The organism is Bradyrhizobium roseum (genome assembly GCF_030413175.1).
In the GTDB taxonomy this organism is placed as follows: Bacteria; Pseudomonadota; Alphaproteobacteria; order Rhizobiales; family Xanthobacteraceae; genus Bradyrhizobium; species Bradyrhizobium roseum.
Map to the genome: position 1 here is coordinate 631,430 of NZ_CP129212.1, position 56,880 is coordinate 688,309.

Below are 56,880 nucleotides of genomic sequence, written 5' to 3' on the forward strand. Positions count from 1 at the left end.
CACCAACAACGGGCCGCTCGACGTCCCCGGCGCCAACAAGGCGACGCATTTCATCCAGGCCTGCTGCCAGTCGCGCACGCCGATCCTGTATATGAACAACACGACGGGCTACATGGTCGGCAAGGCCTATGAAGAAGCCGGCATGATCAAGCACGGCTCGAAAATGATCCAGGCGGTGACGTCGGCGACGGTGCCGCAGATCACGCTCTATTGCGGCGCCTCCTTCGGCGCCGGCAATTACGGCATGTGCGGACGGGGCTTCCATCCGCGCTTCTGCTTCTCCTGGCCGAACGCCAGAACGGCCGTGATGGGCGGCGAGCAGGCGGCGGAAACGATGGCGATCGTGACCGAGGCTGCCGCCGCGCGGCGGGGCAAGCCGATCGAGAAAGAAAAGCTCGACGCCATGAAGGCGCAGATCACCGGCGTGTTCGACGGCCAGATGGACGTGTTCTCGACCAGCGCCCGCGTGCTCGACGACGGCGTGATCGATCCACGCGATACAAGAAGCGTACTCGCCGAAGTGCTGGCGATTTGCGGCGAGGCCGAGGCGCGCACGCCGCAGCGCATGCAGTTCTCGGTGGCGCGCCCATGAGCGACCAGATGATGAAGCGGACGCCGTTCTTCAAGATCCTCGTCGCCAACCGCGGCGAGATCGCGCTGCGGATTATGCGCACCGCACGCCGGCTGGGCTACGGCGTGGTCGCCGTCTATTCGGATGCCGATCGCGACGCACTGCATGTGCGCGAAGCGGATTCCGCTGTGCGGATCGGCGAAGCGCTGCCGGCGCAGTCTTATTTGCGGATCGAGGCGATTATCGCTGCCGCCAAAGCCAGTGGCGCCGGCGCTGTGCATCCGGGCTATGGCTTTCTCGCCGAAAACGAAGAGTTTGCGCGGGCTTGCCGCGACGCTGGGCTGGTGTTCATCGGCCCGTCGCCGGAAGCGATTCGGGCGATGGGCAACAAGGCGGGCGCCAAGGACATCATGCGGAAGGCCGGCGTGCCGTGCGTGCCCGGCTATCAGGGCGCCGACCAGAGCGACACCGTGATGCTGGCGGAGGCGAGGAAGATCGGCTTCCCCGTCATGATCAAGGCGGTCGCCGGCGGTGGCGGGCGCGGCATGCGGCTGGTTGCGGATGCGGCGGCGTTCCCGGACGCTCTGCGCAGCGCGCGATCTGAGGCGCAAGGCGCGTTCGGCGACGGCAATGTGATCCTGGAACGCGCCATCCTCAATCCCCGCCACATCGAGATCCAGGTGTTCGGCGATCGCTACGGCAACGCCATCCATCTCGGCGAACGCGATTGCTCGGTGCAGCGAAGGCACCAGAAGCTGATCGAGGAAGCGCCGTCGCCGGCGGTGAACCGCAAATTGCGCGCGCGGATGGGTGAGGTTGCCGTCGCCGCGGTGAGGCAACTTCGCTATGAAGGCGCAGGGACGCTGGAGTTCCTGCTCGATCCGTCGGGCGAGTTCTATTTCATGGAAATGAACACCCGGCTGCAGGTCGAACATCCCGTCACCGAGGCGATCACCGGCCTCGATCTTGTCGAGCTGCAGCTGCGGGTCGCGGGTGGCGAGCCGCTGGGACTGGTGCAGGAGGACGTCACATTCTCGGGCCACGCCATCGAGGTGCGGCTGTGTTCGGAAGACGCCGGCCACGATTTCGTGCCCCAGTCCGGCAAAATGGCGCTGTGGCAGATGCCGGACGGTGTTCGGGCCGAGCATGCGCTGCAATCGGGCTCCGAGATTCCGCCGTTCTATGATTCGATGATCGCGAAACTGATCAGTCACGGCGCCGACCGCAACGAGGCGCGGGCCCGGCTGATCTGCGCCCTGGAGCAGACCGTTGCGTTCGGCGTCACCACCAATCAGGGATTTCTGATTTCCTGCCTGCGTCATCCCGGCTTCGCCAGGGGCGAGGCGACCACTTCTTTCATCGGCGAGCATCGCGACGAGTTGCTGGCGTCACGTCAAGACGACAAGGCGGAAACCGCGCTGGCGGCCTTGCTGCTCTACGTCACCAACTCCCACGCGCCGCCCTGGCGCAGGGGGCGAAGCCTGGCCGCGACGTTTCCGCTGACGATGCGGATCGATCGTGGCCTTGGCGCGCAGGAGGTGGACATCGTGCGCGGCCGCGACGGCGGCTATGTCGCCGTTGTCGATGGCAGCGAGATTCGCTTCGAGCTCGACGAGCTTGGTCCCGATACGATCCGCTTCCACGACGGCGATCTGATGGGATCGGCAAAATTCCTGCGCGATGGCGACCGGCTATACGTCCTGCACCGCGGCGTCACGATTGCCGCGCGTGACCTGACGCTGGCGGCGCCGGTATCCGCGGCAACCAGCGGCGGCGACGGCAAGGTACGCGCGGCGATGAACGGCCGCGTGGTCGCCGTCCTGGTCAAGCCCGGCGAGCAGGTTGCCGCCGGCCAGCCGGTGATGACGCTCGAAGCGATGAAGATGGAACATGTGCATACGGCGGGTGTCGCCGGCACGGTTTCGTCGATCGATGTCGTCGAAGGCGAGCAGGTGACGACAGGCAGGATCGTGGTGGAGATCGCGGGGGCGCTATCCTCTTCACCCGCCCCTTGAGGGGGCGGGTCGTCACGCATCGCAAGATGCGTGACGGGGTGGGGTGACAGGCTCTCCACTGGGACGGTGCCCGTGTTGAGAGATCACCCCACCCCGTCTCGCATTTCGCTTCGCTCAACGCGAGCCGACCCGCCCCCTCAAGGGGCGGGTGAAGAGATCTCACGAATTCTCCGCTCGCCCCGTCCCCTCATTCAGCCAGCACGCCACCTGATGTCCCTCACCGGCGTCTGCCAGCGCCGGGCGGTCCACCTTGCAGCGGTCCATCACATAGCGGCAGCGCGTGTGAAACGCGCAGCCCGACGGCGGGTTGATCGGGCTCGGGACGTCGCCGTCGACCATCGGCGCCAGCTTCTTCGCCTTGGGATCGGCGATCGGCACCGAGGCCAGCAGCGCCTGGGTGTAGGGGTGACGCGGGTTGGCGAACAGTTCTGTCTTGTCGGCGATCTCGACGATGCGGCCGAGATACATCACCGCGACCCGGTGGCTGATATGGGCGACGACGGCGAGATCATGCGCAATGAACAGATATGAAAAACCGTGCTTGCGCTGCAGGTCGATCAGCAGATTGATCACCTGCGCTTGGATCGAGACGTCGAGCGCCGAGACCGGCTCGTCGCATACGATCAGCTTTGGCCCGAGCGACAGTGCCCGCGCGATGCAGATGCGCTGACGCTGGCCGCCGGAGAACTGGTGCGGATAGTTCTTCATCTGGTCGGCGCGCAGGCCGACCTGCGCAAACAATTCGGCAACGCGTTCCTGCTGCGCGCGGCCGGTAGCGAGGCCGTGCACCGCGAGCGGCTCGCCGACGATGTCGCCCGCGGTCATGCGCGGGTTGAGCGAGGCGAACGGGTCCTGGAACACGATCTGCATCGAACGTCGGTGCGGTCGCATCTCGGCCTTGCTGAGGCCGATGATGTCGGTGCCGTCGAGCTTGATGGCGCCGGAGGACGGCTCCACCAGCCGCAGCACGGTGCGCGCCACCGTCGATTTGCCGCAGCCGGACTCGCCGACCATGCCGAGCGTCTCGCCCTTGCCGACCGAGAAACTGACGCCGTCGACGGCATGCACGGTGCCGACCTGCCGGCGCAGAATGCCGCCGCGCACGGCGTAATGCTTGACGAGGTCGGTGACCTCCAGCAGGGGGCGTTGATCGGTCATGGCGCGCCTACCAGTTCCGCCGCGCGCCAGCATGCCGCGTGATGAGCGCCATCGACTTCCTGCAACGGCGGATATTCGGCGCGGCAGCGGTCGATGGCGAGGCTGCAGCGCGGCGCAAAGGCGCAGCCCGGCGGCAGGTTGGTCAGCGACGGCACCATGCCGGGAATTTCGTTCAACCGGGCATCGGTCTTGGCGCCGAACGAGATCACCGCCGGCATCGAGGCCATCAGCCCGCGCGTGTACGGATGTTTCGGGTTGGCGAACAAATCTTCCACCGTGGCTTCCTCGACCTTCTTGCCGGCATACATCACGATGACGCGCTGCGCTGTCTGCGCCACCACGCCGAGGTCGTGCGTGATCAGGATCAACCCGGTGCCGAGCGTCTTCTGCAGATCGACAATCAGCGCCAGGATCTGGGCCTGGATCGTCACGTCGAGCGCGGTGGTCGGCTCGTCCGCGATCAGCAGCGCCGGCCGGCAGGCCAGCGCCATCGCGATCATCGCGCGCTGCCGCATGCCGCCGGAAAGCTGATGCGGATATTCCTGCGCGCGCCGCTCCGGCTCGGGAATGCGAACCAGGCGCAGCATCTCGACCGCCTTGGCCCAGGTCTCCTTGGAGGTCATGTCGCGATGCAGGCGGAGCACCTCGGTGATCTGGTCGCCGATCCGCATCACTGGGTTGAGCGAGGTCATCGGTTCCTGAAAGATCATCGAGATCCGGTTGCCCCGGATCTTGCGCATCTCCGCCTCGCCGAGGCCGAGCAGGTCGGTGCCCTCCAGCGTCACCGAGCCGCCGATCACCCGGCCGGGCGGGTCCGGCACCAGCCGCATCACCGACAGCGCGGTCACGCTCTTGCCGCAGCCGGATTCGCCGACGATCGCCAGCGTCTCGCCGCGGCGCACGGTGAACGACACGTCGTCGACCGCGCGGAACAGGCCGGAGTTCGTAAAGAACACCGTCTGCAGGTTCTTCACATCGAGAACCGTGTCGTCCTTCTGCGTCTCGGTCATCAGCCGCGCTGCCTCGGATCGAGGATGTCGCGCAGCGCGTCGCCGAACAGATTGGTGCCGAACACGGCGAGGCTGATCGCGACGCCGGGGAAGATCACCAGCCACGGCGCCGTGCGGACATATTCCGCCGCCGATTCCGACAGCATGCGGCCCCAGGACGGATAGGGCTCGGGAATGCCGAGGCCGAGGAACGACAATGATGCTTCCGTGAGGATGGTGGAGCCGAGCTGCGCGGTCGCCAGCACGATCAGCGGCGCCAGCGTATTGGGCAGCACGTGGCGGAACGCGATACGGGTCTCGCTCATGCCGATCGATTTCGCGGCCTCGACGAACGGTAGTTCACGCAGCGCCAGCGTATTGGCGCGGATGACGCGGGAGACCGTCGGGATCAGCGGAATCGCAATGGCAATGATGACATTCGGCAGCGACGGGCCGAGCGCCGCCGTCATCACCAGCGCCAGCACCAGGAGCGGCAGGGCCTGCAGAATGTCGGTGACGCGCTGAAATACCAGATCGACCCAGCCCGACAGATAGCCGGAGGCGAGGCCGACGAGGACGCCGAGCGACGATCCCAGCACAGTGGCGCCGATGCCGACGGCGAGCGAGATCCGCGCCCCGTGCACGATCCGGCTCCAGACGTCGCGGCCGAATGAATCGGTGCCCATCCAGTGCGCGGCGCTGGGCCCGGCCAGCCGCTGCGCGGAGTCGACGCTGAGCGGATCGTAGCGGCAGATCAGGTCGGCCGAGATCGCCATCCAGACGAACATCACCATGATGAGCAGACCGATGGTGCCCAGCACATAGCGCTGGGCAAGAAACAGCAGCCGGCGCCAGCCATGCGTCGAGTAGGCGCCGGCCCGTCTCAGCTCGCTGTCGAAATTGATCGTGGCCAAACTCTTAATCCCCATACCGGATGCGCGGGTCGATCGCCGCGTAAAGCATGTCGACGGTGAAGTTCGCGACCACCACGACGACGGCGATCAGCATCACAAGATTCTGCACGATCGGGTAATCGCGCCAGCGCAGCGCCTCGACCAGGAAGCGGGCGACGCCGGGAATATTGAACACGGTTTCCGTGACGATGAGACCGCCGATCAAAAACGCCGCCTCGATGCCGATCACGGTGATGACGGGCAGAATGGCGTTCTTCAGCGCGTGGCGATAATTGACCGACGATTCCGAGGCGCCCTTGGCGCGCGCGGTGCGGATATAGTCCTGGCGCAGGATTTCCAGCATCGAGGAACGCGTGATGCGCATGGTCAGGGCGGCGCTGCGGAAGCCGACGGCCATTGCCGGAACCGCGTAGATCGCGAACGCCTCGGTCCAGGTCTTCGGGTTCGGGTTGTAGATCGGCATGGCGCCGAACAGCGAGACCGACGCCATCAGCACCAGCAGGCCGAGCCAGAACGAGGGCAGCGACAGCCCGCTCAGGCTGACGAGGCGGAGGGTGTAGTCGAGCTTCGATCCCTGATGCACCGCGCTGATGACGCCCAAGGGAATGCCGATCGAGGCCGAGAACAGCAACGCCAGCGCCGCCAGCCGCGCGGTGATCGGAATCCGCGGCAGGATCTCGTCCAGTGCGGGCTTCTCCGAGACGTAGGAATAGCCGAGGTCGCCGCGTAACAGCCCGCCGATCCAGTTCAGGTACTGCTGCCAAATCGGCAGGTCGAGGCCGAGCTCCTTTTCGAGGTTGGCCTTGTCGGTGGGATCGACGAAGCCGGCGGCGTCGAACAGGATATCCACGATGTTGCCGGGAACGACGCGCAGCAGTACGAAGATGATGATCGAGATCCCGATCAGGGTCACGAGCATCAAGGCGAGGCGTCGCACGATATAAGCAAACACCTAGGCGGTTCTCCCCGGCAGGCTGGATTGTTCTTGCGGCTGGACGCTACTTTATTTGTCCATCCAGACGTCTTCGTAGCGGTAACCGTTGTAGGAACTGTTCACCATGATGGTGACGCCCTTCACGTACGGATGCCAGCACGTCCCGGAGCGGCCGTGGAAGATGATCGGGCGCGCCACATCCTCCTGCAGCTTCTTGTCGATCTCCCACACCAGCTTCCTGCGCTTCTCCTTGTCGGTCTCGGCCGACTGCTGGTCGAACAGCTTTTCGATCTCCCTGTTGCAGTAGTTGGTGTAGTTGCGCTCCGAGCCGCAGGAATAGTTCTCGTAGAACGACTGGTCGGGATCGTCGACGGCGTTGCCGGTAAGGTTGAGGCCGAGCGTGTAATCCTTGCGCGCGACTTTCGGGAACCATTGCGCGGTATCGACGACGTCGAGCTCGCCGTCGATGTAGATGCTCTTCAACTGGTCGATCAGGATGACGGCGGGATCGCGGTAGATCGGGATGTTGCGGGTGGCGACCTTGACCGCGAGCCGCTTGTCCGGGCCGTAGCCGGCCTTCTGCATCAGCTTGCGCGCCTCGTCGCGGTTGGCGTTGATGTCGGGGCCGTAGCCGGGGATCGATTCCATCATCTCCTTCGGCATCGCCCACAGACCGCCCGGCGCCGGCAGCATGGTGCCGCCGATATCGGCCTGGCCCTCGAACATGATCTGGATGAACGCCTTGCGATCCAGCGACAGCGCCAGCGCGCGCCTGATATCGAGATTGTCGAACGGCGGCGAGGACGAGTTGACGATGATGTTGGTCGCCACGTTGATCGGCTCGACCACGCAAACGGCCTTCGGCGCCTGCGTCTTGACTTCCTTGAGCAGCGGGATCGACACTTCAGTGGGGAAGGTCATGTCGAACTTGTCGGAAACGAAGCCGAGGATCGCCGTCGAGCGGTTGGTGATGATGGTGAATTCGATGCCGTCGAGGTGCGGCAGGCCCTTCTTCCAGTAGTCGGTATTCTTGGTCAGCTTGATCGATTCATTGGCCTTGAACTCGACGAACTTGAACGGTCCGGTGCCGACCGGCTTGGTGCGCATGTCGCCCGGAGAGACGTGACAGGGGTAAACCGGCGTATAGCCGGAGGCGAGCAGCGACAGCAATGCCGGCTGCGGTCGCTTCAGTTCGAACGACGCTTCGAAATCGCCGTTGACTGTCACGTCGCTGACCTGATCGTACCAGGACTTGCGCGGGTTCTGGCGAAACTTCTGCTGCGATTTGCCCATCAGCATGTCGAACGTGCATTTGACGTCGGCCGAGGTGAACGGCTTGCCATCGTGCCATTTGACGCCCTGCCGCAGCTTGAAGGTCAGCTTCTTGTTGTCGGCGCTCCACGCCCAGCTTTCGGCGAGGTCGGGGACGATCGATTCGACGCTGTTCTGCGGCACGTCCTGCTTGAATATGACGAGGTTATTGAAAACCGGCATGAAGGGAATGTTGACCGAGTAGGTCGCGCCCTCGTGGATCGAGGCGCTGCCCGGGCTGTCGCGGTGATACATCCTGAGAATGCCGCCCTGTTTCGGCTCGGCCGCCGAAGCAACGTCGTAAGCCGGCAGCAACAACAACGCTGCGGCGGCAAGCGCATGAACGCTCCGCATGGTCCCCTCCACAATTTTCGGTCTCAATTGGCCGATTGAGATCAACGATAGCATGGCGCGGCGTCGGGGCAACCGGGCAAGCCGACGCAAGGATGGACAATTCGGACTAGGGAAAGTCCATGTCGCGGAACGTGCCGGCTGCTTTTCGATCATTTGCGCCAAATCACGCGAACACATCCCGCCACTCGCGCGATACCGCCCCATTGGAATGATGCACCGCACCACACGGGTGCGGCTCAAACGATCCGCGAGGTCTTGTTCCCCCAGTAGCGGTCGCGCAGCAGCCGCTTGTAGAGTTTTCCGGTCGGAAGCCGCGGCAACTCGGCCTCGAAATCGATCGAACGCGGCACTTTCTGGCGCGACAGCGACTGGCTGCAGAAGGCAATCAGCTCATCGGCCAGCTCCTGATCCGGCGAAACCCCCGGCATCGGCTGCACCACTGCCTTCACTTCCTCGCCGAGATCCGGATTGGGCACGCCGAACACGGCCGCATCCGCAATCTTGGGGTGGGTGATCAAGAGGTTCTCGCATTCCTGCGGATAGATGTTCACGCCACCCGAGATGATCATGAACGTCGCGCGATCGGTCAGGTAGAGAAAGCCGTCGTCGTCGACATAGCCGACGTCGCCGACCGTGCTCATGCTGCCGTCGGCCGAACGGGCCTCCTGCGTCTTGCCCGGATCGTTGAAATATTCGAACGGGGTCGCCGTCTTGAACCACACCGTGCCCGCCGTTCCCTTGGGGCAGGGCTGCATGTTTTCGTCAAGGATGTGCAGATCCCCGAGCAGCACCCGGCCGACGGTGCCGCGATGGGCCAGCCATTCCTCGCTGTTGCAGGCCGTAAAGCCGAGCCCTTCGGTGGCGCCGTAATATTCGTGCACGATCGGCCCCCACCATTTGATGATGTCGTCCTTGACCGCCGCAGGGCAGGGAGCGGCGGCGTGAACCGCGATCTCGAGCGACGACAGATCGTAGCGCGTCCGCACGTCTTCCGGCAGTTTCAGCATCCGCGAAAACATCGTTGGCACCAGCTGGGTGTGGGTGATGCCCCATTTCGGGATCAGCGCGAGATATTGCTCGGGATCGAACTTCTCCATGATGATGGCGGTGCCGCCCATCTTGATGGTGAGGTTCACGGCCGCCTGCGGCGCCGAATGATAGAGCGGCGCCGGCGACAGGTAGATCATGCCCTCGCGGTACTGCCAGATCTTCACCAGGAAATCGAACAGCGGCAGTTGCTGGTCCGCCGGCTGCTCCGGCAGCGGGCGCAAAATCCCCTTTGGGCGGCCTGTGGTGCCGGAGGAATACAGCATCGCGGTGCCGATATATTCGTCGCCGATCGGCGTGTGCGGCAGGCCGGCGGTTACTTCCTGCAGGCCGACGATGCGGTCGCTCTCGCCTTCGCCATCGGCGACGACGCAGAGTTCGACTTTGGGGCACTCCTTGAGCGCCTCGCGCGCGATATCGAGCTTTTCTCTCGACGTGATCAGGATACGCGACTGGCTGTTGGTCAGGATGTAGGCGAGCTCGCCCGCGGTGAGGTAGGAGTTCACGCAGGTATAATAGAGGCCCGAGCGTTCGCCGGCGCCGCAGGCTTCGAGATAGCGGCTGTTGTTCTCCATGAAGATCGAATAGTGGTCGAGTCGCTTCAGGCCGCGGTTGCGGAACAGATGCGCGAGCCGGTTGCTGCGCGCCTCCAGTTCGCGATAGGTGACCGTTTCGCCCGTGCTTGCCATGATGAAGGCGGGTTGCAGCGGCCGAAGATGCGCATGCTTGCCGGTGTACATGTTGGCTTTGCTCTCCCTACGCGGTCATTTCAAGAATCTCGCGCACCTGCGCCGGTCCCTCGATCTTGCGCGGGTTGCGCGGCACCCAGGGCGTTGCCATCGCGGCCTGCGCGATGCGGTCGAAATGCTCCGGTGTGACGTTCACTTCGCGCAGGCTGCGCGGCATGCCGAGGTTGCGGATGAAGCCGTCGAGCACGTCGCCGGCGTCCTCGTCGGGGTGGCCCATGGCGGCGGCGACCAGCGCCTGCCGCGCGGCATTGGCCGGCTTGTTCCAGCGTATCACCGACGGCAGCATCACGCAGGAGGTGTGGCCGTGCGGCACGCCGAACACCGCGCCGAGCACGTAGCCGATGCCGTGGCTGGCGCCCATCGGTACGCCTGACGCCAGCGGGCCGGTCGAAAGCCAGGTCCCGATCTGGCAGTCCATCCGCGCGTCGAGATCGTTCGGATCGGCCTTCACCCGCGGCAGCGCCTGCGCCAGCATCGATAGCCCCTGCAGCGCCTGGGCGTCGCCATAAGGCTGCGCCTCGCGCGAACAGATGCCCTCGACACAATGATCCACGGCGCGGATGCCGGTCGAAAGCCACAGCCATTCCGGCGTATGCAGGCTGAGCCAGGGATCGAGAATGACCGCGCGCGGCATCAACAGCGGATGCCGCAGCGCTTCCTTGACCTCGGTTTTCTCGTTGGTGACGCCCGCGATTGCCGAAAACTCCCCGCCGGCGATCGTGGTCGGCACGCTGATCTGCCGCACGGCAGGAGCCTTGAGCTGCGGCGCTGGTCCGCTACCGGCCTTGATGCGATCGATGTCGTCGGGATCGCGGATATCGTTGGCGAGGCAGAGCTGGACCGCCTTGGCGCCGTCGGTGATCGAGCCGCCGCCGATGGTCACGATCAGGTCGGACCCGGCGGCGCGGGCCTGTTCGGCCGCGGCAATCACCGCCGCGCGCGGCGTATGCGGCGGCATGGCGTCGAAAGTGCCTACGCAGCGCGGTCCCAACGCGCGGCGAATCTTTTCGATCTCGTCGGTTTCGCGATTGAGCGTCCCGCTGACCATCAGGAACGCGCGCTGCGCGCCCAGCCGATCCAATTGTTCCAAAATCGCCCCGGATGCCGGCCGTCCGAACACGACCTCATCCATCGCGCCGAATACGACCCGACCCTTGTGCACGTCTGTCCTCCCTGGACCTCTGGCCCTTGTTGCAGGCCTTGACGCCAAGGTTAGCGGAGGATTTTCCCGGCGTCATGCCCCATGATAGGCGTGGAAGGCTGAGAGCGGCCGCTACTTCTGCGCGGGGCCAATCGAGTATGTGCGCCCGCGGAGAGATGGATTGCTTCGCTGCGCCCGCAATGTGCTCGGCGCGACACTGTTCGGCCTGATATTCACGCCGATCTTCTGTGTGCTCGTGCGGAACCTGGCGGGCGGCAGGGGAAAGAAGACGATGGCGGAGTGAGTGGGATCCGACGACAGCTCCGTCGCCATTCCGGGGCGCGCGGAGCGCGAACCCGGAATCCATCTCACGACACGTCATGTCGCCCGTTGGATTCCGGGTTCGCGCGTTGCGCGCCCTCAGGTGCGCAATTGCGCACCGGGGAATGACGGTTCCCCATACTTTTGGCTGATCCGAAATGGATGGGCACCTGCGGGGTTATTGAATAGTGTCGTCAGGTTACTCCGATAAAAAATTCCGGGAGAAAAAAATGAAGTCGGGATTGTTGGCCGCCGTTGCGGCGGGTGGTCTTTTGCTGGCCGCGCCGGCCTCGGCGCAGGGCGTCAAGATCGGCATTCTGAACGATCAGTCCGGGGTCTACGCCGATTACGGCGGCAAATGGTCGTTCGAGGCCGCCAAGATGGCGGTCGAGGATTTTGGCGGCGAGGTGCTCGGCCAGAAGATCGAGATCATCTCCGCCGATCACCAGAACAAGCCGGATCTCGGAAATGCCATTGCACGGCGCTGGTACGACGTCGAGAACGTCGACATGATCACGGAACTGACGACCTCGTCGGTGGCGCTCGCGATCCACGAGTTGTCGAAGGAGAAGAAAAAGATCGACATCGTCGTCGGCGCGGCGACATCGCGCCTGACCGGCGACGCCTGCCACCCCTACGGTTTCCACTGGGCCTACGATACCCACGCGCTGGCGTTCGGCACCGGCGGCTCGCTGGTGGAAGCCGGCGGCGACAGCTGGTTCTTCATGACCGCGGACTACGCCTTCGGCTATGCGCTGGAAAAAGACACCAGCGATTTCGTCAAGGCCAAGGGCGGCAAGGTGCTGGGTTCGGTCCGCATTCCCCTGAACTCTTCGGACTTCTCCTCCTTCCTGCTGCAGGCACAGAGCTCGAAAGCCAAGATCATCGGCCTCGCCAATGCCGGCCTCGACACCACCAACTCGATCAAGCAGGCAGCCGAGTTCGGCATCGTCAAGAGCGGCCAGAAGCTGGCCGGCTTGCTGCTGACGCTCGCTGAAGTGCATGGCCTCGGGCTCGACGCTGCCCAAGGCCTGGTGCTGACCGAAGGCTATTACTGGGACCGCGACGCCAGGAGCCGCAATCTCGGCGAACGCTTCTTCAAGCGCACGGGCCGCATGCCGAACATGATCCAGGCCGGCACCTATTCGGCCACGCTGTCCTACCTCAAGGCGGTCAAGGCGGCCGGCACCAAGGACGCCGAGGCGGTGGCGAAGAAGCTGAAGGAGCTGCCGGTCGATGATGATTTTGCGCAGGGCGGCAAGGTGATGGAGAACGGCCGCATGGTGCACGACCTCTATTTGTTCGAGGTGAAGAAGCCATCTGAATCGAAAAAGCCGTGGGATTACTACAAGCAGCTTGCCGTGGTGCCCGGCGCCAAGGCGTTCCCTGCTGCAAAGGACTCCGGCTGCCCGCTCACGAAGTAGGTCGCCCGGACTTCGTCATCGAGGAGCGTAGCGACAAAGCGATCCATCTTTCTTGTGCCGCGAGATGGATTGCTTCGCTGCGCTCGCAAAGACGGCGGATCCTTCCGCTACCGCTGCACCAGCCGCCACACGATGACGCCGATCGACCCAGCCCACAGAACGATGGTCGCCATTGCCTGGACATAAAAACCAGGGCCGCGCTTGGCCGCAGCCTTGGCGTAGCCGTGCACATAGAGAATGCGGCCAACGACCCAGACCATTCCGAGCGCCGCTGCGGTGCCGTCGCCGATATAGATGGCAAACAGCCAGAGCGAGGGCAGGAAGATCGGCAGCCATTCCAGCGTGTTCATCTGCGCGCGAAACACCCGCTCGAAATCCGCATTGCCGGAAATCGCCGGCGGCTTGACGCCAAACCTGGCGCGCGCTTGCGACACCAGGATTGAGGAATAAAAGTAGACCAGGATCGCCAGCAAGGTGGCGAGCGCGGTGAAATGATACATCATTGATTCCCCTGTTGTGCCGCTCAATAGCCCGTCATTTCCAGATAACCAACCCCGGCATGGCTGCCGGCAAAGCGGATCGGGCCTTCCCAGTAGGGAAAGCTCGTGCCCATCCAGCTTCGCGCGTTGAGCGGCGTGCACTCGATCGACAGGGCCATCTTCGCAATCGCGATGCGCCATGACGTCGGGATCTTTCGTCCCGCGAGCTCGGTGACGATGAGCGGCGTCATCACGATGTCTTCGGAGCCGAGCAACTCGGTCGAGCCATCAGGCTTGATCCATTTGCCCGACCCAAAATGCTTTCCGTCGGTCTGGCGCATCCGGTACAGCATCAATTTTTCGCCGGAATTGAAATGCAGCGACAGCCAGTCCCATCCGCTTTGATCCGAAGCCAGCGGCTGGCTGCTCCATTCGCGATCGAGCCAGGCCTGCCCGGTGACGTCGACCGGCTTGTCGTCGATGGTGAGCGTGCCGGTCGCCGTGTAATGCGGCTGGCTGTAATAATAGGAGGCCTGCTCGCGCAGCGATTTGCGGCTGTAGCCGGCCTCGCCCTGCAGCACCAGCGGACGCTGCGCGTCGAGGCGTAGCGCGTAACTGAAGTCGGCGCCCGAGGCTTTCAGCTCGCACGGCGCGATAAAATCCTTGTTGACAGCATCGAGCCCGCGCATCTCCCAGGCATCGATCCAGGCGTGAAATGGTTTGGCGTCGACGCCGGCCTGACCGACCCCGCCACGCGCGAACGCCTGGGCGAAGCGATGGGTATCGGCGCGGGTGACGGCGGCATGGCCCATCCAGATCTGCTGGTTGGCCCAGCCTTCTTGCGGTCCGCCCGCCGCGATCGCCTGGCGAAACAGCGTCCATTGCACGCCGTAGGCCGCGCCGTTGGCATCGATGAGATTGGCCGTCACATACCACCACTCGATGCGAAATTCCGGATGCGGGCCGTGATCGACGGGAAACGCAAATGCCCGGCCGGGCACAACCGCGGCAAATCCATCCGCGCTTTCGCCGAGCCCGGCAAAACCCTGCGCCAGCGCGTGGCCGCTGAGTCCCGCGAGCAGCGCGCCGCCGATGAAGCCGCGGCGGGTGATCGGGCCGCTACCGTTCATTGGCAAATATCCTGATCAGGCTCGCCGGCTGCATGCGCGCCAGCCGGATCACGGGCAGCGCGGACGCGGCAATGGCGGCCGCCATCGCGACGCCCGTCAGCCACACGAGTTGCATTGGGAAGACGTGAAACGGCAGCCGCCAGCCGAACGCCTTGACGTTGACGACCGCGAGCAGGCACCACGCCACCAGGAGACCAAGCGGCAGCGCGAACATCGTGGTGATCAGCGCCATCGACATCGTCTTCAGCAGCTCGATGGCCGCCAACTGCCGCCGCGTCAGGCCGATCGCCCATAGCGGCGCCAGTTGCGGCAGGCGGGAATTGGCCAGCGTGAGCAGGCTGGTCAGCAGTGCGACGCCGGCGACGCCAAGCGTAAAGGCATTGAGCGCGGCGGTCACCGCAAAGGTGCGGTTGAATATCCGTTTCGATTCCGCCTTCATCGTCGCCTGATCGGCGAGGTTGCGGTCGTCGAGCGCGAATTTTTCCTGCAGCGCCGCGATCAGCGCCGGTATCTTTGGCGGCGCGACCCGCAATCCCATGCGGGTCAGCGGAATTTCCGGAAAGCGCCGCGTCAGCGCGGCGAAGTTGACCGTGATCTGGCCCTTTGGGTTGCCGTAATCGGCATAGATGCCGACCACATCGAGCGGCCAGTTGCCGCCCGGTGCCGGCACCTCGATGCGGTCGCCGACCGAGAGATTCAGCCGCCGCGCCAGTTGCTCGCTGACCAGCGCCGCGTTGCCGGGACGCAGCTTGATCCAGGCATCCTTGGCCGACTCCAGCAGCGGCCAGTTGTCGCGATAGGTGGCGTGATCGGGCAGGCCAAGCACTTCGATCGGCGCCCCCGCCAGTTGCGTATCGGCGCGGCCACCGGGCAAAATCGCCTCGACCTCGGGACGCTCGCGCAGCCACGCCTTGATCCCGTGCGCCTGATCGTCATCGGTCGCGCTGATATACACATCCGCCGCCAGCCGCCCGTCGAGCCACACCAGGAACGTGCGGTTGAAGCTCTGGACCATGGTAGAGACGCCGACATTCACTGATAGCGCGAGCAGCAGTGCCATCAGGGCGAGTGAAAGCCCGGACAGTTGCTGACGGCTGTCGGCCCAGAACCAGTTGCTGACCGGCTTCTGCGCCAAACGCTGCCCGAGCGACAGCACCAATTCCAAAAACATCGGCAGGATCAGCGCGGCGCCGAGCATCAGCGCCGCGAGCACGGCAAATCCTGCCATCAGCGAATCGCCGAACCAGAGCAAGCCTGCGGCGATGGCGAACGCCACGAGCGCCGCGGCGCTCTGCCAGGCCAGCCAGCGCCGCTGTGCCTGCTGCCAGGCAAAGGGCTGCGCGGTGGCCAGCAGCGGCATGCGCAACGCTTTGGTCAGGCTGGCGGCGGCGGCCGCGAGCGCGCCGGCTATGCTGATGGCGATGCCGGCGATCCACCATTGCGGCTTCAGCGTCAACTGTCCCGGAATCTGCGCGCCATAGAGCCCACGCAAGGAGGCCGCGACGTCGGGGAGAAGCACGCCGGCGATGAAATAGCCGCACACGAGGCCGACCAGGCCGGCGAAAAACGCCAGCGACACCAGTTCGAGCACCAGCACGGCGTTGAGCATTCGCGCCGAGACGCCGCAGGCGCGCAGGGTGCGCAGCACCGGCAGCCGCTGTTCGTAGGCGAGCCCGATCGCGGAATTGACGATGAACAGCCCGACAAAGAAGGACAGCAGCCCGAACGCGGTCAGGTTCAAATGAAAACTGTCGGTGAGGCGCTCGAGGTCGGTCTCCGCATCCGGCTCGATCAGGCGAAGCTGGTCGCCGGTGATGCTTTCAAGCGACGCGCGTTTGCCGGTCGCCTTGCCGATCAGCAGCCGCGAGATCTGGTTCGGCATCTTCAGCAAATTCTGCGCGATGCCGATGTCGACGACCAGCACGCCGGGCACCAGGTTCGGCTGCACCCGCAGCGGCGGCAGCAAGGCGCCGCCATGGGCCTGCGCGCGCGCGCCTGCCGCGAGCTTGAGATCGGACAGCGTCTCCGGTGCCGCCAGCATCATGCCCGGGGGCGTCATGAAAGCTCGAAAATCGTCCCTGCCGACCGCCGGCGCGGAGCCTACTTCCGCCGGCAGCGTGACCGGCTCGATGCCCAGCAGCCGGAACGAGCGTCCCTCGATCTGGATGCGGCCTTCGAGCACCGGCGACACCGGCCAGCCGGCGCGGCGCAAATCGACGAACAGTTTTCGCGGAAAGCTCGCGCCGTTGCGGGCGGCCAGCATGGCGGTGCGCGTTCCGCCAAAGGTCGCGGCAGCGCGATCATAGGAGGTGCGGGCCTGCTGGTTGAGCGCCTGCACGCCGCTCCACAGCGCGGTCGCCGCGATCAGTCCGATCAGCAGGGTTGCCAGCTGCATCGGATGCCGCCGCCAATGGCTCAGCAACACGGCCAGCGTCCACAGCGCGCGCCTCACGCGATCAACCCGGCATGGAGATTGACCTGACGGTCGAGGGTCGCGGCAAGTCTCGCGCTGTGCGTCACCATCAGAAAACCGCAGCCGCTGCGCGCCACCAGATCGCGCGCCAGCGCCAGCACCTCGTCGGCGGTATCCTCGTCGAGATTGCCGGTCGGCTCGTCCGCCAGCAGCAGCAGCGGTTTTACGGCGAGCGCCCGGCCGATCGCGACGCGCTGCTGCTGGCCGCCGGACAATTGCTCGGGATAGCGTTTGAGGAATTTGCCGAGCCCGAGCCGTTCTACCAGTTCGCCGTGCCAGGCCGCGTCGTGACGGCCGGCAATGCGCGACTGAAAGGTGAGGTTGTCCCCCACCGTGAGGCTCGGAATCAGGTTGAACTGCTGAAACACCAGGCCGAGCCGGTTGCGGCGCAATTCGGCGCGCCCGGCATCGTCGAGTTCGGAGAGGTTCAAATCCGCCAGCCTGATCTCGCCGCCATCGGCGGCATCGAGGCCGGCGATAAGGTGCAGCAGCGTGCTCTTGCCGCTGCCGGATTCGCCGGTCAGCGCCACGCTCTCGCCGGCGGCGACCGCAAGATTCACCCCGCGCAGCACGGCCACCTGTTCGCCGGCGGCGCGGTAGCTCTTGCTCAGGCCGGTGATGTGCAGTAGCCGACCGGTCACGCTGGAATTACCCTTGGTCATGCGCGACGATGAACCGATCTGACCATGAAAATCCCCTGAGGTGATGGCATGCAACATATCAGGGCACGTGCCCGGGATCACGACCTCAATCGCGCCGCGACGTGATCGTGATCCGGTCGTGCTGCGCGCCCTGCAACAGCAGTGGGCAGTTGTGAAAATCCCGGTTGCCTTGCCCGGGAGCCCACTTGTAGCATCGGAACCGGCCGATCTCACAGAGCCAGCAAAGAAACGGGGAAACCTGCCATGACCGTGCAAACGACGCATGAGGGCACGCCCAAAGGCGCCTGGAAGATCACCTTCCTGCTGTTCCTGTTCATGCTGGTGAACTTTGCCGACAAGATCGTGGTCGGCCTCGCCGGCGCGCCGATCATGGACGAGCTGAAACTCACGCCGGAGCAGTTCGGCTTCCTCGGCTCCTCGTTCTTCTTCCTGTTTTCGATCTCGGCCATCGTGGTGGGCTTCATCGTCAACCGCATCGATACGCGCTGGGTGCTGCTGGCGATGGCGGTGATCTGGTCGGTGGCGCAGTTTCCGATGGTCGGCTCCGTCAGCTTCACCACGCTGGTGATCTGCCGCGTCATCCTCGGCGCCGGCGAGGGGCCGGCGTTTGCGGTCGCGGCGCATGCGATCTACAAATGGTTTCCCGACGAGAAGCGAACGCTGCCGACCGCCATTCTCTCGCAAGGCTCGGCCTTCGGCGTCATCCTGGCCGTGCCGGCGCTGAACTGGATCATCGTCAATCACAGCTGGCACTATGCGTTCGGCGCGCTCGGCGTCGTCGGCCTGATGTGGGGCGTGGCGTGGCTGGTGATGGGCCGGGAAGGTCCGCTGGTGCAGACGGCCCAGGCCGCTGCGGCCGATACGCGCATTCCCTATTTCCAGTTGCTGACCTCGCGCACCTTCATCGGCTGCTGCGCGGCGACCTTCGGCGCCTATTGGGCGCTGTCGCTCGGGCTGACCTGGTTCACGCCCTTTATCGTCAAGGGACTCGGCTTCACGCAACAGGATGCCGGCTGGATCTCGGTGCTGCCGTGGGTGTTCGGCGCCACCATCGTGCTGCTGACCGGATGGATCTCACAGGTGATGCTGGCACGCGGCTACACGACGCGCGCCTCGCGCGGCGTGCTCGGCTCGGTGCCGCTGATCGTGGGCGGGCTGGTCCTCGCCGTGCTGCCGCATGTCCACGGCGCGGGGCTGCAGATCGCGTTCCTCGTGGTCGGCTCCGGGCTCTGCGGTTCAATCTATGTGGTCTGCCCGCCGATGCTCGGCGAGTTCACGCCGGTGCAGCAGCGCGGCGCCGTCATCGCGATCTATGGCGCGATCTATACGCTGGCGGGGATAATTGCCCCTTCGGTGATGGGCGCCGTGATCCAGAATGCGGCGGTGCCGCTCGACGGCTACATGACCGGCTTCACCATCAACGCAGTGGTGATGGTGGCCTCGGGTCTGCTCGGGCTGCTGTTGCTCCGGCCGAACACGGAGCGCAAGCGGCTGATGGCGCAGGCGGCAGTGCAGCCGAAGTTTGCGTGAGGCGATAACAACTCTATCGGTCGTCCCTGCGAACGCAGGGACCCATACCGCGTGATCTCACGATGAAGCGTGGTGGCTGACGCTCAGCGTTGGTCAGATGCAGCAGTGAGTCGTAGCCCGGATGAGCGCAGCGATATCCGGGGCCGGCGTCGAGACAGTTCCCGGATATCGCTGCGCTCATCCGGGCTACAGCTCGTGCCCTTTACATGGGCCGCGGCGTATGGGTCCCGGCGCAAGGCCGGGACGACACCGCAAATGTTGAAGCGGTTTGGCCTTAACTCGCCGCCGCGTTCAGCTCCGCCTTCGATCCCTGCGTGCCCCGCACCAGCCGGCCCGGTCGCACACCCGTCGCCGCGCCACCGCGCTGGGTCACCACGCCGGAGACGATGGTGGCGTCGTAGCCGTCGACCTGCTGCATCAGGCGGCGGCCGCCGACCGGCAAATCGTAATGCACCTTCGGCGGATGCAGGTGCAGCCGGTCGTAGTCGATCACGTTGACGTCGGCCTTGAAGCCCGGCGCGATCACGCCGCGGTCGTAGAGGCCGACCGAGAGCGCGGTCTTGCGCGACTGCGCCGCCACCACGAACGGGATCGAGAGTTTTTCGCCGCGGCTGCGGTCGCGGGTCCAGTGTGTCAGGAGATAGGTCGGGAAGCTGGCGTCGCAGATGATGCCGCAATGCGCGCCGCCGTCGGAAAGTCCCGGCACGGCACTGGGCTCGCGCAGCATCTCATGGACGGCGTCGAGATTGCCGTCGGCATAATTGAGGAACGGCACATAGAGCATGCCGCGGCCCTCGTCGGTCAGCATCGCCTCATAGGCGAGTTCTTCCGGCTGGCGGCCCTGGCGGCGGGCCTGCGGGCCAAGCGCATTTTCCGGTGGCTGTTCGTAATCGGGCGGATTACCGAGCAGATACATCTTGTCGTAGTTCGGCCGGAAGAACAGCGGATCGTCGGTCGCGGTCGCCGTCTCGCCCAGGATGGCGGCCCGCACTTCGGGCTTGCGCAGCTGCGTCAGCCGCTCGGCCAGCGGCAGTTTTGCGATCGCGCGGTAGCTCGGATGGGTCTGGAACGGGTTGCGCGACAGTTCCAGCCCGAGCAGCAGCCCCACGGGACGCGCCGCGATCTGCGTCGTGATCGACAGGCCGCGTTTGGCGGCCTCGTTGATGGTGTCCATGGTCTGCCGCCAGCGACGCGGCGCCTTGTCGGCCTGCGCCACCGAGAACGAGATCGGGCACTTGGTGTTTTCCGCGACCCGCAGCATCATCGGCAGATCTTCATGCACCGTGCTCTGGTCGAGCACGAATTGCAGCACGCTGCGGCCGACGCCGTGCATGGCGGCGGCAATCGCGGTCAGTTCATCCTCGCCCGCTTTCAGCGTCGGCGTGTAGTCGCCCGTCGAGGTGCGGTGGTTGAGCGTGCGCGAGGTCGAAAACCCCAGCGCGCCTGCGCGCACGGCGTCGCCGGCCAGCGCCGCCATCGCCCTGTTGTCCTCGGGCGTGGCGGGATCGCGCCGTGCGCCGCGCTCGCCCATCACGTAGACGCGCAGCGCCGCATGCGGCAGTTGCGCGCCGATATCCATGTCGAAACTGCGCTTCGACAGCCACTCCATGTAGTCCGGAAAACTTTCCCAGGCCCAGGGAATGCCGGCGCTCAACACCGGCTCGGGAATGTCCTCGACGCCTTCCATCAACTGGATCAGCCGGACATGATCGACCGGACGGCACGGCGCAAAGCCGACGCCGCAATTGCCCATGATCGCGGTCGTGACGCCGTTCTGCGACGACGGCGTGATGTCCTGGCTCCACGTGACCTGGCCGTCATAATGGGTGTGGACGTCGACAAACCCGGGCGCGACCAGTTTGCCCTTGGCGTCGATCTCTTCCTTGCCCTTGGCGGCCACCTTGCCGACGTCGGTGATGCGGCCGCCTGAGATCGCCACATCGGCTTCATAGAGATCGCCACCCTTGCCATCGGCGACGGTGCCGCCACGGATCACGAGGTCGGGGGTCGAGGTCATGGCTTCCATCCCGGTTGTGGTTTGTTGGGCGCATCATCCGATGCCCCTGAAAACTGTCAACCGCCGGGTATGGGGTTCAGGGATGCATCCCCTCACACCTTGGCCGGTTCCGCCGATTTGCGGTCAGTCGCCAGCGCCAGCAGCACCGTCAGCACCATGAAGGCCACCGACGCGCCGAACACCCAGTGTGGCATGTTCTGGTCCATGATCCATCCGAACAGCAACGGGCTGAGAATGCCGCTGAAATTGAAGCCGGTGGAGACGATGCCGAAGGCCCTGCCGGCGGCACCCGCCGGCGCCGCATGGCGCACCAGCATGTCGCGCGAGGGCGCGATGACGCCGCCGAGGAATCCGGCGATGCCCATCGCCGCGGTCAGCACTAACGACGGCAGCGTGGTGGTCGCGATCACCAGCATGATCACCGCGTTGATGCCGAAACACGCCGCGGCGACCTGCCCATGGCGCGTGGTGCGGTCGGCCAGGTAGCCGCCGGCCAGCACGCCGGCCGCGCTCGCGCCGAGAAACGCCGTCAGCGCGATATTGGCGGCCGAGAACGTCACGCCATAGCCGGTCATCAGCGCCACCACGCCGAAATTGCTGATGCCGGCATTGGAGAGGCCGAGCAGCATGAAGAAGATCGTCAGCATGATGAGCGCCGGCGTGATGATGCTTTGCTTCGGCGCGGCGGCACCGTCCTGCCTGCGATCCGCCGAGCTGGCATCGGGAATGCCCGCGGCCAGCAACCCCAGCGCCGCCGCGGGGCCGACCGCGCCGGCCACGATCAGCGCGCCGAGGCCTCCGACCGATGCGACCAGCGCCGCCATGATCGCAGGCGCCACCGCGCCGCCGAGGAAACCGGCAAAGGTGTGGATCGAGAACGCGCGGCCCATCCGCGCTTCGTCCATGTGCGTCGACAGGATCGCGTAGTCGCAGGGGTGATAGACGCTGTTGGCGAGCCCGAGCAGGGCGGCGCAGACGATCAGCGAGGTGTAGCTCAGATGCAGCCCGAGCATGATCAGCGCCACGCCGCCGACCGTGAGCCCGATCAGCAGCACTTTTCGCGCGCCGATATGATCGGCAAGATAGCCGATCGGCGCCTGCGTCAGGCCGGACACGATGCCGAATACCGTCAGGGCGAAGCCCAGCTCGATATAGCCGACGCCGAGTTGCGCCTTCAGGAACGGGAACAGCATCGGCAGCACGAACAGGTGGAAATGGCTCACCCAGTGCGCGACCGAAATCGCCCCGAGCGTGCGCAGCGCGGAGTCAGTCTTCGCTTGCTGCGGTGCAGCCAGAATATCGACCATGTCGGCTCGGAATCCTTACGGTGCCTCAACGCCCGGCAGGGCTGGATCAAAATAGAGGCAAGAAAATAGAGGCAAGCGGTTATTTGTCCATGAATACCGGCGCATGGCTTGCCCCGGCGGAGCGCAGGGCGGGGGCCGTCCGATTTGGCCGGATTTTGCGAATCGGACGTGAATAGGCATCTACGTTGAGGCAGGCTCGCATTCCGCTGGAGCGAAAACGCGGTCGCGTTTGGGACAACCGCCGGGCCCAGCGTCGCGCCATGTGGGATTACTGGCCGCATCCTCGGTCAGGCACGCGCATGACGGTGCAGTGGAAGCGGCCGGATGCCGGCCGGTGGCGTCAGGACGTCGCGCTAGTTTACCACTTTCGGTGAGTTGGGTCCGGCCGTACTGCTCGTATTCTGGCTGCTTCCTGAATCCGTGGCGTTGAGGATGGCGCCAAGTCTGGTGGTCCAATCCTGCACTTGTTTGGCATATGGATCATCCTTGATTTTCGGATCGAGCTTAGGACACTTCTCCGGCGGTAAAAACGTCGTGCTCGCTATTTTTGTAGCAATATCCGAGTGAAGTTGACGAAGCGCGGCCAACGAGCGTTCGCTCTTCAGGTATGACTCCCGCGGAGCATAGAATGAATTCAGCGCCGACGTCGCCGTGCCCAACGATGAAAATACGATAGCGAGTATGCCGACCCAGAGGGACAGGTTGTTGGTCGACGGTGTTTCGCCGGCCGGCGCTATCGATTTGATACTGATCAGAATGGTTGTGATTGCGCCGATCCCGACGATCGCAAGCTGAAACCAGAACATGCTTGTGTAGTTCCGGTTGGCTGCGGATGCTGACTCGATCCGATTGCGCTTGATCGAATCGCTGAGGTAGACGATGGCGCGCTGATAGTTTGAGAGTACGAGGGAGTTTGCGGCTTTCTGGTCTGGGGCCCTGACTGCAGATTGCCTGCGGACGTCACTGGGCAAGATATCCAGCCTTAATGCGGCGCGAACGAAATCTGGCTGGGCATCGAGGTCTTGGATGTTCGAACACGCAGCCGCCGCTGCGGCGATCATTTCATGATCGGCGCGGGCCAACTGCCATTCCTGGACGGCAGCGTAGGAATAAATTTGGCTTTCCGAATTCCGTCCGCTAACGCCGTCGTATCCGTATCGCATCAGCAAATAGCCGATCACCAAGACGACGACCACAAACGCGAACGCGCCTACTCTGCGGACGATCTGCCAGAAGCGGGCATTTTCGGCCGCCGCTGAAGGCGTATCGGGAGGTGCTGTTCCGGGCAATGTAACCTCCAAATCTAAGAATGAAATTTTGAAATAATACAATCTGTACGTTAAGTATCAATCCGATTCCGGCTGGCGGGATTAAAAGCCAGCGGTGTCGGTAAGCTCCATTGACCCTTGTCGGGACCTGCGCCAAGCTTGCCGAAAATCAAAACAACAATCGGAGGTCGCCCATGCTCCGCGCAGAAGACAACAAATTCCTCACCGAGAGTGGTGCGGGCACCGGCATGGGCGAATTGCTCCGCCGCTTCTGGCTTCCCGTGCTGCTGTCTGAAGAGCTGCCCGAGGCCGACGGCACCCCGAAAAAGATCATGGTCATGGGCGAGGAGCTGCTCGCGTTCCGCGACACCCGCGGCGTCGTCGGCGTCATCGATCAGTATTGCCCGCATCGCGGCGCCAATCTCTGGCTCGGCCGCAACGAGGAGTGCGGCATCCGCTGCGTCTATCACGGCTGGAAGTTCGACACCGACGGCCGCTGCGTCGACATGCCGACCTCCTATCCCGACCTCAACGCGAAAGACCTGATCCGGATCAAGTCTTATCCGGTGCGCGAATGGGGCGACATGATCTGGGCCTATATGGGCCCGGCCGATCAGGTGCCCGATCTGCCCGATCTGGAAATGGCGCTGGTGCCGGCCTCGCATCGCTTCGTCACCAAGAAATGGCAGGACTGCAACTGGGTGCAGGCACTCGAAGGCTCGATCGACACCGCGCATTTCACCTTCGCGCATCTCTCCTTTGAGAAGGAAGAGAACGAGATCCTCGACATCAAGAAGCATTTTGTGAACCCGCTGACGCGGGTCGCGACCGACCACATGCGCTGGATCGCCGAGGACCCGCGCCCGGTGATCAAGATCAATCCGCACGAAGCCGGGCTGACGGTCGCCGGCGGGCGGCTGACCGGCTCCGATAACATCTACTGGCGCATCGCCCAGTTCCTGATGCCGGTGCACGCCTATGCGCCGAGCTCGATGCCGGGCGAGAACATTTTCGGGCAGACGTTCGTGCCGGTGACCGATACCAATTGCTGGATCTACACCTATGCGTGGAATCCGGAGCGCCCGCTGACCCAGGCCGAGCGCGACGGCTACGCCAACGGCAACGGCGTAATGGCGGTGGTTGACGAGAATTATGTTCCGCTGCGCAACAAGTCGAACGACTATCTGATCGATCGCAAGCTGCAGAAGACGTCCAGTTACACCGGCATCAAGGGCGTCTCCGAGCAGGACGCCGCGGTGCAGGACAGCCAGGGGCCGATCGCCGACCGTACCCGCGAGCATCTCGGGCCGACCGATCTCGGCATCCTGCATTTCCGCAAGCTGGTGATGGACGCCGCACGCGCGCTGCAAAACGGCGAAGCGCCGCCGCATCTGCAGCATCAGCACCGCTATGCCGTGCGCTCCGGCGCTTGCGTCACCAGCAAGACAAAGGACCTCACCGCCGTCATGATCGAGCGCTTCGGTGATGCGGCCGGATATGTCGGCCGCCCGGGCAGGGACGCGGCGGAGTAGGGCGCTCACCGTCATTCCGGGTTCGTGCTTCGCACGCCCCGGAATGACGAGCGATCCCTACAGCGGCATCTTCCGATACTCGCGATTGCTCAAGCTCGCTTCCTCCAGATCGAGGTCGCGCTCGATATGCCGTCTGGTTTCGTCGGTGATCTTGCCGTCGCGGAGCAGGAGGTGGATGAACTTCCGTTCCGCCACGATCAATTCCCGGGTCAGCGCGGCGCCGGCCACCGAGACGTCGTGGGCGTCGGGATCGAGCGAGTTCGGCAGTTGGTTGCTGCGGGTCTCGTGGCGCGCCCGCAGCAGTTTCACGACTTCATCGGAGAGCTGGCGGTCGTCGGTAATGGCGTCGAGCGATTTGAGCGCCGCATCGAGCGCCGCGCGCCTTGCGGCGATCTCGGCCTCGTGTTCCGCGAGATGCTCGGTGCTGCCGTCTTTGGTGACGCCGAGCCACCGCACCACCGGCGGCAATCCGAGCCCCAGTCCGACCAGCGTGATGAAGATGACGCCGAAGGCGACGAACAGGATCATGTCGCGGTAGGGAAAGGGGGCGCCGCCGGGCAGTGCGAGCGGCAGCGCCAGCGCGGCGGCCAGCGACACCGCGCCGCGCACGCCGGTGAAGGCGACCACGAAGACGGCCTGCCAGGAGGGCGTCGGATCGCGTTGGCGGATTCGCTTGCTGAGCAGCCGCGGCAGATAGGTTGCGGGGTAGACCCAGGCGAAGCGGGCGAGAATGACGATGATGGCGACCAGCGCCGTGGCGATCAGGATGTCACCAAGCGGAAACGCCTTCGATTTCTCGAACAGCAGCCGCATCTGGAAACCCGTCAGCAGGAACAGCAGGCCCTCGACCAGATAGATCACCAGGTCCCAGAAGAAAATGCCCTGCAGGCGCGTCGCCGACGAAATCAAAAGCGGTCCGTTCCAGCTGATGTAGAGGCCGCAGGCCACGGTTGCGATCACGCCGGAGCCGCCGAGATGTTCGGGTATCCAGTAGGCGAGGTAGGGGGTGATCAGCGACAGCGTGATCTCGATCTGCGGATCCCGCGCGTGGTGCCGCGCGCGCAACGACAGCCAGCCCACCGCAACGCCGAACAGGATCTCGCAGACGACGATGGCCGCGAACGTGCCCGTCGCTTTCGGCAGCGAGAACAGCCCGGTCGAAATCGCCACCACCGCGAACCGATAGAGGATCAATGCGGTGGCGTCGTTGGCGAGCCCCTCGCCCTCGAGCACCACCAGGATGCGGCGCGGCATGCCGAGCTTGCGGGCAATGGCCAGCGGCGCCACCACGTCCGGCGGCGCGACGATCGCGCCCAGCAGGAAGCCGATGCTCCACGGCAGTCCGATCAGAAAATGGGTCGCGGCCGCGACCGCGAAGGCGGTGAAGATCACGCAGCCGACCGACAGCAGGATGATCGGACGCAGGTTGGATTTGAACTCGCGCCAGCTCATGGCGACGCTCGCCGAGTAGATCAGCGGCGGCAGGAAGACCAGCAGCACCAGCTCAGGCGGCAGTTCCACCGTCGGCATCCCGGGCACGAAGGCGAGCGCGATGCCGGCGAGCAGCAGCAGGATCGCCGGCGCGACGTTGATCCGCCGCGCCAGCAATGCAACGCCGGCCAGCACGGCGAGCAGGATCAAGAACATCTGAAACTTGGCTTCCATGATCGCCCATTCGCAGGGAAAAACCGCGACGTCAATGCGCACGGCGCGCACGCCCCCGGACGACGAGCGAAGCGGTTTCAAGCCGTTACTGAAAAGTTTGTGGCCCTGCCTCCGAACGCGCCCGATCGGCTCCCGTAACAGCAAGCCAGCCCATTGCGGCGAACAGGGCGGGAGCATTGCCATGAAGCATATCGGTCAGCATGCAATCGTGATCGGCGCCAGCTTGGGCGGCCTCCTGGCCGCGCGTGCTGTCGGATTTCTACGCCGTCGTGACCGTGCTGGAGCGCGATGGGTTTCCGCCGCAGCGGCAGCGCGGAGGCCGCACCGGCGGGCGCGCAAATCTGAATCGTCAATACCCGGAATCACAAATCGGTATTGTGCCCATCCTTCGAGACGTCTGCTTCGCGGCCTCCTCTGGGCGAGGTCCGACTTGTTGAAACACAACAACCTCATGCTGAGGAGCGAGCGACGCGAGCGTCTCGAAGCATGGGCAGCAAGCGACTCAGATATTTCCCATACCCGGTACCAGTCGACTACTCGCGCAGATCGTAACGGTAGGATTTCGAGACGATCTTCCAGCCGTCGTTCAGTTTCATCGCCACCAGATAGTCGGTGAAATAGCGCGGCGGCAACTGGCAGCGTACCTTGATGAAGGCGGTCTGGTCGTCCGAGCGATCGATCGTGACGATGAAATCCTCGCGTGGCTTGCCTTCGGCCTTGGCGGAGGGGCGCTTGCGCACGCGATCCAGCCAGTCGGGCACGGTCAAAACCTGCAACTCGCCCTTTTCCAGCCAGCGCAAATCGGCGCTGGTGTCGAAGATCGCGCCGAGCTTGTCGGCATCGCCCTCATAAAGGCCATCAAAATAGGTCTTCACCACGGCTTCGACGGTCGATCGGTCGGCGTTCACGGCTGTTCTCCCAGCAAATGAAAAATGGTTCGAGGGAATAAGCCATGAACGCGCCGATAGCGCTATTGAGAAAAGTCGAACGCTCGCATCGCTGGGGAAGAATGCGTGTCTTGCGGGGTTGCGGTAAGGCGCTGTCTTTGTCGCCGGGGAACCGGCGAACAGCCGCGGCCATCGCCGAACCTTGCGGCTTGTTCGCCTGACCAAGGATATGGCAGGGCACCATTCACATCCGTGTGGATCGTGACGTACCTCACAAAGCCAGACTGTGGCTTCTGGTACGCAGGCTGGTGTGGTAAAAAAGTTCAAGGCTCCGGAGGAGTCACGATGATGTCTGGATATTTAAAATTGTGCCGATTAGCCGTTGCAGCCGCCAGCTTCCTGCTGGTCAGCGCACCTGCGTTTGCCGAAAAGCGCGTGGCGCTGGTGCTGGGCAATTCCGCCTACCGCAACGTCGCCCCGCTCGCCAATCCCATTAACGATAGCATGAAGATTGCAGCGACGCTGAAAGAGGCCGGCTTCGACGTGGTCGATTCCCGCCGTGACCTGCCGGCCGCCGAAACCCGCCGCGCGCTACGCGACTTTGCCGACAAGGCGCGTGATGCCGATATCGCGGTGGTCTACTACGCCGGCCACGGTATCGAGGTGGATGGCGGCAACTACCTCATTCCCGTCGATGCGCGGCTTGAGCGCGATACCGACATCTATGACGAGGGCCTGTCGCTCGACCGCATCCTGATCGCGATCGAGCCGGCCAAGAAACTGCGGCTGGTGATTCTCGATGCCTGCCGCGACAATCCGTTTTCGCGGACCATGAAGCGCACCGTCGCTTCGCGCGCGATCGGGCAGGGCCTCGCCAAGGTCGAGCCGACCAGCCCGAACGTGCTGATCGCCTATTCCGCCAAGGCCGGTTCCACCGCGGCCGACGGCGACGGCCAGAACAGCCCGTTCACGTCGGCGCTGTCTCAACATTTGACAAAACCCGGCCTCGACGTGCGCCGCGCCTTCGGCTTCGTCCGCGACGAGGTGCTCAAGTCCACCGGCAACAAGCAGGAGCCCTTCGTGTACGGCTCGCTCGGCGGCGAGGACGTGCCGCTGGTGCCGGCAAAGGCGGTGCCCGCCGCTGCGCCCGTCCCGAGCCCGCAGGCCGAGGCCCGCCGCGATTATGAGCTGGCGCTGCAGGTCGGCAACAAGAGCGCGCTCAACGCCTTCCTCGCGCAATATCCCGACGGTTTCTACGCCAGCCTTGCCAAGCTGCAGCTCGACAAGCTTTCCGCCGAGGAAGCGCGCGTCGCCGCGACCGAAAGGGCCCGCATGGCCGAGCAGGAACGCGCGCGGCTCGTCGCCGAGGGCGCCCAGAAGGCGCAGCAGGCCAAGGCCGACGCAGATGCCAGGGCCGCCGAGCAGGCGCGCCTTGCGGCCGAGAAGGCCAAGCAGGTGGCGCAGGAACAGTCCGCCGCCGCCGAGCAGAAGCGCGCTGCTGCCGAGGCTGCCGCCGCTGCACCGGGCCCCGCACCCGCCGACAAGGCGGTGAACGTGGCCGCGCTCGCCGCCGGCCCGCCGCAGCCCGACGTCACCAAGTCGGTGCAATCGGAACTGCGCCGCGTCGGCTGCCTGACCGGCAACGCCGATGGCACCTGGAACAGTTCCACGCAGCGTTCGCTGTCACAGTTCAACCGTTATGCCGGCACAAAGGTCGATACCAAGGTCGCAAGCGTCGATACGCTCGACACCATCAAGCTGAAATCGTCCCGCGTCTGCCCGCTGGTCTGCGAGCACGGTTTCCAGGCCGAGGGCGAGCGCTGCACCAAGATCGTCTGTGCCGAGGGCTCTTTCCTCAACGACGACAATGAGTGCGAGAAGCGCCGCGCCAAGAAGCCGGTGGCGGCACGCGAGCGGCCGGAACCGCGGCGCGATTACCCCGAAGCACGGCGCGCGCCGGAAGCGACCAAGCGCGTCTACATCACCGGCTCCCAGGTGCCGCGTGGCGCAGGGACCGGGGCCAACGGCCGACCCTTGACCGGCCAGGACCGTGCCACGGGTTGCCACTCCTTCGGCGCCATCATGTCGGGCGTCTGCCCGTAGGCTGCCAATCAGGAAGGTGTCGTCACCCGCCTTGTGCGCAACAGCGCGCCAGGGCGGGTGACCCAGTATTCCAGAGGCCTCAGTAATAGAACCGAAGGGCCGCGGCGTACGCGGGGAATGACAGATGAGTTTGACGGGCGGCAAATAGATGCTTGTAAAGCCCTGAGCGATTCCAAAAGCTTAGCTACTGTGCATGGGGTTGTTTTCGATGTTTTGGTTTCGGCCCCCCGCCGCCTGCTTCAAGCCCTCGCCGGCCAGTCCTCAGATCGCACTTCCCGCGATATTCACCATCAACGCAATCAGCGCCGTATTGAACACGAACGAGATGATGCCGTGCACGGTCGCGGTGCGGCGGATGATCCTGTCGGTGATGCCGACGTCGGAGACCTGCGCGGTCATGCCGATGACGAACGAGAAATAGACGAAGTCCCAGTAGTCCGCCTCGGCATGGCTGTCGCCGCTCGGGAACTGCAGGCCGCCGGGCTTCTTGTTGCGATAGAAGTCGTGGGCTTAGTGCAGCGCGAAGGCCGTGTGCACGATTGCCCACGACAGCGCGATCGTCACGATGGCCAAGGTCATCTCGGCGGGGTTGCCCTTGGCCGCGCCGAGCTCGATCACGATGGCCGCCAGACTCGCGAAGGCGCCGAGCGCGGTCAACAGCAGCAGCAGGAAGCGTCCATCATCCTGAATGACGGCGCTGCGCCTGATATGGCTGGTGTCACAGCGCATCATCATGCTGTAGGCGAGCACGAGATACAGGGCGGCGAAGACGTCCCAGGCGACCACCAGACGCGTCGCGAACCGCAGCCCATCCGGCAGCAGGAAGAATATGACGATGCCGAGCGCGAGCGCGATGAAGGTGCGCGGGCGGCCATAGACCATGCGGACAGGCAGCGGCAGGTTGCGGAAGCGAACAAGGTAGTCTTCGAATTCCTTGTTCATCCGGTTCCTTCGGCTGCGAGAGGCGCTAGTTCTTGCGCTCCGCGACGAAGCGTGCGGCCGCCCGCAATACGTCGCCCTTCGTCCCGAAGATCGCAAGGGCCGAATCGGCCCGCGCCAGCAGGTCGCGCACGCGCTGCTTGGCGCCGTCGATGCCGAGCTGGGTGACGAAGGTGGTCTTGCCGAGCGCGGCATCGGCGCCGGCCGGCTTGCCGAGGGCTTCGGCGTCGCCCTCGACGTCGAGCAGATCGTCGGCGATCTGGAACGCCTCGCCGAGCGCGCGGCCGTAATCGTCGAGCGCCTGGTATTGCTTTTCCGTCGACTGGCCGAGGATGGCGCCGGCGATGCAGCCATAGCGCAACAGGGCGCCGGTCTTCATCTGCTGCAGCCGCGCCACGTCGACCGGTTCGCGGTCGCCGAAGCGGCCTTCGCCGGCGAGGTCGAGGATCTGGCCGCCGACCATGCCGCCGATGCCTGACGCGCGCGCCAGCGCTCGCGTCAGCAGCAGGCGCACGGTCGGGTCCTTGTGGATCTCGTCGCGGGTGACGATGTCGAACGCCAGCGTCAGGAGGCCGTCGCCGGCGAGGATCGCGGTGGCGTCGTCGGTCTGCTTGTGCAGGGTGGGGCGACCGCGGCGCAGGTCGCTGTTGTCCATCGCCGGCAGGTCGTCATGGATCAGCGAGTAGCAGTGGATGCATTCCAGCGCCGCGCCGACCAGCAGCGCGGCCTCGCGCGGAACGCCGAACACGGCCGAGCTTTCGGCCACCAGAAAGGGGCGCAGCCGCTTGCCGCCGCCGAGGCTCGAATAGCGCATCGCGTCCATCAGCCGCTTCGGCCGGGTGATCTCGTCGGGCAGCACCGTATCGGACAACAGTCTTGCCAGCAGCGCTTCGGTATCGTCCGCGGTCTGGTCCAGGCGCTTGGCAAAATCGGCGTTGGCGGTCGTCATTAAGAATAGCTCCAGATCAATTTGGGCGGACAATCGTTGATGGCAACGGCTTCGTCAATTCCATGACGGAGGTCACAAAAGGGCTGGAAAACGCCCTAGATATCATGGAGATGTCACGTGGGTGGGGCCATTGATCGCCCCGGGGGCCGGCTCGGGCCGAACCGGAAGCTTCCAAGTTGCGCATTGTCCGAAATCTGGTGCTGGTCCTGCTTGCGGTGCTGTTGCTGCCCTATCTGGTGGCGCCGCTGTACCGGATCGGCCATCCGGTGTCGGCGCTGATGGCTTGGCGCTGGCTGACGGGGGCGCCGGTGTCGCGGCAATGGATCGATTTCAACGCCATGTCGCCCGCCCTGCCGCGCACGGTGGTGGGTTCGGAGGACGCCAAATTCTGCAGCCATCACGGCGTCGACTGGGACGCTTTGCAGGACGCGATCGACGACGCCGGGGATGGCGAGCCCGCCCGCGGCGGCTCGACCATCACCCAGCAGGTAGCCAAGAACCTGTTTCTCTGGCCGGGCCGCAGCGTGGTCCGGAAAGGCCTGGAACTGCCGCTGGCGATGTGGATCGATTTCGTGCTGCCCAAGCAGCGGATTCTGGAGATCTACCTCAACATCGCCGAACTCGGCCCGTCCGGGCAGTTCGGGGCCGAAGCGGGTGCGATGTACGCCTTCGGCCGTTCGGCATCGACGCTGTCGTCGCGCGAGGCGGCCCTGCTGGCGGCGATCCTGCCCAATCCGGTCCGGCGAAGCGCCCGCAATCCCGGCCCGGGGGTCCGGCGGCTGGCCGGGACTTATATGGCGCGGGCAGGCGCGGTGCCGCGCTGCTGGAGCGAGAATCGCGCCTATTGAGCCAATTTTCGGCCAATTTAACCGCTGGCCGGCCTAGCTTTACGCCATGCCATCCTCTATAAGCGCGGCCTTATCGGCATCGCAGCCCGCGCAGCAGGCGCCGGGCCGTCCGGCTTCGGACGGTGCCTCCACAACACATCTGCCCGCAACACCCCTAGAGGATCGTTATGGCCGTTCCGAGAAGAAAAACATCGCCCTCGCGGCGTGGCATGCGCCGTTCGGCGGACGCCCTGAAGAAGCCGACCTATGCGGAAGACAAGGATTCCGGCGAACTGCGCCGTCCGCATCACCTCGACCTCAAGACCGGCATGTACAAGGGCCGGCAGGTGCTCAAAAAGAAAGAATCCTGATCGGGTTCGGGGGATAAGACGCGACTTCGACTCGCGTCCGCCCGAATTTGGCCAACGAGTGGGCCAACGGTTCCGCAGGGCGAAGCGCTGCTTCGCCCGGGGACAATCCGGTTATCCTGTAAGGCGCGATACCCATGGTCGGTTTTCCGCTGCTTCTGATTCCGCTCGCGATCTACAACATCATCGTCTTCCTGATGCCCGACGTGTCGTTCACCGACCCGTTGGTGAAGCTGACATTGGTGTCGGGGGCGGAGTGGACGGTCACGCTCAGCGATATCTTGCTGACGCTCTCGATCCTGCTGCTGCTTGCCGAAGTCATCAAGGGTGCGCGCCCCGGTGCGAAATACCTGACCGACCATTTGCTGTCGCTGATCGTGTTCGGCGCGGCGGCGGCCGAATTCGTGATGTGGCCGAAATTCGCCACCTCGACCTACTTCCTGATGACGGCGCTGTCGCTGGTGGATTTCATCTCCGGTCTCGCCTTGCGAACGCGACGCCGCGCGGCCGTGCCTGCTCCCGAGCGTCCGGCAAAGGCCGAAAAGACCGAACCCGAGAAAGTCGAGCCACCGGCGCCCGAGCCTCAGCCGGTCCCTGCGTCACCTGCACCGGTTAGGCCAGAGGCCCCGCCGGCCACCGCCGTCGCGGAATCCGTGCTGCAGGAAAATCCCGAGCCAAAGCCAGCTCCGGCTCCGACAGCGCCGCAGCCAACTCCAGTCGTGCCCGAGCCGGATTCTCCGAAAACGGCTTCGCCGGAGGTCCATTCGCCAGAGATCCCGTCGCCGGGACTGCAGCCGGGCCCAAGCTTTCCGCCATCGGACAAACCGGATACGCCGCGCTGATCTAGATGGTGTGCCGCGTCCGGAAGCCCGAACCGAAGCGCAGGCTCTGGCCGGCGCCATAGGCGGTCTGGGCATCCGCCAGCGAAGCCCGCCGCAGGCGGCGGGTCTGCGGCGCCTGGTCGGCGGTCGCGATCAACTGCGCGACGAAGGTTGGATCGGGCCGCGGTGCCGGTCGCGGCGACCAGTGCACGGCCTCGGTTACCGGCACCAGCGCGGCATGAACCGGCTCGTCGAGATCGACGAACTCGCCATCCAGGATTTTGTCCGAACGATCGTACTCCAGCATCGCACACCGTAACCGGCTAAAACTGTCACGTTTTGGGGCGTTACCCCCCTCTGCGAGCTGACCTCGCAAGGCCCATGCCGATTCCTAACAATTCGTTCCCGCCGTCCCGGAAAGCCCGAAAAACGTGGTTTCCGGATTATTTATCAACATGGCCTAGCCTTGCTCGCGCAAGCGCCACTATCCTCATGGCACGGGGATCACCCCGCCGGTGTCCCGAATCGAGACGTCCCGATGCTACCTGTTCCACACGCTTCCAGCATCCTCGCCTCGCTCGGTCAGGCGGCCTTCGTCTGGGACCTGACGGCGGATACGATCGCCTGGAGCGACAGTGCCGGCGCGGTCTTCACCGATATTCCGGCGGAAGCGCTGGCTAGCGGCTCGGCCTTCGCCAGGCTGATCGAGCCTTCCCGTTCGATCCGTGACGAGGCGCTGGCCCAATCGGCGTCGTCGCGGAGCGACGAAGGCGTCACCTACCGCATTGAATACGGCGTGCGGGCTGCGGCCTCCGCGCCGGTGATCTGGATCGAGGAGACCGGTTGCTGGTTTGCGGGGGCGGACGGCAAACCCGTGCGTGCGCAGGGCATCGTCCGGATCAACAACGAGCGCCACGCCCGCGACGAGCAACTGATGCGGCTGTCGCGGCACGATCCGCTGACCGGTGAACTCAACCGGACCCATCTCGTCGCTGCGCTGGCGGAGACGATCGAGGAGACCATGCGTTTCCGCTCGACCAGCGCCTTCATGCTGATCGGCATCGATCATCTGTCGCGCGTCAACGACGCCTTCGGTTTCGACGTCGCGGATGCCGTGATTGCCGAGGTCGGGAAGCGCATCCGCGCCAAACTGCGCGGCGGCGACGTGCTCGGCCGCTTCTCCGGCAACAAGTTCGGGTTGATCTTGCGGAATTGCACCGTCGACGACACCAACACCGCGGCCGAGCGTTTCCTGGCCGGCATCCGCGACACGGTGATCCCGACCAGATCCGGCCCGGTCTCGGTGACCGCCTCGATCGGCGCGATTACCATCCCGCGCTACGCGCGCACCGCCGATGAAGCCGTCAGCCGCGCCCAGGAAACGCTCGACGGGGCCAAGCGCCGCCGGGCCGGATCGTTCGCGCTGTGGAAGCCGAACGTCGAACGCGACGCCCAGCGCCGCGTCAACATCCGCGTCACCGACGAGATCGTCACCGCGCTCAACGAGCGCCGCATCGTCGCCGCGTTCGAACCGGTGGTCGAGGCGCGTTCGCGGCAGCCGGCGTTCTACGAGTGTCTGGTGCGGATGGAGCAGGCGGACGGGCAGGCGCTGCTGGCGCCCGATATCGTCCCCGTCGCGGAGCGGCTGGGCCTGATCCGGCTGGTCGACCACCGCGTGCTGGAACTGGCGATCGCCGAACTGGCGGCGTCGCCGACCGTGCGGCTCAGCCTCAACATCTCGCCCGACACCACCATGGATCCGGATTGGTGGGCCGGGATCGAATCGCTGATGAAGGCCCATCCCGGCGCGGGCGAGCGGCTGATCGTCGAAATCACCGAAACGGTCGCGATCCAGGATATCGACGATATCCGCGGCTTCGTCACCCGGCTGAAGAATTTCGGCAGCCAGATTGCGATCGACGATTTCGGCGCCGGCTACACTTCGTTCCGTAACTTGCGCAAGCTCGGCGTCGACATCGTCAAGATCGACGGCGCTTTCGTGCAGAACATCGCGCGCTCGGCGGACGATCGCGCCTTCGTGCACACGCTGATCGATCTGGCCAACCGCCTGCAGATCAAGACGGTAGCGGAATGGGTGCAGGACGAGGAAGCCGCCGTGATGCTGCGCGAATGGGGCTGCGACTACATCCAGGGCCGCCTGATCGGGCTGGCGTCGCCGGACCGGCCGTGGGCCGCCACGGCCGACACCGCGCTGCCGGCGGCGGGCTGATTCATCGGCCACCCCCGCGGCGAGGGCGAGAGAGCATCAGGCTGGCGCCCCGCCGTCGGCCGCCGCAGGGGTATCCTGCTGCACCTGGCCGTCGACGATGTGGATGCGGCGATGCATCTTCGCGGCCAGATCGAGATCGTGGGTGACCGCGACCACGGTCTTGCCGTCCAGCGCCACCAGGTCGCGGAGGATGCCGAACACCTGCGCCGTCGAAACGGAATCGAGGCTCCCGGTCGGCTCGTCCGCGAGAATGACCGGCGGATCATTGGCCAGCGCCCTGGCGACCGCGACGCGTTGGCGCTGGCCGCCGGATAGTTGATCCGGTGTTTTATGGCGATGGTCGCCGAGCCCGAGCGAGTCCAGCAATTCCTCGGCGCGCGCGATGATTGACCGTGGGGACAGGCGCGCCAACGCGCGCATCGGTAACGCGACATTCTCGGTGATGCTGAATTCCGGAAGCAGAAAGTGGAACTGAAATACGAAACCCAGCCGCGCGAGCCGGACCTTGGCCCGTTCATTCTCGGTCATGGCGGTGGTGGAGCGGCCGTCGATCAGAACGTCGCCGTCGGTCGGCAGGTCGAGCAGCCCGAGCAAGTACAGCAGCGAGGACTTTCCGGAGCCGGATGGGCCGGTGATGGCAATAAACTCCCGCGGCATGATCGTGAGGTTGATATCGCGGACCAGCGTTACCGGCACCACGCCGCTGAGGATCTTGGTCACGCGTCGCGCCTCGATAAGCGGCGGGCTCATGTTGCGCCCCTGATGATGTCGACGGGATGAACGCGCGCGGCGGCGCGGGCCGGGAAATACCCGGCAACGAAACTCGATGTCAGCGCCACGGCGGTGGCGAGCAGATAATGCTTGGCTGAATAGATCACGGGCAGGTGGTTGTAGTCGGAGAACGGCGTCTTGAATTCGAGCGAGCCGAGGCCGCGGGTCAGCAGATAGCCGAAGATCCAGCCAAGCGCCGCGCCGACCAGTCCGACCAGCAGGGCCTCGAGGATGAAGATCGCCCGGATGGTGTAGTCCTCAAAGCCGAGCGACTTCAAAATCGCAATGTCGCGGGTCTTTTCGTGCGTGATGGTGGAGATGATGTTGTAGGTGCCGAAGCTCGCAACCAGCAGGATGGCCCCGACGATGGTGTACATCAGCACGTTTCGCAGCGTGATGGCCGAGAGCAGGTCCTCCTGGGCTTCCTGCCACGAGATCGAACGGTACCCGGTCTGCTCGCCGATTCGCTCGCTGATCAGGCGCGCCGCCATCGGATCGCGCGTGCGGACGCGGATCTCGTTGACGACCCCGGTCTGCTTTTCCAGAACCTGCGCCGTCTTCAACAGGACATAGCCGGTGGTTTCGTCCGTCATCCGGAAGCCGGAATGGAACGTGCCAACCACGGTGGCGTTCATGTTGACGCCGTCGGAGGAGGCAAGCGTGATGTTGGAATTGACGCGGGCGCCGATCTTGCTTGCCAGCCGGTCGCCGAGCAGAATCGCATTGGACGCCCGATACAGCGAATGCAGCGATCCCTGTCTCATGTGAGCGGGCAGGTTCGATACGTCCGGCTCGGTGCGGGGATCGATACCGACGATCGAAATGGTGAGGTTGCGGCCCGCGAAGCGCAGCACGGCCTTTGACTGCACCGAAGGTGTCAGCGCGCCGGGCAACCAGGTCCGGATCGAGGCGATCGTGGCCATCGGGTTCTTGATGCCCGGGCGGCGCACTTCCGGCGTCAGGCCGTGGAATTCGGCGGCCGTGTAACGGATGTCGGCCGGTTGGCGGTTCGGCTCACGCAGTTCGTCCGTCACCGAAATATGGGGCAAGGCATTGACCAGGGTCTGGATGAAATCATCCTGCGAGCCTTCCATCATCGCCGCCATCATGATGGAAAAGCCGACCCCGGTCATGACGCCCGCGATTGCCACGAAGGTCTGGCGGGCGCGATAGCGGACATGGGTCCAGGCGATGGTCAGGATCAGGTTCACCGCGCCGCCGACTCCGCCGGCGTCGCACGGACCCGGGAACCGTTCTTGATGTTGGCGGTCGCCGGCGAGGCGACGAGTTCGCCCTCGCTGACGCCTTGCAGGACTTCCACAAAGCCGGTGCCGCGGATGCCGATCTCGACCTTGCGCAGCCGCGCATGGTTGTCCTCGATCGCGAACAGGCCGTTGTGGATCACGGCATTGGCAGGGACGAGGACGGCGTCCGGCTTCTCGCGGCTGACGATATTGGCTTCGACGCTCATGCCGACACGCAGCGGGGTGTCGTCGGGCAATCCGATCCGGACGCGAAACGTCTTGGAGACGGGATCGCCGGCCGGCGTGATCTGCTTCACGATGCCTTGCAAAACCTCGCCGGCAAAGGCGTCGGTGCGCAGCAGCGCGTTCTGGCCGACCTTGACGCGGGGGATGTCCTCCTCGTTGACGTCGGCGACGACCCACAACGGCCGTTCCAGTCCGACCCGGTAAAGGATCGTGCCGGGCTCGACCATGTCCCCGACTTCGCCGTCTTCCTTGAGAACGATGCCGTCCATCGGCGACACGAGCTTGTAATAGTCGAGGCGCTGCGTCTGCGCCGCAATCTGTGCCTTGATGCGCGCCAGGTCGCTCTCGGCCTTCTGGAAGGCCTGCGACGTCGCAACGCCACGCGACAGCAACTGCGACTGGCGGTCGAATTCGCGATGCTGAAATTCCTCCAGCGCGTGCAGGTCGTTCAGTGTCGCCAGCGCTTCCCTGTCATCGAGGCGGGCGAGAACGTCGCCGCGTTTGACGGACTTGCCCTCGCATCGACAGCGCTCGATGATCCGCCCGCGAACCAGCGGCGTCGAACGCGACCACGTCTCGGGCTCGACCGAACCGGTGGCGTAGACGATTTCGGCGGCCGCGCCGCGCGTCACGCGCGCAACCGTGATCGCGGGCCCCCGCAGCAACCACCATGCGACGCCGCCCGCCGCCGCCGCGATCAGGGCCGCAACCGCAAGCTTCCATGACAGTCGCCGGTTTTTTTCAGATGGCAACCCCATGGGGGCTGCGGTGGAGTCGGTAGCCGCAACGCGCATGTCCATGCGGACATTGTGATTGCAACAGCGGCTTTCCTGCTTGATGCAGGTCAACGGGAAAGCGAAATTCCTTGCAATCCCCGTGAACGCGGCCGCCACGTTTCGTTATGCGGGCGAGGCAACAGCCCCGCCTGCACGTCGCGAATTGGACGGATTGCCGGGGCTGGCTACTCTTCCTTCTTCGGCTCTTTCGACATGCGCTCGAGGCGGTCCTGCATGTCTTTCATCTGACGGCGAAGGTCGTCGATGTTGGCCTCGTCGGGCGCCGGCTCGGGCGCCTTCTCCGGCTCGGATGGCGCCGCCGCCCCGCCGCGCGGCGGCACGAACGGCTTGAACATCGAGAACGTCTGCTGAAACAATTCCATGTTGCGGCGGACGTGTTCCTCGAGCGGCGCAAACGGCGTGCCGCTGAACGTGTTGGTGAGCTGCTGGCGGAATTTTTCCTGCTCGCGCGTCAGCGTGTCGATCGACTGCTCGAGATATTTCGGCACCACCATCTGCATGCTGTCGCCGTAGAAGCGGATCAACTGGCGCAGGAACGTGGTCGGCAGCAAATTCTGACCGGCCTTGTTTTCCTGTTCGAAGATGATCTGCGCCAACACCGAGCGGGTGATGTCGTCGCCGGTCTTGGCGTCGTAGACGAGAAAATCCTCGCCATCCTTCACCATCGCTGCGAGATCCTCGAGCGTCACATAGGTGCTGGTGCCGGTATTATAGAGCCGGCGATTGGCGTATTTCTTGATGGTCGTAGGTTGGTCTGACTTTGCCATAAGCTCACACAATACACCGAGAGCGGGGAACCCGACGACAACCGCCGCGGGCAGACGAGCAACGCAACGCAGCAAAGTAAGCATTTTCAATGCGGTTCGGCTACCGTTTTGTGCGGCACGGTTAATTCCAAGGCATGGGTGCTGCTATGGAAACCCTCATCGGGATCAATTTGAATGCGCCGCGGCAGGATTTTGGGCCCCGGCCGATTGACATGGGTCAATGGCGTTAACAGGATAAGGTGAGAGACAGGCATGCCGTCCGGCCGCCCGCCGTCAAAAAAAACCTCAACCCAGGAGATGTCCATGTCAGACGATGTCGTCATCGTCAGCGCCGCCCGCACCCCGGTCGGCAGTTTCAACGGCGCGTTCGCCACCACCCCGGCCCACGACCTCGGCGCCGTCGCCATCAAGGCCGCGCTGGAGCGGGCCGGTATCGAGCCGGGCCGCGTCTCCGAGGTCATCATGGGTCAGATTCTGACCGCCGCCCAGGGCCAGAACCCGGCCCGTCAGGCCTCGATCGCCGCCGGCATCCCGGTGGAAAGCCCGGCCTGGGGCGTCAACCAGCTCTGCGGTTCGGGCCTGCGGACGGTGGCGCTTGGCTATCAGGCGCTGCTTAACGGCGATTCCGAAATCGTCGTCGCCGGCGGCCAGGAATCCATGAGCATGGCCCCGCACGCGCAATATCTGCGCGGCGGCGTCAAGATGGGCGGCCTTGAACTGGTCGACACCATGATCAAGGACGGCCTGTGGGATGCCTTCAACGGCTACCACATGGGCAACACCGCTGAGAACGTCGCGAAGCAGTACCAGATCACCCGCGCCCAGCAGGACGAGTTCGCGGTTCACTCGCAGAACAAGGCCGAGGCGGCGCAAAAGGCCGGCAAGTTCACGGACGAGATCGTCCCCGTCACCATCAAGTCCCGCAAGGGCGACATCATCGTCAGCGCCGACGAATATCCGCGCCACGGCGCCACCATCGACGCGATGGCCAAGCTGAAGCCGGCCTTCGAGAAGGACGGCACGGTTACGGCCGGCAGCGCGTCCGGCATCAATGACGGCGCCGCCGCCGTGGTTCTGATGACCGCCAAGCAGGCCGCCAAGGAAGGCAAGAAGGTCCTCGGTCGCATCGTGTCCTGGGGCCAGGCCGGCGTCGACCCGAAGATCATGGGCACCGGGCCGATCCCCGCATCCCGCGCCGCGCTGAAGAAGGCCGGCTGGAACATCGGGGACCTCGACCTGATCGAGGCCAACGAGGCATTTGCGGCGCAAGCCTGTGCGGTCAACAAGGACCTCGGTTGGGATACGTCCAAGGTCAACGTCAATGGCGGCGCGATCGCGATCGGCCACCCGGTCGGCGCTTCGGGCGCGCGCGTGCTGGTGACGCTGCTGCACGAGATGCAGAAGCGCGACGCCAAGAAGGGCCTCGCCACGCTGTGCATCGGCGGCGGCATGGGAATCGCAATGTGCATTGCACGCGACTGAACTAAAGGCAGAGTGACTGGTTGAATGATGAAAAGATCATCTCGCAACCGCGGCCTGAGTTGATAAAAATGAAATGCCCGGTCTAGCGCCGGGCATTTTCGTCTCTGCAGGTGTTCCAGGAACAGCGCAGGACACAACGCAAGGTCGAAAATTGAGATTCGTCAAAAGACCGGGACAATTCCGGCGTATCAAGAAGAGTACCAAGGAGGATTAGGACATGGCACGTGTTGCATTGGTTACCGGCGGAACGAGAGGTATTGGTGCGGCGATCAGCAAGGCGCTGAAGGCTGCGGGCTACAAGGTGGCGGCGAGCTACGCGGGCAACGACGCCGCCGCCGAGAAATTCAAATCCGAAACGGGAATCCCGGTCTACAAATGGGACGTCAGCTCGTTTGACGCCTGTGCGGCCGGCGTCAAGCAGGTCGAAGCCGACCTCGGCCCGGTCGATGTGCTGATCAACAATGCCGGCATCACCAAGGACGGCGCCTTCCACAAGATGACGCTCGATCAGTGGAACGCGGTCATCAACACCAATCTCGGATCGCTGTTCAACATGACGCGCCAGGTGATCGAGGGCATGCGTGCGCGCAAGTTCGGCCGCGTCATCAACATCTCCTCGATCAACGGCCAGAAGGGCCAGTTCGGCCAGGTCAATTATTCGGCGGCCAAGGCCGGCGACATCGGCTTCACCAAGGCGCTCGCGCTGGAGAACGCCAAGGGCGGCATCACCGTGAACGCGATCTGCCCCGGCTACATCAACACCGAGATGGTCCAGGCGGTGCCGAAGGAAGTACTGGAGAAGAGCATCCTGCCGCTGATCCCGGTCAACCGTCTCGGCGAGCCCGAGGAAATCGCCCGCGCCGTAGTGTTCCTCGCCGCCGATGAAGCCGGAGGCATCACCGGCTCGACCATGACGATCAATGGCGGGCAGTACATGGTGTGACCTAACCGTCACGATTATGTTGGTTAGCTAAAACGTCGTCATGCCCGGGCTTGTCCCGGGCATCCACGTCTTTACAACCAACGATCGGAAGAGACGTGGATGGCCAGGCAGAGGTGAGCGTCAGCGACGCCGTCCTTCAGACCTCAATCCCCGGCCATGATGAGAGCACGCTGCCAATGACTCCCCGCGCCGCCACGCTGATCGGACTGACCGCGATCCTGATGTGGTCGCTGCTGTCCGTTCTGACGGTCGCGACCGGGAAAATTCCCGCGTTCCAACTCGCCGCGATGACGTTCGCGATCGGCGCCTTGGTCGCCTTTGCGAGTTTCCTGTTCCGGCCCGCCTCGTTCCATGCGCTCAAGCAGCCACTGGTGGCCTGGGTGGTCGGCGTTGGCGGCCTGTTCGGCTATCACGCGCTGTATTTCCTCGCGCTGCGCTTCGCGCCGCCGGCGGAAGCGGGGTTGTTGAATTACCTCTGGCCGCTGTTGATCGTGCTGTTCTCCTCGCTGCTGCCGGGCGAGCGGCTGGCGCCGCATCACATCATCGGTGCGCTGCTCGGACTTGCCGGCACCGTGCTGCTGTTCGCCGGCAATGGCGCCAGCTTTGCGCCGGGCCAGATCCCGGGCCTTGCCGCGGCCTTCGTCGCCGCCTTTGTATGGGCGGCCTATTCGGTGATGTCGCGCAAGCTCAAGGCCGTGCCGACCGATGCGGTCGCCGGGTTCTGTCTGGCCACTGCGTTGCTGGCGGCGCTGATGCATGGCGTGGTGGAGACCACGGTGTGGCCCGAGACGCTCGGGCAGTGGCTGGCGATCATGGCGCTTGGCGTCGGCCCCGTCGGCGCCGCGTTCTTCGTCTGGGACATCGGCATGAAGCGCGGCGATATCCGCGTGCTCGGCGCGGCGTCCTACGCGACGCCATTGCTGTCGACGGCGTTTCTCATTCTTGCCGGCTTTGCGCAGCCGACCGCGACGATTGCGATTGCCGCGATCCTGATCGCGGGCGGCGGCCTGATCGCGGCGAAGGATCTGGTGTGGAGAAAAGAACCGTCGCCGTAGGGTGGGCAAAGCGCAGCGTGCCCACCATTCTCGCGGCGTCGGGAAAGCTGGTGGACATGCTGCGCTTTGCCCACCCTACGAAATCACGTAGGCTCCCAATTCCTCGGGGCCAGTTCGAATTTCGAAAACGCGAATCCTGGCGCCACCGTGCAGCCGACCAGCGTCCAGTCGCCGTTGCTTTCGGCGGCCTGCCAGGCATGCGGCGGCACGATCGCCTGCGGCATTTCGCCGGCCGTGAGATCGGGGCCGAGCTTAATGCTGCGCTCGCCGCTGTCATCAGCGATCTTTAGCGTCAACGGCGCACCCGCGTAATAGTGCCAGACCTCCACGGCATCGATGCGATGCCAGTGCGAGCGTTCGCCGCGTGCCAAAAGGAAATAGATCGCAGTTGATCGCGAACGGCCGCCGGCGTCCACGTCAGTGTCGCGAAACGTCTCGCGATAATGACCGCCTTCGGGATGCGGCTTGAGATCGAGCCGCGCGATGATCTCGGCGGCGGTTTCCGGCGACGCCATCAGGACTTGTTCTTGCGTTCGCGCAATTCGCCGAACACTTTCTCGGCGCTGGCCCCCTTCATGTGCAGTTTGGCCGCCACCGACGGTTCGTCGGCGCGCAGGAACACGTTGGCTTTCTTTTCGTCGCCCAGCAGCACCGGGATCGTCGGCTTGTTCTCGGCGCGCAGCCGCGTCACTTCTTCCGCGCGTGCCTGCAGCGCGGGGTTGTCGCCGTCGACGGTCAGCGCGAACTTGACGTTCGATGCGGTGTACTCATGGCCGCAATAGAGTTTGAAATCGTCCGGCAGCGCGCGCAGCTTCAACAGCGAATCCCACATCATCGGATAGGTGCCCTCGAACACGCGGCCGCAGCCGATCGAGAACAGCGTGTCGGCCGCGAACACCGCCTTTTCGGTGTCGAACACGTAGGAGATATGATCGAGCGTATGGCCGGGGGTTTCCAGCACCCGCGCCAGCAGGCTGCCGACCTTGATGACGTCGCCATTGATGGCGCGCAGGTCGACATTGGCAATCTTGGTGGACTTGTCGTTGGGGGCAACGACCCGGCAGTTATACTTCTGCTTGAGTTCGGCGACGCCGCCGACATGATCGTGATGGTGGTGGGTGACGAGAATATCCGTCAGCGTCCAGCCCTCGCGTTCCAGCGCCCCGATGATCGGGCCGGCCTCCGGCGCGTCGATCGATGCGGTGGCCTTGGTCGCGGGATCGTGGATCAAATAGCCGAAATTGTCGCTGAGGCAGGTGAAGGTGCGAATTTCCGCGGCCATGATAGCTCCGTGGTTAAGGCTTTCAGCCCCATTAATTCCAAAGAAGTATGGCGTTAACGCTCGCACGGCAATGCCATTTTCGGCACGCCGCAATGAAACGCGATGTGGTAGATTGGGCCCATGACCATCGACGTCATCGATCTGCGCGATTTCTATTCGCAGCGCCTGGGCATCGTGGCGCGGCAGTTGATCAACCGCGGCATCCGGGCGCGCTGGCCCGATGCGGCGGGGCAGCGCGTGCTCGGGCTCGGCTATCCGACGCCCTATCTCGGCCTGTTTCGCGAGGATTCCGAACGCTGCATCGCCTTCATGCCGGCGGGGCAGGGCGTCCTGAAATGGCCGACGGCGCGGCCTGCGCTGGCGACGCTGATCGATGAATTCTCGATGCCGCTGCCGGATGCGGCGGTGGACCGGATCCTGATGGTGCACGCGCTGGAAATGTCCGACGATCCGGAGCGCCTGCTGCGCGAGGTGTGGCGCGTGCTGGCGCCGTCAGGCCGGCTGATCGCTGTCATCCCGAACCGTCGCGGCGTGTGGACGCGCACCGACAATACGCCGTTCGGCCACGGCCGGCCCTATTCGCGGGCGCAGATCACGCAATTGCTGCGGCATACCTGGTTCACGCCGGCGTCCTGGGGCGAGGCGCTGTTCCTGCCGCCCGTCGGCAACAGCTGGTTTCTGCGCTCGGCGATGGCGTGGGAGCGCGTGGGCGCCGCGCTGTCGCTGCCGTTCGCGGGCGTCCATATCGTGGAGGCGACCAAGCAGGTCTATCGCGCGATCCCCGCGGGCCGCGAACGCACGCGGCTGATTCCGTCGCTCCAGCCGGTGCTGGTGCCATCGTCGACGGCGACGCGGGATAAAGTGTAGTCTCTCAACGGGTCGTCCCCGCGAACGCGGGGACGCATAACCACCGTCAGGAGTGATCTAAAGAAAGTCGTCAACCGGCGTGCTTCAAAATGAAAGCCGCGGCGCATGGGTCCCTGCGTTCGCGGGGACGATGATCGTGAGCTAACTACTACTCATTCCCCGGATTGAAATCTTCGCTGGGCGCGGCTGGCGCGGCGGCCATGTCGGGACGCGGGCCATGCGGGCGCCGGCGCCGGCGCGGGAAACGCTCGCCGCGGCCCTCTTCATAGCCGCCCGGCGCGCCGTTCACCTGCGGCTGCGGGCCGGTGATGAAGGAGGGCAGGCGGTCGACGCCGCCGGTATCGGCGATCACCGGCTGCGGCTGAGGTTGCGGCTGGTACTGCGGCTGCGGACGGTGCTCGCGCTCGCGATGATGCTCGCGCGGCTGCTGGTAGGGCTGGCCATCGCCGCGCGGCTCCCGTGGATTGTTGTCGCGGACGTAAGGCTGCGGCTGCTGCGGGACGAAGCCCGGCTCCTGGCCGAAATGCGAAAAATTCTCGCCGTCGTCTTCGCCGTCTTCTGCCGTGGGCTGCATCTCGGTGTCGATACGCGGCTGCGGCTGGTTCTGCCGGAATTGCTCCTGCGCGGCGGCAATCAGGCGGAAATAATGTTCGGCGTGCTGGTAGTAGTTCTCGGCCGCCACCGGGTCGCCGGAAGAGCGCGCGTCACGTGCGAGCTGAACGTATTTTTCGGCGACGTGCGAGGCGGTACCGCGGATCTTGATATCGGGTCCGTTCGATTCGAACACCCGGGTCATCGGGTTTTGACCGCGCCGGTTATTGTTGCTGCTGCTATTGTTGTTGTTATTATTCCGGTTACGCATCCGCTTGTTGTTCTGACCGTTTCTCATGTCTCGCCTTTATTCCAGCCCTGAAGTTATGCAGTTGCCGTCGTAGCCTGGTCGGATGCGGCGCGCGCCAAGGCACACCGAATCACGGCGCACTGAATTGCGATGCCGTCCAGATTCATGTCGTCGATTTCGCTAGCCATCGCGTTCAGCAAAGACGCGTTCCCCAATCGGCGGCATCTATTCGCGCGCCGGAACAAATCATTCAGCGTGCCAAAACCAGCCCGATCTTCTTGCTCGACGGCTTCGCAGGACTGGCGGATGCGTAAGTCTTCAAGCGCAATATCAGGCTTTCGTTCGCTTTACGGTCGAGAGCAGCACAGCTCCGGCTATTGCGCTCAATTCGACCTGCTTTTGGAACCTTTCACCCGGCGGGCTCTCGTTTCGAGAACTCTGGCCTCACCCGTATCGTCTTAACGGGGCCAGCAACCCTGGACCGATGTTGTGAGCGGAACGTAGTCGCTCCCGGGGAATATTCCAAGGGGTTTTTTTGCGTCCGAAAGGGACTTTATCGGGCCAATTTATGGCCTGCGACGGCCCGCGGAATGCCCGCCAGGTCGGCCTTTGGGGCGGTCGCGAGCGTTAACCCGGCATTCGTCATAAAAGCTTCAATCGCGCTGCTTTGGCCCAGTCCGGCTTCCACGACAAGAAGGCCCCCGGGCGCCAGGAGGCCCGCCGCCTGTGGGATCAGCGCACGGTAGGCATCGAGCCCATCGGCGCCGCCATCGAGTGCGGCCCGCGGATCGTGATTCCGCACCTCCGCCGCCAGGCCGACAATGTCCGCCGTGCGTATATAGGGCGGATTGGAGACGATCAGGTCGAACGGGCCGGTCAGTCCGGCTGCGTAATCGCATGCGATGAACGCGGCGCGATCGGAAAGGCGCGCGCGGGCGGCATTGGCGGCGGCGGTTTGCAGGGCATCGTCCGAAATGTCGGTCCCGAAGCCCTGCGCCGCCGGCAACTCGGACAGCAGCGCCAGCAGAATGGCGCCGGAGCCGGTGCCGAGATCGGCGATGCGCAACGGACGGTCGAGGCTTCCACCGGCGCGCAACGATTCCAGCGCCAGTTCGACCACCGTCTCGGTATCAGGCCGCGGCACCAGCGTCGCGGACGAGAGCTGCAAGGGCAGCCCCCAAAATTCCTTCTCGCCGACGATGCGCGCGACCGGTTCGCCTGCGAGGCGGCGGCGCGCGAAGTTTTCGAGACGCGCCGATTCGTCCGGCGTGAGCTGGCGCTGCGCAGCCGATATCAGGCCGGTCAGGTCGAGGCCGAGGGCGTGGCCGGCGAGAATACGCGCGTCGAGGTCAGCGGATTCGATCGAGGCGGCCTTGAATTTCGCGGCGAGCGCGCGTCGTGCGCTGTCGATGGTCGCCGCGGTCACGCCGCCGCGCCTTGCGCGGCGAGTTGGGCGGCCTGGTGCTCGGTCGTCAGCGCGTCGATCAATTCGCCGAGCGCCTCGCCCGAAATCACCTGCGGCAATTTATAGAGCGTCAGATTGATGCGGTGGTCGGTGACGCGGCCTTGCGGGAAATTGTAGGTGCGGATGCGCTCAGAGCGGTCGCCCGAGCCGACCTTCTCCTTGCGCTCCGCAGAACGCACGGCATCGACGCGCTGGCGTTCGGCGTCGTAGATGCGCGAGCGCAGAATGTTCATCGCGGAGGCACGGTTTTTGTGCTGCGAGCGGCTGTCCTGCATCATGACCACGATGCCGGTCGGGATGTGGGTGATGCGGATCGCCGATTCGGTCTTGTTGACGTGCTGGCCGCCGGCGCCCTGCGCGCGCATGGTCTCGATCCGCAGATCGTCGTTCTTGATGTCGACATCGACATCCTCGACCTCCGGCAGCACGGCGACGGTGGCGGCCGACGTGTGAATGCGCCCCTGCGTTTCGGTGTCGGGCACGCGCTGCACCCGGTGCACGCCGGATTCGAATTTCAGCTTTGCAAACGCGCCGCGGCCCTGCACCTCGGCGATGATTTCCTTGAAGCCGCCCACGGTGCCTTCGGAAGCCGAGATCACCTCCACCTTCCAGCCCTGCAGGCCGGCGAACCGCTCGTACATCCGGAACAGGTCGCCGGCGAACAGGGATGCTTCGTCACCGCCGGTGCCGGCGCGGATTTCCAGCACCACGTTGCGGTCGTCCATGGCGTCCTTGGGCAGCAGCGCCACGCGGATCTTCTGCTCCAGTTCGGCGATGGTCGCCTGCAGCGTTTCGAGTTCGGCCTCGGCCATGCCGCGCATGTCGGGATCGGTGGCGGAATCCGCCAGCAGCTGTTCGGCGCCGGCGATTTCGGCCCGCGCCCCGCGATAGGCTTTTACCGCATCGATCAGCGGATTGAGCTCGGCGAGTTCGCGGGTGATCTGGACGTATTTTTCGGAATTCACCTGGCCCAGCAATTCGGCCTCCAGCGAGGCGTGGTGGGCGAGCAGAATGTCGAGTTTGGCTTCGGGTAGCATGGCATGATTCTCAAGGACCGAAAGGGAAGGCGACGTCGTCGGGAAGCAGCCTCGCTACAACGACAGCCCCTCGGCCTCCGCGAATTCCGTCAGTTTCTGCCGGATCGAGACGCTGCCGGCCGGCGCATCGATCAGCGGCATGATCACGGCTTCGGCCTTCCTGGCGTCGAGGTCGAGGATCATCGCCTTGACCGGGCCATGCCCGGTGGCGGACAGCGACAGCGAGCGGTAGCCGAGCGCGATCAGCGCCAGCGCGCCGAGCGGCTTTGAGGCCATCTCGCCGCACAGCGAAGCCGTCTTCTTCGCCGCCTGCGCCTTGTGCACGATATCGCGCAACGCACGCATGATCGGCGCCGACATGGTGTCGAACCGTTCGGAAACCTTGGCGTTGCCGCGGTCGACCGCGAACATGAACTGGAACAGGTCGTTCGATCCGACCGAAACGAAATCGACCCGCTTGAGCAGCTCGTCGAGCTGATAGAGCAGCGCCGGCACCTCGATCATGGTGCCGACATCGATCCGTTCCGGCAGCGCATGGCCGTGCTGGCGCAGATAGGTCAGCTCGCGCTCGACGATCGCCTTGGCCGCGTCGAACTCGGCGACGTCGGAAATCATCGGGAACATGATCTTCAGCGCGCGGCCGCCGCCGGCCCGCAGCAGCGCGCGGATCTGGCCGCGCAACAGGCCCGGCCGGTCGAGTCCGAGCCGGATCGCGCGCCAGCCGAGCGCGGGATTTTCCTCGATCACCGTCTCCATATAGGGCAGCGCCTTGTCGCCGCCGATATCGAGGGTGCGGAACGTCACCGGCTTGGAGCCCGCCGCGTCCAGCACCGTGCGATAGAGCGCCAGTTGATCCGACGAGCGCGGCAGGCTCTGGCCCACCATGAATTGCAACTCGGTACGGAACAGCCCGATGCCGGCGCTGCCGGTGTCGTCGATATGCGGCAGGTCGATCACGAGGCCGGCGTTGATCATCAGTTCGACCTTCTGGCCGTCCTTGGTGACGCAGGGCTTGTCGCGCAGCGCGGCATATTGCGCCTGCCGCCGTGCGCGAAAACGCACCCGCTCCGCATAGGCCGATTCGATCTCGGCCGAGGGACGGACATAGATCGAGCCCGACGTGCCGTCGACGATGATGGCGTCGCCGGGATCGGCAATGCCGGGCGCGTTCGGTACCTCGCCGACGGCAGGAATGCCGAGCGCGCGCGCCACGATCGAGACGTGGGAATTCGCGGTGCCTTCCTCCAGCACCAGGCCGCGCAGCCGCTTGCGGTCGTAGTCGAGCAGCGCCGCCGGCCCCATCGCGCGCGCAATCAAAATGGCGTTCTCGGGCAGTTGCTCGCGCGACGGTGCATGATCCTGTCCGACCAGCTGGCGCATCAGGCGGTGGCCGAGGTCTTCCAGGTCGTGCAGGCGGTCGCGCAGATAGGGATCGGTCGAGCGCAGCATGCGCGCGCGGGTGTCGGATTGCACGCGCTCGACGGCGGCCTCCGCGGTGAGGCCGGTGGCGACCGCCTCGTGCAGCTTGTGCGACCAGCCGTGGTCGTTGGCGAACATGCGGTAGGCTTCCAGCACGTCGCGGTGCTCGCCGCCCTCGGCGACGTCGCCGCGCTCCAGCATGCGGTCGAGGTCGGCGCGCAGCTTGGCCAGCGCGGTATCCAGCTTCTTGATTTCCTTCGGCAGGTCTTCGGCGATGTAATTGGTGATGACGACACGCGGCTCGTGCAGCACGACATGGCCGAGCGCGATACCGTCAGAGAGGATCGCCCCTGATTTGTGCAGGGAGTGCCGCGCCGCCGGCTCCGCGCCCGGCTGCGCCAGCGCCGCCAGTTCGCCGGAGGCGATCATCTCCGCCAGCACCATGGCGGTGGTCTGCAGCGCCTCGACCTCTTCCTCGACATAGGTGCGCTTGGCGCGGTTCTGTACAACCAGCACGCCGAGCGTATTGCCGGCGCGCAGGATCGGCACGCCGAGGAAGGAGTGGTAGATTTCCTCGCCGGTTTCAGGCCGGAACGAGAACGCCGGGTGGCTTTGCGCGTCCGAGAGGTTCAGCGGGCTGGCTTCGCTGGAGACGAGACCGACCAGACCCTCGTGCGCGGTAAGTACCGTGCGGTGCACGGCGTCGCGGTTCAAGCCCTCGGTAGCATACAGTTCGAGCGTGTTGTCGACGCGCAGCACGTAGCAGGAACAGACCTCGGCCACCATGTTGGCCGCGATCAGCACCACGATCTTGTCCAGGCGCTCCTGCGCCGAGACCTGCTCCGCCATGGTTTCGCGGAGCCGTCTCAACAAGACGCGGGGGCCTCCCGACGCGCTCCGCATGTGCTGGTATCCTCCCCCCGCGAGTCCAGGCCGCCGGGCCGGCGGCTGGCGTAAAACGCTCGAAAACAACAATTTTATTCATTCGGCGCGGTCGCAGGCACCTGATTCCAGCCGAATCGGGATTGCCAAAACCGTCGCAAAGTTTGCGGCAACCCACCTCACAGGCCTATAGCCAATCGAGGCTTGTTTTGCCAAGCAAAACGCCTGCCAATACCAATAACGTGTGTGTCAGCGCCGATGCTGCGGGCGCGAAGCCCGCGAGCTGTCAGACCATGCGTCAAATTTGAGAGAAAATTGTTCTAGGCCTGATCGAGCCCGTAGAGGGTGTGCAGCGTACGCACCGCCAACTCGGTATAGGCGGCGTCGATCAGCACCGAAAATTTGATCTCGGAGGTGGTGATGGCGCGGATGTTGATATTGCGCTCGGCCAGCGCCTTGAACGCCTTTGCCGCGACGCCGGCGTGGCTGCGCATGCCGCTGCCGATCACCGAGACCTTGGAGACGTCGGTGGCGCTGTCGAGCCTGGCGTAGCCGATCTTGTCCTTCGACGAGGTGATGGTGTCGCGGGCGCGGTTATAGTCGGAGGCCGGCACCGTGAAGGTGAGGTCGGTCGCCTTGCCGTCCTCGGAGACGTTCTGGACGATCATGTCGACATTGATGTTGGCGTCCGCCAGCGGCCCGAAGATCGCGGCGGCAACGCCGGGCTTGTCCTGGATCTGGCGCAGCGAAATCTGGGCTTCGTCCTTGGAGAAGGCGATACCGGTGACGACGTGGCTTTCCATGATTTCCTCCTCGCTGCAGATCAGCGTGCCCGGCGGCGTGCCGTGCGGGTCGATATCCTCGGGCTTGTCGAAGCTGGAGCGGACGAACACCGGCATGTTGTGCACCATGCCGAGTTCCACCGATCGCACCTGGAGGACCTTGGCGCCCAGCGAGGCCAGTTCCAGCATGTCCTCGAAGGCGATCTTGTCGAGCCGCTTTGCCTTGGGAACCACCCGCGGGTCGGTCGTGTAGACGCCGTCGACGTCGGTATAGATGTCGCAGCGATCGGCGCGAATCGCGGCCGCGATCGCTACCGCCGAGGTATCGGAGCCGCCGCGTCCGAGCGTAGTGATACGGTTGGTCTGCGGGTTGATGCCCTGGAAGCCGGCGATGACGGCGACCTCCTTGCGATCGGCGAAACGATTCATGATCTCGCTGCCGTCGATTTCGAGAATCCGCGCCGAGGCGTGGGCGTCCGAGGTCACAATCGGTATTTGCCAACCCTGCCAGGAGCGGGCCTGGATACCCATGCCCTGCAGCACGATAGCGAGCAGGCCGGACGTGACTTGTTCGCCGGACGCCACCACAGCGTCATATTCGCGGGCATCATGCAGCGGCGACGCGTCGCGGCACCAGTCCACGAGTTCGTTGGTCTTGCCGGACATGGCCGACACGACGACGGCGACATCGTGCCCGGCGTCGACCTCGCGCTTGACGTGCCGCGCGACGTTGCGGATGCGTTCGATATTGGCGACGGACGTACCGCCGAATTTCATCACGAGGCGGCCCATGACGACGCGTGCATTCCCTGTGAGGATAAGTAAGGTGGCCCGCACGAAATTTGAGCGCCCGGGCCGAAAGCGGCGTATACATAGCGGCGCGGTTCGGGGCAAGCAACCAGCTTGGTTTCCGGACCAAAAATGTCGCAAATCGCTGGCGTAACGGGTTAATTCAGGACGGGCGTATGGGCCGGTATATCGACGAAATCCTTCAACCCGGCGAGAAGGTGCTGTATTCGACCAACGCGCACTGGATCTACTTCCTGCCGGCGATTCTGGGGTGGATTGCAGCCGCCGTCTTCCTCGTGGCCTCGGGCATGGTACCGCCGGGTTCTCCGGCACTGGTATGTCTGTCGCTCGCGGCGATTGCGGCCATCTTTGCGTTGTTCAAGACCGCGACCGCCTGGTTCCACCGCTGGACCACCGAGACCGACGTCACCAATTATCGCGTCGTCCACAAGACCGGTTTCATCCAGCGGCAGACGTTCGAGATGAGTGTGGACAAGGTCGAGAGCGTCGACGTCAACCAGAGCATCCTCGGCCGCCTCTTCAACTACGGCGACGTGACGGTGCTGGGGGTCGGCGAGGGCGGCAAGACCCTCGACATGATTGCCTCGCCGCTGTCGTTCCGTAATGCCATCACCGCACGACCGGCCGGCGTATAAATCATGACCATGCAGCAGAATTCACCCGCTGGTCTTTCCACCGGCAGCTCGGTCGACCCGGCCGAAATCGCAAAATTCTCAAAACTCTCGGACGAGTGGTGGGACCCCAAGGGCAAGATGGCCCCGCTGCACAAGATCAATCCGCTGCGGCTGGCCTATATCCGCGACGCCGCCTGCCGCAAGTTCGATCGCAACGCCAAGAGCCTGAGCTGCCTGTCGGGCCTGCGCATGCTCGATATCGGGTGCGGCGCGGGCCTGCTGTGCGAGCCGTTTACCCGGCTCGGCGCGCAGGTGATCGGGATCGACCCGTCTGCGACCAACATCGCCGCGGCCAAGCTGCATGCCGACAAGGCTCATCTGTCGATCGACTACCGCTGTACCACGATTGAGGAAATGGACGTGCGCGAGCGCTTCGACATCGTGCTGGCGATGGAAGTGGTCGAGCACGTCACCGATGTCGGTGCCTTCCTCGCCCGCTGTTCAGCGATGATGAAGCCCGGCGGATTGATGGTGGTCTCGACGCTGAACCGCAACTGGAAGAGCTTTGCGCTCGCCATCGTCGGCGCCGAATACGTGCTGCGCTGGTTGCCGCGCGGCACCCATCAATGGGACAAGTTCGTTACCCCCGAGGAACTGGCGCAGCATCTCGCCAACAACAAGCTCACCATCACCGACCAGGCCGGCGTGGTCTACAATCCGCTTGCCGACCGCTGGAATATCTCGTCCGACATGGGCGTGAACTACATGGTGGTGGCGGAGGGAGCGTAGGGTTCTATGGTCGTCCCGGCGAACGCCGGGATCCATACTCTGCGGCGCTAATCGGGTTACGAGACTTCTATTATTCGTGCTCGCATGAGAGAGCACGGCGTATAGGTCCCGGCTCAAGGCCGGGACGACTCGAGGACCTTGGCGCGCAATCCTGTCATGACGCCGATTCTGTTGACCTGACGCATCCCGCCCGCCACGGTGCCGCGACCTTACCCGCCGGTTTCCCCCAAATGTTCACCGTCGCCTCGCTCTGGATTCCCTTCACCATCGTCGCTGCGCTCGGCCAGGTCGCGCGCAATGCGATGCAACGATCGTTGACGGGGCCGCTCGGCACCTGGGGCGCGACCAATATCCGCTTCCTGTTCGGCTTCCCGTTCTCGATCGTGTTCTTTGTGGTTGTCGTGGCCGTCACCGGCGACGGCGTGCCTTGGCCGACGGCGACTTTCTGGCCGTGGCTGCTGTTGGGTGCGCTGAGCCAGATCCTCGCCACCGGCCTGATGCTGCTGGCGATGAACGATCGCTCGTTCGTGGTGACGACGGCCTACCTGAAGACCGAGGCGATCCAGACCGCGATCTTCGGCTTCATTTTTCTAGGCGATCATCTGACGCTGCTGAAGGTGGTTGCCATCATGATCGCCACCATCGGCGTGGTGATCACGGCGCTGCGGCCGGGCGGCGAGAAGGGGTTTGCCGAACTGAAGCCGACCATCATCGGCCTGGTCGCCGCCGGCTGTTTCGCGCTGTCGGCGATCGGCTTTCGCGGTGCCATCATCACGGTGCCGGGCGTGTCGTTCGTGACGGCAGCGTCCTACACGCTGGTGTGGGGATTGTTCGTGCAGACGCTGGTCCTGACCGTCTATCTGGTCGCCCGCGCGCCCGATGTGCTCAAGAAGATTTTTGGATTGTGGAAGCCATCGATGCTCGCGGGCTTCATGGGCGCGTTCGCCTCGCAGTTCTGGTTTTTGGCGTTCGCGCTGACGGCGGCGGCCAACGTGCGCACGCTGGCGTTGGTCGAGGTGCTGTTCGCGCAGGCCGTGTCGTATTATTCGTTCAAGCAGCCGCTGTCGGCGCGTGAACTGTTTGGCATCGCGCTGATCGTGGCGGGTGTGGCGCTGCTGGTGGCGGTGTAGCTCAAGTCGTCATTCCGGGGCGCGCGAAGCACGAACCCGGAATCCAAGCCGCCGCAAGGTCGGTCTAAATATGATAACGGGCACCAACCGCGTGGAGAGTTGGATTCTCAGATGTGCAATTGCACATCATAGTTCACGCTGCGCGTGCCCCGGAATGACGGGCGAGGCTCAGTTCCGGTCGTCCGGCAGCACCGGCAGTGGGGAGACCTCGACGCCCTCGTCGATCAGTGCGCGCGCTTCTTCGGCTGAGGCCTCGCCGTAGATCGGGCGATGCTCGATATCGCCGTAATGCATCTTGCGCGCTTCGTTGGGGAACCGTTCGCCGACATTGTCGGCGTTCTTGACGATGTGATCGCGCAATTCCTTGATCTTGGCGCGTAGCTCGCGCTCCTGCGCCATCAGGAGCGGTGTTGATTCCGATGATGCCGTGACTTCGGCGGTCGGCGCCTGCGGGGCGGTATCGCGGCCCTTCTTGCTCACGATCCGCGGGGCCATGATGGCGCGCTCAACCTTGGCCGAGCCGCAGGAGGGGCAGCTCACCAGCTTGCGCTTCTCCTGGCTTTCGTAGGCCGCCGAGCTTTGAAACCAGCTTTCGAACGTATGGCCCTTCTCGCAGCGAAGGTTGTAGCGGATCATACCGAACCCCGGACGAGGTGCAGATGCTCCGGGCCCGCCTTGGGATCGGCGAGGCCGAAACGCCGGCCATGCTGCAGCGACGGCACGGTTTTGCGCGCGGTCTCGACCCTCGATGTGTCGATCTCGGCGAGGAATACGCCGGGCTCGACGCCGCCCTCGGCAAGAATCTCGCCCCAGGGCGCGATGATCAGCGAATGGCCGTAGGTCTCGCGCTTGTTCTCATGCATGCCGCACTGCGCGGCGGCGAACACGAAGCAGCCGGTCTCGATGGCGCGGGCGCGCAGCAGCGTGTGCCAATGCGCCTCGCCGGTCTTGCGCGTGAACGCTGACGGCACCGTGAGGAACGACGCGCCGGCTTCGGCCAGCGCGCGATACAGCGCCGGAAAGCGCACGTCGTAGCAGATCGTCAGCCCGATGCGGCCCCACGGCAGATCCGAGATCACGGCCGTTTCGCCCGGCTGGTAGTTGGCGGATTCGCGATAGCTCTCGCCGCCGGGCAGGTCGATATCGAACATGTGGATCTTGTCGTAGCTCGCCAGCACGCTGCCATCGGGGGCGATCAGGAACGAGCGGTTGACGGCGCGATCCGGCGAGAAGCGCAGCGCCAGCGAGCCGATATGGAGATGGATTTTCAGCTCCTTCGCCAGATCGCGATAAGCCTTCAGCGAGAGGTCATCTTCCTCCGATGCCAGATGCTCGAACAGCGCCGTACGGTTCAGCTGCATCATGTTGCTCACCTCGGGGGTGAGCACGTAATCCGCCCCTTGGGCCGCGGCCTCGCGTATCAGTTTCGTGCCTTGCTCAAGGCTTGGCCCGGGCAACAATCCGGTGCGCATCTGCACCATGGCGGCGGTAAAGGTGGAACCATCGCTCATGAGGAGGCCTTTTCTCCGGCGAGCAAGCCGT

Annotated in this window: 51 protein-coding genes and 1 pseudogene (2 of these 52 only partly in view); 18 read left to right on the forward strand and 34 right to left on the reverse strand. The window is 64.6% G+C overall.

The window, feature by feature from the left end; all coding sequences use genetic code 11:
• Positions 1 to 592, forward strand: partial view of an acyl-CoA carboxylase subunit beta gene (locus tag QUH67_RS02840; protein ID WP_300945133.1) — the 3' portion only. Its footprint begins 1,025 nt before the window's first position; the window shows 592 of its 1,617 coding nt (coding positions 1,026-1,617); its start codon lies off the left edge, out of view; its stop codon occupies positions 590 to 592.
• A complete protein-coding gene (locus QUH67_RS02845; protein ID WP_407080401.1) occupies positions 589 to 2,586 on the forward strand; it encodes an acetyl-CoA carboxylase biotin carboxylase subunit in 1,998 nt (665 codons plus the stop codon). Before QUH67_RS02840 ends, QUH67_RS02845 begins: the two co-directional genes overlap by 4 nt.
• Positions 2,587 to 2,745: 159 nt before the next feature.
• Here QUH67_RS02845 and QUH67_RS02850 read toward each other — a convergent pair whose 3' ends face one another.
• The 7 genes from QUH67_RS02850 to QUH67_RS02880 all read right to left on the reverse strand — a co-directional run bounded on the left by QUH67_RS02850 (position 2,746) and on the right by QUH67_RS02880 (position 11,204).
• Positions 2,746 to 3,744, reverse strand: coding sequence for an ABC transporter ATP-binding protein (locus QUH67_RS02850; protein WP_300945134.1), 999 nt, complete (start codon positions 3,742 to 3,744; stop codon positions 2,746 to 2,748).
• A complete protein-coding gene (locus QUH67_RS02855) occupies positions 3,741 to 4,754 on the reverse strand; it encodes an ABC transporter ATP-binding protein (RefSeq protein ID WP_300945135.1) in 1,014 nt (337 codons plus the stop codon). The genes QUH67_RS02850 and QUH67_RS02855 overlap by 4 nt, the downstream gene beginning before the upstream one ends.
• Entirely contained in the window at positions 4,754 to 5,647 is an 894-nt protein-coding gene (locus QUH67_RS02860) for an ABC transporter permease (protein ID WP_300945136.1), read from the reverse strand. Before QUH67_RS02860 ends, QUH67_RS02855 begins: the two co-directional genes overlap by 1 nt.
• A gap of 4 nt (positions 5,648 to 5,651) precedes the next feature.
• Positions 5,652 to 6,599, reverse strand: coding sequence for an ABC transporter permease (locus QUH67_RS02865; protein WP_300945137.1), 948 nt, complete (start codon positions 6,597 to 6,599; stop codon positions 5,652 to 5,654).
• 51 nt (positions 6,600 to 6,650) lie between these two features.
• Positions 6,651 to 8,246, reverse strand: coding sequence for an ABC transporter substrate-binding protein (locus QUH67_RS02870; protein ID WP_300945138.1), 1,596 nt, complete (start codon positions 8,244 to 8,246; stop codon positions 6,651 to 6,653).
• A gap of 236 nt (positions 8,247 to 8,482) precedes the next feature.
• Complete coding sequence (locus QUH67_RS02875) at positions 8,483 to 10,033, reverse strand: AMP-binding protein (RefSeq protein WP_300945139.1); 1,551 nt, start codon at positions 10,031 to 10,033, stop codon at positions 8,483 to 8,485.
• Between the two features lie 16 nt (positions 10,034 to 10,049).
• Positions 10,050 to 11,204, reverse strand: a complete 1,155-nt coding sequence (locus QUH67_RS02880; RefSeq protein ID WP_300945140.1) for an iron-containing alcohol dehydrogenase — start codon at positions 11,202 to 11,204, stop codon at positions 10,050 to 10,052.
• Positions 11,205 to 11,364: 160 nt separating this feature from the next.
• On the opposite strand from QUH67_RS02880, the gene QUH67_RS02885 reads away from it, so the two are divergent.
• Together QUH67_RS02885 and QUH67_RS02890 are read left to right on the forward strand one after the other, a co-directional pair.
• On the forward strand, positions 11,365 to 11,487 hold the full coding sequence (locus tag QUH67_RS02885) for a hypothetical protein (protein WP_300945141.1): 123 nt from the start codon (positions 11,365 to 11,367) through the stop codon (positions 11,485 to 11,487).
• Positions 11,488 to 11,734: 247 nt separating this feature from the next.
• Entirely contained in the window at positions 11,735 to 12,928 is a 1,194-nt protein-coding gene (locus tag QUH67_RS02890) for an ABC transporter substrate-binding protein (RefSeq protein ID WP_300945142.1), read from the forward strand.
• A gap of 107 nt (positions 12,929 to 13,035) precedes the next feature.
• Here the strand turns inward: QUH67_RS02890 and QUH67_RS02895 are convergent, their stop codons facing one another.
• The 4 genes from QUH67_RS02895 to QUH67_RS02910 are packed head-to-tail and all read right to left on the reverse strand — an operon-like array spanning position 13,036 to position 17,672.
• On the reverse strand, positions 13,036 to 13,428 hold the full coding sequence (locus tag QUH67_RS02895; RefSeq protein WP_300947920.1) for an MAPEG family protein: 393 nt from the start codon (positions 13,426 to 13,428) through the stop codon (positions 13,036 to 13,038).
• Between the two features lie 23 nt (positions 13,429 to 13,451).
• Positions 13,452 to 14,537, reverse strand: a complete 1,086-nt coding sequence (locus QUH67_RS02900; protein ID WP_300945143.1) for a lipocalin-like domain-containing protein — start codon at positions 14,535 to 14,537, stop codon at positions 13,452 to 13,454.
• The gene (locus QUH67_RS02905; protein ID WP_300945144.1) at positions 14,527 to 16,989 is read right to left on the reverse strand and encodes an ABC transporter permease; all 2,463 of its coding nucleotides are present in this window, start codon (positions 16,987 to 16,989) and stop codon (positions 14,527 to 14,529) included. Before QUH67_RS02905 ends, QUH67_RS02900 begins: the two co-directional genes overlap by 11 nt.
• A complete protein-coding gene (locus tag QUH67_RS02910) occupies positions 16,986 to 17,672 on the reverse strand; it encodes an ABC transporter ATP-binding protein (protein WP_300945145.1) in 687 nt (228 codons plus the stop codon). The genes QUH67_RS02905 and QUH67_RS02910 overlap by 4 nt, the downstream gene beginning before the upstream one ends.
• A 243-nt stretch (positions 17,673 to 17,915) precedes the next feature.
• Between QUH67_RS02910 and QUH67_RS02915 the strand changes: the two genes are divergently transcribed.
• Positions 17,916 to 19,202: an MFS transporter gene (locus tag QUH67_RS02915; protein ID WP_300945146.1), complete on the forward strand. Its 1,287-nt coding sequence runs from the start codon at positions 17,916 to 17,918 to the stop codon at positions 19,200 to 19,202.
• Between the two features lie 274 nt (positions 19,203 to 19,476).
• Here QUH67_RS02915 and QUH67_RS02920 read toward each other — a convergent pair whose 3' ends face one another.
• The 3 genes from QUH67_RS02920 to QUH67_RS02930 form a co-directional block, all read right to left on the reverse strand.
• Positions 19,477 to 21,219, reverse strand: coding sequence for an N-acyl-D-amino-acid deacylase family protein (locus tag QUH67_RS02920; RefSeq protein ID WP_300945147.1), 1,743 nt, complete (start codon positions 21,217 to 21,219; stop codon positions 19,477 to 19,479).
• A 92-nt stretch (positions 21,220 to 21,311) separates the two neighbouring features.
• Entirely contained in the window at positions 21,312 to 22,526 is a 1,215-nt protein-coding gene (locus QUH67_RS02925; protein WP_300945148.1) for an MFS transporter, read from the reverse strand.
• 353 nt (positions 22,527 to 22,879) lie between these two features.
• Complete coding sequence (locus QUH67_RS02930) at positions 22,880 to 23,815, reverse strand: hypothetical protein (protein WP_300945149.1); 936 nt, start codon at positions 23,813 to 23,815, stop codon at positions 22,880 to 22,882.
• Between the two features lie 173 nt (positions 23,816 to 23,988).
• On the opposite strand from QUH67_RS02930, the gene QUH67_RS02935 reads away from it, so the two are divergent.
• Positions 23,989 to 25,326 (forward strand): Rieske 2Fe-2S domain-containing protein, encoded by a 1,338-nt coding sequence (locus QUH67_RS02935; protein WP_300945150.1) that lies wholly within the window; start codon positions 23,989 to 23,991, stop codon positions 25,324 to 25,326.
• A 57-nt stretch (positions 25,327 to 25,383) separates the two neighbouring features.
• Here the strand turns inward: QUH67_RS02935 and QUH67_RS02940 are convergent, their stop codons facing one another.
• On the reverse strand, positions 25,384 to 26,991 hold the full coding sequence (locus QUH67_RS02940) for a Na+/H+ antiporter (RefSeq protein WP_300947921.1): 1,608 nt from the start codon (positions 26,989 to 26,991) through the stop codon (positions 25,384 to 25,386).
• A gap of 533 nt (positions 26,992 to 27,524) precedes the next feature.
• On the reverse strand, positions 27,525 to 27,899 hold the full coding sequence (locus tag QUH67_RS02945) for a nuclear transport factor 2 family protein (protein WP_300945151.1): 375 nt from the start codon (positions 27,897 to 27,899) through the stop codon (positions 27,525 to 27,527).
• Between the two features lie 327 nt (positions 27,900 to 28,226).
• Between QUH67_RS02945 and QUH67_RS02950 the strand changes: the two genes are divergently transcribed.
• Positions 28,227 to 29,981, forward strand: coding sequence for a caspase family protein (locus tag QUH67_RS02950; protein ID WP_300945152.1), 1,755 nt, complete (start codon positions 28,227 to 28,229; stop codon positions 29,979 to 29,981).
• Between the two features lie 261 nt (positions 29,982 to 30,242).
• On the opposite strand, the pseudogene QUH67_RS02955 reads toward QUH67_RS02950, so the two are convergent.
• Both QUH67_RS02955 and QUH67_RS02960 read right to left on the reverse strand, forming a co-directional pair.
• Positions 30,243 to 30,923 (reverse strand): annotated as a pseudogene (locus QUH67_RS02955) (DUF1345 domain-containing protein).
• Between the two features lie 25 nt (positions 30,924 to 30,948).
• Positions 30,949 to 31,869 (reverse strand): polyprenyl synthetase family protein, encoded by a 921-nt coding sequence (locus QUH67_RS02960; protein WP_300945153.1) that lies wholly within the window; start codon positions 31,867 to 31,869, stop codon positions 30,949 to 30,951.
• A 176-nt stretch (positions 31,870 to 32,045) separates the two neighbouring features.
• Between QUH67_RS02960 and mtgA the strand changes: the two genes are divergently transcribed.
• The 3 genes from mtgA (at position 32,046) to QUH67_RS02975 (ending at position 33,906) form a co-directional block, all read left to right on the forward strand.
• Complete coding sequence (mtgA, locus tag QUH67_RS02965) at positions 32,046 to 32,717, forward strand: monofunctional biosynthetic peptidoglycan transglycosylase (RefSeq protein ID WP_300945154.1); 672 nt, start codon at positions 32,046 to 32,048, stop codon at positions 32,715 to 32,717.
• Positions 32,718 to 32,884: 167 nt separating this feature from the next.
• On the forward strand, positions 32,885 to 33,067 hold the full coding sequence (gene rpmF, locus QUH67_RS02970) for a 50S ribosomal protein L32 (RefSeq protein ID WP_028347701.1): 183 nt from the start codon (positions 32,885 to 32,887) through the stop codon (positions 33,065 to 33,067).
• A gap of 134 nt (positions 33,068 to 33,201) precedes the next feature.
• The gene (locus tag QUH67_RS02975; protein WP_300945155.1) at positions 33,202 to 33,906 is read left to right on the forward strand and encodes a hypothetical protein; all 705 of its coding nucleotides are present in this window, start codon (positions 33,202 to 33,204) and stop codon (positions 33,904 to 33,906) included.
• 1 nt (position 33,907) lies between these two features.
• Here the strand turns inward: QUH67_RS02975 and QUH67_RS02980 are convergent, their stop codons facing one another.
• The gene (locus QUH67_RS02980) at positions 33,908 to 34,192 is read right to left on the reverse strand and encodes a hypothetical protein (protein ID WP_300945156.1); all 285 of its coding nucleotides are present in this window, start codon (positions 34,190 to 34,192) and stop codon (positions 33,908 to 33,910) included.
• 231 nt (positions 34,193 to 34,423) lie between these two features.
• On the opposite strand from QUH67_RS02980, the gene QUH67_RS02985 reads away from it, so the two are divergent.
• Positions 34,424 to 36,115 (forward strand): bifunctional diguanylate cyclase/phosphodiesterase, encoded by a 1,692-nt coding sequence (locus QUH67_RS02985; protein ID WP_300945157.1) that lies wholly within the window; start codon positions 34,424 to 34,426, stop codon positions 36,113 to 36,115.
• Positions 36,116 to 36,151: 36 nt separating this feature from the next.
• On the opposite strand, the gene QUH67_RS02990 is transcribed toward QUH67_RS02985, so the two are convergent.
• The 5 genes from QUH67_RS02990 to QUH67_RS03010 all read right to left on the reverse strand — a co-directional run bounded on the left by QUH67_RS02990 (position 36,152) and on the right by QUH67_RS03010 (position 40,245).
• Positions 36,152 to 36,865 (reverse strand): ABC transporter ATP-binding protein, encoded by a 714-nt coding sequence (locus QUH67_RS02990; RefSeq protein ID WP_300945158.1) that lies wholly within the window; start codon positions 36,863 to 36,865, stop codon positions 36,152 to 36,154.
• Positions 36,862 to 38,097 (reverse strand): ABC transporter permease, encoded by a 1,236-nt coding sequence (locus QUH67_RS02995; RefSeq protein WP_300945159.1) that lies wholly within the window; start codon positions 38,095 to 38,097, stop codon positions 36,862 to 36,864. Before QUH67_RS02995 ends, QUH67_RS02990 begins: the two co-directional genes overlap by 4 nt.
• Entirely contained in the window at positions 38,094 to 39,134 is a 1,041-nt protein-coding gene (locus QUH67_RS03000; RefSeq protein WP_300945160.1) for an efflux RND transporter periplasmic adaptor subunit, read from the reverse strand. Before QUH67_RS03000 ends, QUH67_RS02995 begins: the two co-directional genes overlap by 4 nt.
• A 203-nt stretch (positions 39,135 to 39,337) precedes the next feature.
• Positions 39,338 to 39,940: a polyhydroxyalkanoate synthesis repressor PhaR gene (phaR, locus tag QUH67_RS03005; RefSeq protein WP_300945161.1), complete on the reverse strand. Its 603-nt coding sequence runs from the start codon at positions 39,938 to 39,940 to the stop codon at positions 39,338 to 39,340.
• 86 nt (positions 39,941 to 40,026) lie between these two features.
• Positions 40,027 to 40,245: a hypothetical protein gene (locus QUH67_RS03010; protein WP_300945162.1), complete on the reverse strand. Its 219-nt coding sequence runs from the start codon at positions 40,243 to 40,245 to the stop codon at positions 40,027 to 40,029.
• Here QUH67_RS03010 and QUH67_RS03015 point away from each other — a divergent pair.
• The 3 genes from QUH67_RS03015 to yddG all read left to right on the forward strand — a co-directional run bounded on the left by QUH67_RS03015 (position 40,244) and on the right by yddG (position 43,420).
• Positions 40,244 to 41,422, forward strand: coding sequence for an acetyl-CoA C-acetyltransferase (locus tag QUH67_RS03015; RefSeq protein ID WP_300945163.1), 1,179 nt, complete (start codon positions 40,244 to 40,246; stop codon positions 41,420 to 41,422). The two genes, QUH67_RS03010 and QUH67_RS03015, sit on opposite strands and share 2 nt — an antisense overlap.
• 217 nt (positions 41,423 to 41,639) lie before the next feature.
• Positions 41,640 to 42,365, forward strand: coding sequence for an acetoacetyl-CoA reductase (gene phbB / locus QUH67_RS03020; protein WP_300945164.1), 726 nt, complete (start codon positions 41,640 to 41,642; stop codon positions 42,363 to 42,365).
• 176 nt (positions 42,366 to 42,541) lie between these two features.
• Positions 42,542 to 43,420 carry an aromatic amino acid exporter YddG gene (gene yddG, locus QUH67_RS03025; protein ID WP_300947922.1) on the forward strand — a complete coding sequence of 293 codons (879 nt, stop codon included), beginning with the start codon at positions 42,542 to 42,544 and terminating at the stop codon, positions 43,418 to 43,420.
• A gap of 83 nt (positions 43,421 to 43,503) precedes the next feature.
• Here the strand turns inward: yddG and QUH67_RS03030 are convergent, their stop codons facing one another.
• Together QUH67_RS03030 and gloB are read right to left on the reverse strand one after the other, a co-directional pair.
• Positions 43,504 to 43,935, reverse strand: coding sequence for a cupin domain-containing protein (locus QUH67_RS03030; RefSeq protein WP_300945165.1), 432 nt, complete (start codon positions 43,933 to 43,935; stop codon positions 43,504 to 43,506).
• Positions 43,935 to 44,702 (reverse strand): hydroxyacylglutathione hydrolase, encoded by a 768-nt coding sequence (gene gloB, locus QUH67_RS03035; protein ID WP_300945166.1) that lies wholly within the window; start codon positions 44,700 to 44,702, stop codon positions 43,935 to 43,937. The genes QUH67_RS03030 and gloB overlap by 1 nt, the downstream gene beginning before the upstream one ends.
• Positions 44,703 to 44,822: 120 nt before the next feature.
• On the opposite strand from gloB, the gene QUH67_RS03040 reads away from it, so the two are divergent.
• Positions 44,823 to 45,569 (forward strand): class I SAM-dependent methyltransferase, encoded by a 747-nt coding sequence (locus tag QUH67_RS03040; protein WP_300945167.1) that lies wholly within the window; start codon positions 44,823 to 44,825, stop codon positions 45,567 to 45,569.
• Positions 45,570 to 45,717: 148 nt separating this feature from the next.
• Here the strand turns inward: QUH67_RS03040 and QUH67_RS03045 are convergent, their stop codons facing one another.
• From QUH67_RS03045 to QUH67_RS03065, 5 genes are all read right to left on the reverse strand, one after another.
• On the reverse strand, positions 45,718 to 46,458 hold the full coding sequence (locus QUH67_RS03045) for a DUF4167 domain-containing protein (RefSeq protein ID WP_300945168.1): 741 nt from the start codon (positions 46,456 to 46,458) through the stop codon (positions 45,718 to 45,720).
• Positions 46,459 to 46,963: 505 nt separating this feature from the next.
• The gene (prmC, locus tag QUH67_RS03050) at positions 46,964 to 47,836 is read right to left on the reverse strand and encodes a peptide chain release factor N(5)-glutamine methyltransferase (RefSeq protein WP_300945169.1); all 873 of its coding nucleotides are present in this window, start codon (positions 47,834 to 47,836) and stop codon (positions 46,964 to 46,966) included.
• Entirely contained in the window at positions 47,833 to 48,912 is a 1,080-nt protein-coding gene (gene prfA, locus QUH67_RS03055) for a peptide chain release factor 1 (RefSeq protein WP_300945170.1), read from the reverse strand. The genes prmC and prfA overlap by 4 nt, the downstream gene beginning before the upstream one ends.
• A gap of 54 nt (positions 48,913 to 48,966) precedes the next feature.
• On the reverse strand, positions 48,967 to 51,234 hold the full coding sequence (gene ptsP / locus QUH67_RS03060) for a phosphoenolpyruvate--protein phosphotransferase (protein ID WP_300945171.1): 2,268 nt from the start codon (positions 51,232 to 51,234) through the stop codon (positions 48,967 to 48,969).
• 299 nt (positions 51,235 to 51,533) lie between these two features.
• A complete protein-coding gene (locus QUH67_RS03065) occupies positions 51,534 to 52,787 on the reverse strand; it encodes an aspartate kinase (protein ID WP_300945172.1) in 1,254 nt (417 codons plus the stop codon).
• Positions 52,788 to 52,960: 173 nt separating this feature from the next.
• Between QUH67_RS03065 and QUH67_RS03070 the strand changes: the two genes are divergently transcribed.
• The 3 genes from QUH67_RS03070 (at position 52,961) to QUH67_RS03080 (ending at position 55,338) form a co-directional block, all read left to right on the forward strand.
• On the forward strand, positions 52,961 to 53,440 hold the full coding sequence (locus QUH67_RS03070; protein ID WP_300945173.1) for a PH domain-containing protein: 480 nt from the start codon (positions 52,961 to 52,963) through the stop codon (positions 53,438 to 53,440).
• Positions 53,441 to 53,443: 3 nt separating this feature from the next.
• Complete coding sequence (gene ubiG, locus QUH67_RS03075; protein WP_300945174.1) at positions 53,444 to 54,208, forward strand: bifunctional 2-polyprenyl-6-hydroxyphenol methylase/3-demethylubiquinol 3-O-methyltransferase UbiG; 765 nt, start codon at positions 53,444 to 53,446, stop codon at positions 54,206 to 54,208.
• A gap of 230 nt (positions 54,209 to 54,438) precedes the next feature.
• The gene (locus QUH67_RS03080) at positions 54,439 to 55,338 is read left to right on the forward strand and encodes a DMT family transporter (protein WP_300945175.1); all 900 of its coding nucleotides are present in this window, start codon (positions 54,439 to 54,441) and stop codon (positions 55,336 to 55,338) included.
• Between the two features lie 168 nt (positions 55,339 to 55,506).
• On the opposite strand, the gene QUH67_RS03085 is transcribed toward QUH67_RS03080, so the two are convergent.
• The 3 genes in view from QUH67_RS03085 to grxC are tightly spaced (each overlapping or abutting the next) and all read right to left on the reverse strand, a layout consistent with a single transcriptional unit that may run on beyond the window.
• Positions 55,507 to 55,974, reverse strand: coding sequence for a DUF1178 family protein (locus QUH67_RS03085; RefSeq protein WP_300945176.1), 468 nt, complete (start codon positions 55,972 to 55,974; stop codon positions 55,507 to 55,509).
• On the reverse strand, positions 55,971 to 56,849 hold the full coding sequence (locus QUH67_RS03090) for a carbon-nitrogen hydrolase family protein (RefSeq protein WP_300945177.1): 879 nt from the start codon (positions 56,847 to 56,849) through the stop codon (positions 55,971 to 55,973). Before QUH67_RS03090 ends, QUH67_RS03085 begins: the two co-directional genes overlap by 4 nt.
• Positions 56,846 to 56,880 carry the 3' portion of a glutaredoxin 3 gene (grxC, locus tag QUH67_RS03095; protein WP_300945178.1) on the reverse strand. It continues 238 nt past the right edge of the window, so the window shows 35 of its 273 coding nt (coding positions 239-273); its start codon lies off the right edge, out of view; the stop codon is at positions 56,846 to 56,848. The genes QUH67_RS03090 and grxC overlap by 4 nt, the downstream gene beginning before the upstream one ends.

Bases quoted from the DNA above. Each gene is read 5' to 3' on its own strand.
- QUH67_RS02845 (WP_407080401.1), top strand. From the start codon at position 589: ATGAGCGACCAGATGATGAAGCGGACGCCGTTCTTCAAGATCCTCGTC.
- QUH67_RS02850 (WP_300945134.1), bottom strand. From the start codon at position 3,744: ATGACCGATCAACGCCCCCTGCTGGAGGTCACCGACCTCGTCAAGCAT.
- QUH67_RS02855 (WP_300945135.1), bottom strand. From the start codon at position 4,754: ATGACCGAGACGCAGAAGGACGACACGGTTCTCGATGTGAAGAACCTG.
- QUH67_RS02870 (WP_300945138.1), bottom strand. From the start codon at position 8,246: ATGCGGAGCGTTCATGCGCTTGCCGCCGCAGCGTTGTTGTTGCTGCCG.
- QUH67_RS02875 (WP_300945139.1), bottom strand. From the start codon at position 10,033: ATGTACACCGGCAAGCATGCGCATCTTCGGCCGCTGCAACCCGCCTTC.
- QUH67_RS02890 (WP_300945142.1), top strand. From the start codon at position 11,735: ATGAAGTCGGGATTGTTGGCCGCCGTTGCGGCGGGTGGTCTTTTGCTG.
- QUH67_RS02895 (WP_300947920.1), bottom strand. From the start codon at position 13,428: ATGTATCATTTCACCGCGCTCGCCACCTTGCTGGCGATCCTGGTCTAC.
- QUH67_RS02900 (WP_300945143.1), bottom strand. From the start codon at position 14,537: ATGAACGGTAGCGGCCCGATCACCCGCCGCGGCTTCATCGGCGGCGCG.
- QUH67_RS02910 (WP_300945145.1), bottom strand. From the start codon at position 17,672: ATGACCAAGGGTAATTCCAGCGTGACCGGTCGGCTACTGCACATCACC.
- QUH67_RS02915 (WP_300945146.1), top strand. From the start codon at position 17,916: ATGACCGTGCAAACGACGCATGAGGGCACGCCCAAAGGCGCCTGGAAG.
- QUH67_RS02920 (WP_300945147.1), bottom strand. From the start codon at position 21,219: ATGACCTCGACCCCCGACCTCGTGATCCGTGGCGGCACCGTCGCCGAT.
- QUH67_RS02925 (WP_300945148.1), bottom strand. From the start codon at position 22,526: ATGGTCGATATTCTGGCTGCACCGCAGCAAGCGAAGACTGACTCCGCG.
- QUH67_RS02935 (WP_300945150.1), top strand. From the start codon at position 23,989: ATGCTCCGCGCAGAAGACAACAAATTCCTCACCGAGAGTGGTGCGGGC.
- QUH67_RS02940 (WP_300947921.1), bottom strand. From the start codon at position 26,991: ATGGAAGCCAAGTTTCAGATGTTCTTGATCCTGCTCGCCGTGCTGGCC.
- QUH67_RS02950 (WP_300945152.1), top strand. From the start codon at position 28,227: ATGTCTGGATATTTAAAATTGTGCCGATTAGCCGTTGCAGCCGCCAGC.
- QUH67_RS02960 (WP_300945153.1), bottom strand. From the start codon at position 31,869: ATGACGACCGCCAACGCCGATTTTGCCAAGCGCCTGGACCAGACCGCG.
- rpmF (WP_028347701.1), top strand. From the start codon at position 32,885: ATGGCCGTTCCGAGAAGAAAAACATCGCCCTCGCGGCGTGGCATGCGC.
- QUH67_RS02975 (WP_300945155.1), top strand. From the start codon at position 33,202: ATGGTCGGTTTTCCGCTGCTTCTGATTCCGCTCGCGATCTACAACATC.
- QUH67_RS02980 (WP_300945156.1), bottom strand. From the start codon at position 34,192: ATGCTGGAGTACGATCGTTCGGACAAAATCCTGGATGGCGAGTTCGTC.
- QUH67_RS02985 (WP_300945157.1), top strand. From the start codon at position 34,424: ATGCTACCTGTTCCACACGCTTCCAGCATCCTCGCCTCGCTCGGTCAG.
- QUH67_RS02990 (WP_300945158.1), bottom strand. From the start codon at position 36,865: ATGAGCCCGCCGCTTATCGAGGCGCGACGCGTGACCAAGATCCTCAGC.
- QUH67_RS03000 (WP_300945160.1), bottom strand. From the start codon at position 39,134: ATGGGGTTGCCATCTGAAAAAAACCGGCGACTGTCATGGAAGCTTGCG.
- phaR (WP_300945161.1), bottom strand. From the start codon at position 39,940: ATGGCAAAGTCAGACCAACCTACGACCATCAAGAAATACGCCAATCGC.
- QUH67_RS03015 (WP_300945163.1), top strand. From the start codon at position 40,244: ATGTCAGACGATGTCGTCATCGTCAGCGCCGCCCGCACCCCGGTCGGC.
- QUH67_RS03010 (WP_300945162.1), bottom strand. From the start codon at position 40,245: ATGGACATCTCCTGGGTTGAGGTTTTTTTTGACGGCGGGCGGCCGGAC.
- phbB (WP_300945164.1), top strand. From the start codon at position 41,640: ATGGCACGTGTTGCATTGGTTACCGGCGGAACGAGAGGTATTGGTGCG.
- yddG (WP_300947922.1), top strand. From the start codon at position 42,542: ATGACTCCCCGCGCCGCCACGCTGATCGGACTGACCGCGATCCTGATG.
- QUH67_RS03030 (WP_300945165.1), bottom strand. From the start codon at position 43,935: ATGGCGTCGCCGGAAACCGCCGCCGAGATCATCGCGCGGCTCGATCTC.
- gloB (WP_300945166.1), bottom strand. From the start codon at position 44,702: ATGGCCGCGGAAATTCGCACCTTCACCTGCCTCAGCGACAATTTCGGC.
- QUH67_RS03040 (WP_300945167.1), top strand. From the start codon at position 44,823: ATGACCATCGACGTCATCGATCTGCGCGATTTCTATTCGCAGCGCCTG.
- QUH67_RS03045 (WP_300945168.1), bottom strand. From the start codon at position 46,458: ATGAGAAACGGTCAGAACAACAAGCGGATGCGTAACCGGAATAATAAC.
- prfA (WP_300945170.1), bottom strand. From the start codon at position 48,912: ATGCTACCCGAAGCCAAACTCGACATTCTGCTCGCCCACCACGCCTCG.
- ptsP (WP_300945171.1), bottom strand. From the start codon at position 51,234: ATGCGGAGCGCGTCGGGAGGCCCCCGCGTCTTGTTGAGACGGCTCCGC.
- QUH67_RS03065 (WP_300945172.1), bottom strand. From the start codon at position 52,787: ATGGGCCGCCTCGTGATGAAATTCGGCGGTACGTCCGTCGCCAATATC.
- QUH67_RS03070 (WP_300945173.1), top strand. From the start codon at position 52,961: ATGGGCCGGTATATCGACGAAATCCTTCAACCCGGCGAGAAGGTGCTG.
- ubiG (WP_300945174.1), top strand. From the start codon at position 53,444: ATGACCATGCAGCAGAATTCACCCGCTGGTCTTTCCACCGGCAGCTCG.
- QUH67_RS03080 (WP_300945175.1), top strand. From the start codon at position 54,439: ATGTTCACCGTCGCCTCGCTCTGGATTCCCTTCACCATCGTCGCTGCG.
- QUH67_RS03085 (WP_300945176.1), bottom strand. From the start codon at position 55,974: ATGATCCGCTACAACCTTCGCTGCGAGAAGGGCCATACGTTCGAAAGC.
- QUH67_RS03090 (WP_300945177.1), bottom strand. From the start codon at position 56,849: ATGAGCGATGGTTCCACCTTTACCGCCGCCATGGTGCAGATGCGCACC.